56 protein-coding genes and 1 pseudogene (2 of these 57 running past the window's edge) are annotated in these 57,671 nt (G+C 26.5%); 29 read left to right on the top strand and 28 right to left on the bottom strand.

What is annotated here, in order from left to right; translation table 11 throughout:
- The 6 genes from ARA56_RS01095 to ARA56_RS01070 form a co-directional block, all read left to right on the top strand.
- Positions 1-754: the end of a HelD family protein gene (locus ARA56_RS01095; protein ID WP_055263061.1), read on the top strand. It extends 1,418 nt beyond the left edge of the window; the window shows 754 of its 2,172 coding nt (coding positions 1,419-2,172); the start codon falls outside the window, past its left edge; the stop codon is at positions 752-754.
- Between the two features lie 199 nt (positions 755-953).
- The gene (locus tag ARA56_RS01090; protein WP_055263059.1) at positions 954-2,288 is read left to right on the top strand and encodes a uracil-xanthine permease family protein; all 1,335 of its coding nucleotides are present in this window, start codon (positions 954-956) and stop codon (positions 2,286-2,288) included.
- 68 nt (positions 2,289-2,356) lie between these two features.
- The gene (locus ARA56_RS01085; RefSeq protein WP_055263057.1) at positions 2,357-2,551 is read left to right on the top strand and encodes a hypothetical protein; all 195 of its coding nucleotides are present in this window, start codon (positions 2,357-2,359) and stop codon (positions 2,549-2,551) included.
- Positions 2,552-2,722: 171 nt separating this feature from the next.
- Positions 2,723-3,661, top strand: coding sequence for a TRM11 family SAM-dependent methyltransferase (locus tag ARA56_RS01080; protein ID WP_055263055.1), 939 nt, complete (start codon positions 2,723-2,725; stop codon positions 3,659-3,661).
- Positions 3,662-3,715: 54 nt separating this feature from the next.
- The gene (locus ARA56_RS01075; RefSeq protein WP_055263053.1) at positions 3,716-5,707 is read left to right on the top strand and encodes a molybdopterin-dependent oxidoreductase; all 1,992 of its coding nucleotides are present in this window, start codon (positions 3,716-3,718) and stop codon (positions 5,705-5,707) included.
- A gap of 68 nt (positions 5,708-5,775) precedes the next feature.
- A complete protein-coding gene (locus ARA56_RS01070) occupies positions 5,776-6,252 on the top strand; it encodes a hypothetical protein (protein ID WP_055263051.1) in 477 nt (158 codons plus the stop codon).
- A 196-nt stretch (positions 6,253-6,448) separates the two neighbouring features.
- Here ARA56_RS01070 and ARA56_RS01065 read toward each other — a convergent pair whose 3' ends face one another.
- Complete coding sequence (locus ARA56_RS01065) at positions 6,449-6,970, bottom strand: hypothetical protein (protein WP_055263049.1); 522 nt, start codon at positions 6,968-6,970, stop codon at positions 6,449-6,451.
- 361 nt (positions 6,971-7,331) lie between these two features.
- On the opposite strand from ARA56_RS01065, the gene ygfK reads away from it, so the two are divergent.
- Both ygfK and guaD read left to right on the top strand, forming a co-directional pair.
- Positions 7,332-10,349, top strand: coding sequence for a putative selenate reductase subunit YgfK (ygfK, locus tag ARA56_RS01060; protein WP_055263047.1), 3,018 nt, complete (start codon positions 7,332-7,334; stop codon positions 10,347-10,349).
- Positions 10,350-10,447: 98 nt separating this feature from the next.
- Positions 10,448-11,728, top strand: coding sequence for a guanine deaminase (gene guaD / locus ARA56_RS01055; protein ID WP_055263045.1), 1,281 nt, complete (start codon positions 10,448-10,450; stop codon positions 11,726-11,728).
- 207 nt (positions 11,729-11,935) lie between these two features.
- Here guaD and ARA56_RS01050 read toward each other — a convergent pair whose 3' ends face one another.
- Positions 11,936-12,733, bottom strand: coding sequence for a tyrosine-type recombinase/integrase (locus tag ARA56_RS01050; protein ID WP_055263043.1), 798 nt, complete (start codon positions 12,731-12,733; stop codon positions 11,936-11,938).
- A gap of 297 nt (positions 12,734-13,030) precedes the next feature.
- Here ARA56_RS01050 and ARA56_RS01045 point away from each other — a divergent pair, with 297 nt between their 5' ends.
- Positions 13,031-14,041 carry a coiled-coil domain-containing protein gene (locus ARA56_RS01045; RefSeq protein WP_055263041.1) on the top strand — a complete coding sequence of 337 codons (1,011 nt, stop codon included), beginning with the start codon at positions 13,031-13,033 and terminating at the stop codon, positions 14,039-14,041.
- A 36-nt stretch (positions 14,042-14,077) separates the two neighbouring features.
- Here ARA56_RS01045 and ARA56_RS01040 read toward each other — a convergent pair whose 3' ends face one another.
- On the bottom strand, positions 14,078-14,518 hold the full coding sequence (locus ARA56_RS01040; protein ID WP_055263039.1) for a hypothetical protein: 441 nt from the start codon (positions 14,516-14,518) through the stop codon (positions 14,078-14,080).
- A 70-nt stretch (positions 14,519-14,588) separates the two neighbouring features.
- A complete protein-coding gene (locus ARA56_RS01035; protein WP_055263037.1) occupies positions 14,589-14,978 on the bottom strand; it encodes a PadR family transcriptional regulator in 390 nt (129 codons plus the stop codon).
- Between the two features lie 137 nt (positions 14,979-15,115).
- Between ARA56_RS01035 and ARA56_RS16350 the strand changes: the two genes are divergently transcribed.
- The 10 genes from ARA56_RS16350 to ARA56_RS00990 all read left to right on the top strand — a co-directional run bounded on the left by ARA56_RS16350 (position 15,116) and on the right by ARA56_RS00990 (position 25,182).
- Positions 15,116-15,352 (top strand): ground-like protein, encoded by a 237-nt coding sequence (locus ARA56_RS16350; RefSeq protein ID WP_172675725.1) that lies wholly within the window; start codon positions 15,116-15,118, stop codon positions 15,350-15,352.
- A 111-nt stretch (positions 15,353-15,463) separates the two neighbouring features.
- Entirely contained in the window at positions 15,464-16,135 is a 672-nt protein-coding gene (locus tag ARA56_RS01030; RefSeq protein ID WP_055263035.1) for a hypothetical protein, read from the top strand.
- Between the two features lie 26 nt (positions 16,136-16,161).
- Positions 16,162-16,911 (top strand): ClpP family protease, encoded by a 750-nt coding sequence (locus ARA56_RS01025; RefSeq protein ID WP_055263033.1) that lies wholly within the window; start codon positions 16,162-16,164, stop codon positions 16,909-16,911.
- 119 nt (positions 16,912-17,030) lie between these two features.
- A complete protein-coding gene (locus ARA56_RS01020; RefSeq protein ID WP_055263031.1) occupies positions 17,031-19,388 on the top strand; it encodes an FtsK/SpoIIIE family DNA translocase in 2,358 nt (785 codons plus the stop codon).
- Between the two features lie 81 nt (positions 19,389-19,469).
- Positions 19,470-20,807: a 30S ribosomal protein S12 methylthiotransferase RimO gene (rimO, locus tag ARA56_RS01015; RefSeq protein WP_055263030.1), complete on the top strand. Its 1,338-nt coding sequence runs from the start codon at positions 19,470-19,472 to the stop codon at positions 20,805-20,807.
- Complete coding sequence (gene pgsA, locus ARA56_RS01010) at positions 20,791-21,381, top strand: CDP-diacylglycerol--glycerol-3-phosphate 3-phosphatidyltransferase (RefSeq protein WP_055263029.1); 591 nt, start codon at positions 20,791-20,793, stop codon at positions 21,379-21,381. The genes rimO and pgsA overlap by 17 nt, the downstream gene beginning before the upstream one ends.
- A gap of 153 nt (positions 21,382-21,534) precedes the next feature.
- Positions 21,535-22,566, top strand: coding sequence for a recombinase RecA (gene recA, locus ARA56_RS01005; protein WP_055263027.1), 1,032 nt, complete (start codon positions 21,535-21,537; stop codon positions 22,564-22,566).
- Between the two features lie 170 nt (positions 22,567-22,736).
- Entirely contained in the window at positions 22,737-24,338 is a 1,602-nt protein-coding gene (gene rny, locus ARA56_RS01000; RefSeq protein ID WP_084758921.1) for a ribonuclease Y, read from the top strand.
- A gap of 148 nt (positions 24,339-24,486) precedes the next feature.
- Positions 24,487-24,747: a stage V sporulation protein S gene (locus ARA56_RS00995; RefSeq protein WP_032118697.1), complete on the top strand. Its 261-nt coding sequence runs from the start codon at positions 24,487-24,489 to the stop codon at positions 24,745-24,747.
- A gap of 174 nt (positions 24,748-24,921) precedes the next feature.
- On the top strand, positions 24,922-25,182 hold the full coding sequence (locus ARA56_RS00990) for an HPr family phosphocarrier protein (protein WP_032118696.1): 261 nt from the start codon (positions 24,922-24,924) through the stop codon (positions 25,180-25,182).
- Between the two features lie 65 nt (positions 25,183-25,247).
- Here the strand turns inward: ARA56_RS00990 and ARA56_RS00985 are convergent, their stop codons facing one another.
- The gene (locus ARA56_RS00985) at positions 25,248-25,466 is read right to left on the bottom strand and encodes a DUF378 domain-containing protein (protein ID WP_055263023.1); all 219 of its coding nucleotides are present in this window, start codon (positions 25,464-25,466) and stop codon (positions 25,248-25,250) included.
- Positions 25,467-25,647: 181 nt separating this feature from the next.
- Here ARA56_RS00985 and ARA56_RS00980 point away from each other — a divergent pair, with 181 nt between their 5' ends.
- The 3 genes from ARA56_RS00980 to ARA56_RS00970 all read left to right on the top strand — a co-directional run bounded on the left by ARA56_RS00980 (position 25,648) and on the right by ARA56_RS00970 (position 29,243).
- Positions 25,648-27,381, top strand: coding sequence for a hypothetical protein (locus ARA56_RS00980; protein WP_055263021.1), 1,734 nt, complete (start codon positions 25,648-25,650; stop codon positions 27,379-27,381).
- A 195-nt stretch (positions 27,382-27,576) separates the two neighbouring features.
- A complete protein-coding gene (locus tag ARA56_RS00975) occupies positions 27,577-27,765 on the top strand; it encodes a hypothetical protein (RefSeq protein WP_055263019.1) in 189 nt (62 codons plus the stop codon).
- A gap of 482 nt (positions 27,766-28,247) precedes the next feature.
- Entirely contained in the window at positions 28,248-29,243 is a 996-nt protein-coding gene (locus ARA56_RS00970; protein ID WP_055263115.1) for a tyrosine recombinase XerC, read from the top strand.
- A 57-nt stretch (positions 29,244-29,300) separates the two neighbouring features.
- Here the strand turns inward: ARA56_RS00970 and ARA56_RS00965 are convergent, their stop codons facing one another.
- Positions 29,301-29,657, bottom strand: coding sequence for a hypothetical protein (locus ARA56_RS00965; RefSeq protein WP_055263017.1), 357 nt, complete (start codon positions 29,655-29,657; stop codon positions 29,301-29,303).
- A gap of 141 nt (positions 29,658-29,798) precedes the next feature.
- On the opposite strand from ARA56_RS00965, the gene lexA reads away from it, so the two are divergent.
- A complete protein-coding gene (lexA, locus tag ARA56_RS00960) occupies positions 29,799-30,404 on the top strand; it encodes a transcriptional repressor LexA (protein WP_055263015.1) in 606 nt (201 codons plus the stop codon).
- 65 nt (positions 30,405-30,469) lie between these two features.
- Complete coding sequence (locus ARA56_RS00955) at positions 30,470-31,090, top strand: DUF3267 domain-containing protein (RefSeq protein WP_055263013.1); 621 nt, start codon at positions 30,470-30,472, stop codon at positions 31,088-31,090.
- 25 nt (positions 31,091-31,115) lie between these two features.
- On the opposite strand, the gene ARA56_RS00950 is transcribed toward ARA56_RS00955, so the two are convergent.
- The 13 genes and pseudogenes from ARA56_RS00950 to ARA56_RS00885 form a co-directional block, all read right to left on the bottom strand.
- Positions 31,116-32,393: a methionine gamma-lyase family protein gene (locus tag ARA56_RS00950; protein WP_055263010.1), complete on the bottom strand. Its 1,278-nt coding sequence runs from the start codon at positions 32,391-32,393 to the stop codon at positions 31,116-31,118.
- Between the two features lie 109 nt (positions 32,394-32,502).
- Positions 32,503-32,739, bottom strand: coding sequence for an RNA chaperone Hfq (gene hfq / locus ARA56_RS00945; RefSeq protein WP_055263008.1), 237 nt, complete (start codon positions 32,737-32,739; stop codon positions 32,503-32,505).
- A gap of 22 nt (positions 32,740-32,761) precedes the next feature.
- On the bottom strand, positions 32,762-33,691 hold the full coding sequence (gene miaA, locus ARA56_RS00940; protein WP_055263006.1) for a tRNA (adenosine(37)-N6)-dimethylallyltransferase MiaA: 930 nt from the start codon (positions 33,689-33,691) through the stop codon (positions 32,762-32,764).
- A gap of 16 nt (positions 33,692-33,707) precedes the next feature.
- Positions 33,708-35,657 carry a DNA mismatch repair endonuclease MutL gene (gene mutL, locus ARA56_RS00935; protein WP_055263004.1) on the bottom strand — a complete coding sequence of 650 codons (1,950 nt, stop codon included), beginning with the start codon at positions 35,655-35,657 and terminating at the stop codon, positions 33,708-33,710.
- A gap of 11 nt (positions 35,658-35,668) precedes the next feature.
- Positions 35,669-38,347: a DNA mismatch repair protein MutS gene (gene mutS, locus ARA56_RS00930; RefSeq protein ID WP_055263002.1), complete on the bottom strand. Its 2,679-nt coding sequence runs from the start codon at positions 38,345-38,347 to the stop codon at positions 35,669-35,671.
- Between the two features lie 114 nt (positions 38,348-38,461).
- Entirely contained in the window at positions 38,462-39,790 is a 1,329-nt protein-coding gene (miaB, locus tag ARA56_RS00925; RefSeq protein WP_055263000.1) for a tRNA (N6-isopentenyl adenosine(37)-C2)-methylthiotransferase MiaB, read from the bottom strand.
- A gap of 109 nt (positions 39,791-39,899) precedes the next feature.
- Positions 39,900-40,835 carry a GNAT family N-acetyltransferase gene (locus ARA56_RS00920; RefSeq protein ID WP_055262998.1) on the bottom strand — a complete coding sequence of 312 codons (936 nt, stop codon included), beginning with the start codon at positions 40,833-40,835 and terminating at the stop codon, positions 39,900-39,902.
- A gap of 105 nt (positions 40,836-40,940) precedes the next feature.
- Positions 40,941-42,851, bottom strand: a pseudogene (locus tag ARA56_RS16345) (bifunctional 4-hydroxy-3-methylbut-2-enyl diphosphate reductase/30S ribosomal protein S1).
- Between the two features lie 41 nt (positions 42,852-42,892).
- Complete coding sequence (gene cmk, locus ARA56_RS00905) at positions 42,893-43,549, bottom strand: (d)CMP kinase (protein WP_055262992.1); 657 nt, start codon at positions 43,547-43,549, stop codon at positions 42,893-42,895.
- A gap of 78 nt (positions 43,550-43,627) precedes the next feature.
- Positions 43,628-44,842 (bottom strand): BaiN/RdsA family NAD(P)/FAD-dependent oxidoreductase, encoded by a 1,215-nt coding sequence (locus ARA56_RS00900; protein WP_055262990.1) that lies wholly within the window; start codon positions 44,840-44,842, stop codon positions 43,628-43,630.
- A gap of 74 nt (positions 44,843-44,916) precedes the next feature.
- Entirely contained in the window at positions 44,917-45,810 is an 894-nt protein-coding gene (locus tag ARA56_RS00895) for a MurR/RpiR family transcriptional regulator (protein ID WP_055262989.1), read from the bottom strand.
- A gap of 67 nt (positions 45,811-45,877) precedes the next feature.
- A complete protein-coding gene (gene mnmM / locus ARA56_RS00890) occupies positions 45,878-46,420 on the bottom strand; it encodes a tRNA 5-(aminomethyl)-2-thiouridylate-methyltransferase MnmM (protein ID WP_055262987.1) in 543 nt (180 codons plus the stop codon).
- A 10-nt stretch (positions 46,421-46,430) separates the two neighbouring features.
- Positions 46,431-47,171 carry a pseudouridine synthase gene (locus ARA56_RS00885; RefSeq protein WP_055262985.1) on the bottom strand — a complete coding sequence of 247 codons (741 nt, stop codon included), beginning with the start codon at positions 47,169-47,171 and terminating at the stop codon, positions 46,431-46,433.
- Positions 47,172-47,366: 195 nt separating this feature from the next.
- Between ARA56_RS00885 and ilvA the strand changes: the two genes are divergently transcribed.
- Together ilvA and ARA56_RS00875 are read left to right on the top strand one after the other, a co-directional pair.
- Complete coding sequence (gene ilvA / locus ARA56_RS00880) at positions 47,367-48,566, top strand: threonine ammonia-lyase (protein ID WP_055262983.1); 1,200 nt, start codon at positions 47,367-47,369, stop codon at positions 48,564-48,566.
- A 128-nt stretch (positions 48,567-48,694) separates the two neighbouring features.
- Entirely contained in the window at positions 48,695-49,666 is a 972-nt protein-coding gene (locus ARA56_RS00875) for an alpha/beta hydrolase (RefSeq protein WP_055262981.1), read from the top strand.
- Positions 49,667-49,708: 42 nt separating this feature from the next.
- On the opposite strand, the gene ARA56_RS00870 is transcribed toward ARA56_RS00875, so the two are convergent.
- The 8 genes from ARA56_RS00870 to ARA56_RS00835 form a co-directional block, all read right to left on the bottom strand.
- Positions 49,709-50,644: a hypothetical protein gene (locus ARA56_RS00870; protein WP_055262979.1), complete on the bottom strand. Its 936-nt coding sequence runs from the start codon at positions 50,642-50,644 to the stop codon at positions 49,709-49,711.
- A 77-nt stretch (positions 50,645-50,721) separates the two neighbouring features.
- Complete coding sequence (locus ARA56_RS00865; protein ID WP_055262977.1) at positions 50,722-51,450, bottom strand: HAD-IB family hydrolase; 729 nt, start codon at positions 51,448-51,450, stop codon at positions 50,722-50,724.
- 46 nt (positions 51,451-51,496) lie between these two features.
- Positions 51,497-52,309 (bottom strand): TerC/Alx family metal homeostasis membrane protein, encoded by an 813-nt coding sequence (locus tag ARA56_RS00860; protein ID WP_055262974.1) that lies wholly within the window; start codon positions 52,307-52,309, stop codon positions 51,497-51,499.
- A 133-nt stretch (positions 52,310-52,442) separates the two neighbouring features.
- Entirely contained in the window at positions 52,443-52,688 is a 246-nt protein-coding gene (locus tag ARA56_RS00855; RefSeq protein WP_055262972.1) for a DUF3243 domain-containing protein, read from the bottom strand.
- Positions 52,689-52,773: 85 nt separating this feature from the next.
- Complete coding sequence (locus ARA56_RS00850; protein WP_055262970.1) at positions 52,774-53,739, bottom strand: YbgA family protein; 966 nt, start codon at positions 53,737-53,739, stop codon at positions 52,774-52,776.
- An 82-nt stretch (positions 53,740-53,821) separates the two neighbouring features.
- A complete protein-coding gene (locus ARA56_RS00845) occupies positions 53,822-54,235 on the bottom strand; it encodes a hypothetical protein (protein WP_055262968.1) in 414 nt (137 codons plus the stop codon).
- A gap of 21 nt (positions 54,236-54,256) precedes the next feature.
- The gene (locus ARA56_RS00840; RefSeq protein ID WP_055262966.1) at positions 54,257-54,589 is read right to left on the bottom strand and encodes a hypothetical protein; all 333 of its coding nucleotides are present in this window, start codon (positions 54,587-54,589) and stop codon (positions 54,257-54,259) included.
- 27 nt (positions 54,590-54,616) lie between these two features.
- The gene (locus tag ARA56_RS00835) at positions 54,617-54,970 is read right to left on the bottom strand and encodes an arsenate reductase family protein (RefSeq protein WP_148315725.1); all 354 of its coding nucleotides are present in this window, start codon (positions 54,968-54,970) and stop codon (positions 54,617-54,619) included.
- A gap of 145 nt (positions 54,971-55,115) precedes the next feature.
- On the opposite strand from ARA56_RS00835, the gene ARA56_RS00830 reads away from it, so the two are divergent.
- From ARA56_RS00830 to ARA56_RS00820, 3 genes are all read left to right on the top strand, one after another.
- Positions 55,116-55,517 carry a tetratricopeptide repeat protein gene (locus ARA56_RS00830; protein ID WP_055262962.1) on the top strand — a complete coding sequence of 134 codons (402 nt, stop codon included), beginning with the start codon at positions 55,116-55,118 and terminating at the stop codon, positions 55,515-55,517.
- 292 nt (positions 55,518-55,809) lie between these two features.
- Complete coding sequence (locus ARA56_RS00825; protein ID WP_055262960.1) at positions 55,810-56,535, top strand: J domain-containing protein; 726 nt, start codon at positions 55,810-55,812, stop codon at positions 56,533-56,535.
- Between the two features lie 23 nt (positions 56,536-56,558).
- Positions 56,559-57,452, top strand: coding sequence for a DUF5685 family protein (locus ARA56_RS00820; protein WP_055262958.1), 894 nt, complete (start codon positions 56,559-56,561; stop codon positions 57,450-57,452).
- Positions 57,453-57,467: 15 nt separating this feature from the next.
- Here the strand turns inward: ARA56_RS00820 and ARA56_RS00815 are convergent, their stop codons facing one another.
- Positions 57,468-57,671: the end of a hypothetical protein gene (locus ARA56_RS00815; RefSeq protein WP_055262956.1), read on the bottom strand. Its footprint extends 594 nt past the window's final position; the window shows 204 of its 798 coding nt (coding positions 595-798); its start codon lies off the right edge, out of view; it ends in the stop codon at positions 57,468-57,470.

Raw genomic sequence — 57,671 nt, 5'->3', positions numbered from 1 at the left:
TGAAGATCTAACACCAATTATATATATTAGAGCTGCTATGGAAGGCTTTAGAAATTATAGTAATATGAGGCATATACTTATAGATGAAGCTCAAGATTATAGTCCATTATTTTATCAATTAATAAGAAAGTCTTTTAGTAATGCAAAGATAACTATTATGGGAGATTTAAACCAAAGGATAGATAAATATTCAAATGTAAAAAATAAAGATAGCATTTTAGAAGTTTTTGACGATGTAAAAGTTGCTATTCTTTCTAAGAGCTATAGATCAACTGCTAATATAACAAATTTTGCTAAGGAAATTTTAGATACCCATGAACCGATAGAAGCAGTAGAAAGAATAGGTGAAAATCCTAAAATAATTATTAATGATAGTAATTTAATCATATCTATAAAAAATGCAATACTAGATATGAAAGATAAAGAATGTAGTTCTATAGCAGTGATATGCAAAAATAAAGAAACTACTAAAAATATATTTAATAGTTTAAAAAACTTTAATTTAGATATAAACATTATAGATAATGAAAATTCAGAATTGAAAAATGGTATAAATGTAATTTCATCTTATTTAGCAAAAGGTTTAGAATTTGATGGAGTTATAGTTGCAGATGGTGAAAATTACTTAGATAGAGAAGATAGTAATTTGTTCTATACTGTTTGCACTAGAGCATTACACAAATTAGTTATATTTTCATCTAAATCTATAGAAACAATATTGCCAAAAAATAAATCATTATATGATATTAAATAAAATTATTAATAAGTCTTGGAGTTATACCAAGACTTTTTTGTTTAATTTAAGTTAAGTTATTATATAGTAATATTATATTAATTTATAAAACAAATACCATAATTCCTATGTATAAATAGTGGAACATATTAATATTAATTATATTATACATAAATATAAATTAAATTTATTATGTAAAAATATTAAGGGGGAGAGGTAAATGAATTGTAAAAAAGAGAATATGTATCGATTAGAGGGAAGAGTACCTCTGCAGGATGCAATTCCTCTCGGGATGCAGCATGTACTAGCAATGTATGCTGGTAATTTAGCACCTTTACTTGTTGTTACTGGCGTATTAAATATTAACACTAATGTAAAGGTTATCTTATTGCAAAATGCTATGTTTGTAGCTGGACTTATAACATTAATTCAATTATATCCTATATGGAAAATAGGTTCAGGCTTGCCTGTTGTAATGGGAACAAGCTCAGGATTTATACCAGTAAGTATTAGTGTAGGAACACAATTTGGTTATAGCGCAATTATGGGGGCATCATTATTAGGGGCTATAATGGAATTTTTACTTGGATTTATTATAAAACCTCTTAGAAAAATATTACCTCATGTTGTTACAGGAACAGTTGTTTTAATATTAGGCATATCATTAATTCCGGTAGGAATTCAATTTATAGGTGGAGGTGTAGGATTACAGAGTGATCCGAGTTTTGGTAGTATAGCCAATATTGTAATCGGTTTAATTGTATTTTTAGTTATAATTGCTTTAAAACAATTTGCTAAAGGATTTTGGAGTATTTCATCAATATTAATAGGAGTAATAGTAGGATATATAATTGCTGTAGTTTTCGGTATGGTTGATTTCACAGGTGTAGCTGAAGCAGCATGGTTTTCAATACCAAAGCCAATATTTATGATCGAAGGTTTAAGTTATACTTTCAAAATTGAAGCCATAATACCATATTTACTAGTTTATCTAGCAACTACAGTAGAAACTATCGGTGATAATACAGGTATAGCTGTAGGTGGATTAGGAAGAGATATAACTGATAATGAGTTAGAAGGAGCTGTTCATGCTGATGGTTTTGGTTCAGCTGTAGCAACATTATTTGGTATTATGCCAAATACATCATTTAGTCAAAATGTTGGATTAGTAGCTATGACTAAGATAGTTAACAGATTTGTATTAATGACTGGTGCTATATTTCTAATTCTATGTTCATTTATTCCAAAATTAGGGGCTATAGTTGCTTCAATTCCTAATTGTGTTCTAGGAGGAGCAGTATTATTAATGTTTGCTATGATAAGTATAAGTGGTCTTAATTTATTAATAGAAGAAGGAAAGATATCAGAGAGAAGTGGTCTTATTGTAGCTGCATCTTGTGCAGTAGGTTTAGGATTAAGTAACTGTCCAGAAGTTATGCAACATTTACCATCATGGTTCCAAAGCATGTTTGGACAAGCTATTGTTGGAGGATTTGTAACTGCAACAGTATTGAATTTAATTTTACCTAAAGATATTTTAAATATAGAAAAATAAAAAACTATATATTATTTTTTATGGTTTTTATGATATAATCAATAAATATAAAACATAGGAGGAAAAAGATGATTTCTAAAAAAGCGCTTAAAGATGAGATAATAACTTACGACATAATAACATACACAGATGAGAGCGGTGAAGTTGTAAATTATGTTGAAGTAACTTTAGTTGATAGAATTATTGATGTATATATGGATATAAAAGAAGTAAACATAGGATTAATTGCAAATAAGATAATAGAAGATAATTTATATAAATAATAGAAAGCCTTTGAATCAAATTAGATTTAGAGGCTTTTTATTATATTAGTTATTATTTATATTAGTAAATCTATTGTTTTATGGTACAATATACAAATGAAAATACTAAAATGTACTCATTTTACTATAGTAGAAAGAGTTTCATTATTAAATTAAGTGAGGAGAAACTCGATGATAAAAGAGTACTTATATATAATAAATTATCAAGACTATGAGAAAAGCTTATGCGATATGGAAATGAAATATATATTTGGCAATGTACCAAAGGAAAAATATATTTATTCTAAAGTGAATATAAAACCATCAAGGAGTGCTTTTATTAAACATAAAATATCAATTATTTATTCATCAATAGATATAGATAATATAGTAGAGCATATAAGAGATAATAAAATTGCTTATAACGACTTTAAAGTAAATTATATTAAGTCGGATTATGATGATATAGATTATAATCAAAGATTACAAGCAGTAAAAGAGATTGGATTTGTAATAATAGGATTTCCTGACATACATAATCCTAAGGTAAACTTAGCTATTACAAAAATTAATAATAACTATATATTTGGAGAATATGAAAAGAATGATTTATCTTGGCAACGGTTTGATAAAATGCCTCACTCCTATTCTAACGGATTAAGTTTAAAAATGGCTAGAGCAATAATAAACATAGCAGTTCAAAATAATCTAGATAGTAAAGTTATAGATCCATGTTGTGGTATTGGTACAGTTGTTTTAGAGGGACTTGACTTGGGTATAGATATTAAAGGTATTGAAATAAGTAAGCAAATAGCTCATAATGCAAGAAATAATATTGAGTTCTTTGGATATGATAGAGATATTATTATTTGTAATGATATGCATAACTTAAAAGAAAAATACGATATAGCTATAATTGATATACCTTATGGGATATTTTCCCCTATAACTTATGAAGAGCAAGTTAAAATTATTAAGACCAGTAGAAAGATTGCAGAAAAAGTGATTTTAATAAGTTTTGAAGATATGGATAAAGAACTTATGCAAGAAGGTTTTAAAGTTATAGATAAAGGTACAATTGTTAAAAATAGGTTTACAAGGTATATAACAATTGCAGTTAATAGTCAATAATAATACGATAAAATTAGAGTTATAAAAATTTTAAAATAGTAAAGGTGTGTTTAGATGAAGAAATTTAGCCATGGTTGTACTTTAGATTGTGCTGATTGTTGTAAGTTTAATGTTTATAAAGATGGCAATAATATAAAAATTCAAGGTGATAAGGAGCATCCATATACAAAAGGATTCATATGTAAAAAAGGATTAGCTCATTTAGAAAGATTAAATCATCCAAAGAGAATATATAGTCCTTTAATTAAAGTAAATGGTAAATGGAAAGAGATTAATTTTGAAGAAGCATTAGATATTCTATCTGAAAAATTATCTTTTTATAAAGAAAAATATTCTACAAGATCTATTATGTATTATGAACAATATGGCAACGGATCTTTACTAAAAAGTATTGGAGATATATTTTTTAATTTCTATGGAGGAGTATCTAAAAGTAAAGGGGGACCTTGTTGGAGTGCTGGAATTGCAGCACAAAAACTTGATTTTGGAAGTTCTAAAAGTCATTCATTAGAAGATATGATTAACAGTAATAACATATTTATATGGGGTAAAAATCCTGCAAATACTACTATTCACACAATGCAAATGATAAAGAAGGCCAAAGCAAATGGTAGCAAGATAATTGTTATTGATCCAATATATACAGATACGGCTAAAATTTCTGACAAGTATATAAGAGTAAATCCAGGTGGAGATTGTGCACTAGCACTTGCTATAGGAAAATATATAGTTGAAAATAATTTATGTGATTTGAATTATGTAGAGAGTTATGTAAATGGATTTGATAGATATAGATCTTATTTGAAATCACTTAAGTATTTAGATCTTGTTAAAAAATCTGGTGTTTCTTTAGAAGAAATAGAGAAATTAGCTAATATATACACAGATAAATATTCTACTATTTTACTAGGTTATGGGTTACAAAAATATAGTAACGGTGGAAATACAATTAGAGCAATTGATACATTAGGTGCTATTACAGGTCAAATTGGGATATCAGGCGGTGGTGTAAACTATGCAAATAAGACTTTTGCATCTGTTTTAGATACTGATCCGTATAAAAGCTATAATTATGCTAATAATAGATATTTTTATGCAAGTCACTTAGCAGACTTTATAAATGATACTATAAATCATAATGATACTTATAGAGAAAATATTTATTCTAAAAATAGTAATGATTTAAGTGAGGAGTATAGAGAATCATTAAAGATGGCTGTAATTACCAAGAGTAATTTATTAAATCAACTACCTGACTTGAATAATCTAAAAAAAGCATTTTCTAAAATAGAGTTTAAAGTTTGTTTTGATATGTTTATGACGGATACTGCTCAAGTATGTGATTTGTTTATTCCTACTACAAGTAGTTTAGAAAGTGAAGACTTATTATTTAGTTCAATGATGAATCCATATATAATTTATAATGAAAAAATTATTGAACCAAAGAATAAATTTATGGATGAGTATTATTTTTTTAGAGAGTTAGCAAAAAAGCTTAATTTGATAGATTATCCTAATGTATCTAAAAAAGAGTATTTAAATAAGGTTATTGCTCCTCTTAAAGAGCATTATAAAGATATTAGCTTAGATAAAATTAAAAATTCATATATAACCTTACAGGATAGTATACCGTGGAGTGACAATAAATTTTTAACATCTTCAGGAAAGTTCGAAATTGATATAAAACCAGAAGCATTTACAGTTAATAATAAAAATAATTTTAGACTTTTAACAAATCATAGTAAAGAGACGCTTTTTAGCCAGCATATGATGGATAAAAAATCTATTTCTAAAGTATACATAAATAAAAAAATGGCAAATAATATTTTTGTTTATGATAAAGAAGTTGTAAGATTAAAATCTGAAAATGGATCGATAAAAGCAGAAGTAAGTATTGATGAATCTATTGCTGATAACATTGCTATGATGTACGTAGGTTGGTGGGAAAAACATGGTAATCCAAACTTTATAACAGTATCAGAAATCTCTGATATTGGTGGACAAGTTACCTACAATGAAACCTTTATACAAATAGAAAAAATTTAAATTATTTTTATATAATATTACAAACTGTTTATAAATAAATATATATATAGATAGAGAGGTGATATTATATGAAATTTAAAAATTTAGTATGGACATTATCAAAAGATGATATATTAAGCATATGTAAGTTATTAGATAAAGTTACTATAAACAAAGTAGAAATTACTGATAATATAATTATTGGTGGGTCATATAGGGTAGTAGGGCTAAATGTTGATTTTGAAGCTAAGCTAGCACTATTACCAGTTAATAATAATATAGTTTACATTAAAGTAGTAGATTTTAAACTAGCAAAAAAAGATATTACTAATCCTTTAGTAAAAAAATCTATGAATCTTATTATAAATTCAATAACTTCTATTGATGGAATAACATATGACAGTAACACATTTAAAATTGAACTAGAAAAGATATTAAATAGTATTTGTGATGAAAGTCAAAAGGTTCATATAAATGATTTATATATCGAAAGTGTTAAATTAATAAATAAAGAAATTACCTTAAATTTAAATTTAGCAAATATAACAATATCAAATTTAAAATAACTATATAATAGTAAAAATAAATCTTTATTTTAATTGAAAATATGGTATAGTATATATAGTAACTATGTAGGTTGGAACACTATATAGTTAAACTACGTTTCAATGCTATTGATTATTAATTAAAAGTTAATTAAGAAATGTGCTATTCAAATTATTGGATAGCACATTTTCTTTTTTTATACTTTTGTTAAGTAATTTATGATAAATTATTTTTTCTCTTTTTATTACTCTGAATAACACTATATACATAAGTAGTATAATTGCTACATTTTAATGTATAGCCATTATCAGATATAAATTGTTGATGCAATATTGAATCTACTGTTCTCTTTAAATATTGTTCTAATCCATTATCAAAATAACTATCTATATCAGAATATTCAACAGTAAAATGAAGTAAGTTTAAATGTAAATCTAAACTATTCTCTAAAAAGGTATAAGTAAGATTGTGTAAATTAGGAAATGTTATTGTGAATTCAGGTATAATAATTTTTAAAATACAACAATTTTTATTTCTTCTATATATTTTAAATATTGGATTTATATTAGAATAAGTAATTTTAATAGGGTCTACTATATTTTGTTTTATTATCATTCCTTCGGGATCTATATACTTTATTTCATCTTTGAAATCAATCCAAATCTCATAGTTTTTGTTTATGGTTTTAATATAATTTATTACATCCATAGGTGATGATGTATATAACAAGTTCTCCATAAAATCACTCCTTATATTTCACTCTATATAATATTTATTAAGTTAAATAAAATTTATGATATAAATTTATTAATTTAATGAGGGATTTATGGAAAAGTTTTTTAGTTTATTTATTTGTAAATTAATGGTAATATATATGTGTATATATTTGAATTTTATTATCTATATATGCATATAAAACACTATGTAAACGTATCTATTATATTGATGTACATTAAATCTATAGGGAGGATAAAATGAATTTTAATGTTATAGGGGAAATTGTTACTAGGTCAGATGCCATATAAGAAAATAACTAGTAAATCTAAGTACTCTAAAAGTTATTTAGAGTTATTAATATATTTAGGGGGTAAAATTTAAAATGGGAGATAAAATGACACCAATTCCTTTTGAAAAATTATTACATTGGGTTTTGAATGAACATAAATTAAAAGGTACAATATTTGGAATAAATAAAAAGAAGTTTTATAAAAATGTTTCAAAATCATCTATAAATATTTTAGGAGAAAATATTTCAACATGCATAGGCCCAGCTGCAGGACCTCATTCACAATTAACACAAAATATTGTGGCAGCCTACCTAACTGGAAGTAGATTTATAGAGTTAAAAACAGTTCAAATTTTAGATGGTAAAGATTTACCGGTTTCAAAACCTTGCATTTATGCTCAAGATGAATGTTATAATGTAGAATGGTCAACAGAGCTTACTGTTCCTAGTGCTTATGATGAGTATGTAAAAGCTTGGTTCTTACTACATGTATTAATGAAGGAATTAGGTTTAAGCAATACTAGAGATTTTATTTTTAATATGAGCGTAGGATATGACCTAGAGGGAATAAAATCTCCAAAGGTTAATAAATTTATCGATGAAATGATAGATGCCTCTTCAACAGATGTATGGAATGAATGTAAAAATGTCATTATAAATAATTTAGATAAATTTAAAAATTTTAATGTGGACGATTTAGATAATATATCTAGTAGAGTTTGCAGCTCTATTACTTTATCAACATTACATGGATGTCCTCCAGAAGAAATTGAAAGAATAGCTAACTATCTATTAAATGAGAAGAGATTAAATACATTTATTAAGATGAATCCTACTCTTTTAGGAGAAGAGTTTGTTAGAAATACATTTGATACTATGGGTTATAAATATATAACTTTAAACTCTCATCATTTTAAAAACGATTTACAATTTGATGATGCAATTAGTATGCTTAGTAGACTTAAATCAGTAGCAAAAGGATTAAATTTAGAAATTGGAGTAAAGTTAACTAATACGCTGCCTACTAAGATTACCAATAATGAACTACCAGGTGAAGAAATGTACATGTCAGGTAGATCACTATTTGCTCTTTCTATTACGTTAGCTTATAAGCTTGCTAAAGAATTTGATGGAGATTTAAAAATATCGTACTCTGGTGGTGCAGATTTATTTAATATTGCAGAGATATATTCAACAGGAATATTTCCAATAACTTTTGCAACAACTCTGTTAAAACCAGGTGGATATGAAAGAATTCATCAACTTGCAAAAAAGACTGAAGCAATCAACTCGAAAATGAAAGATAAAATTAATTTAGAATTACTAGAAAGACTATCGACTACTGTAATAAATAATAAACACTATAAAAAAGAATGGAGAGAAGTTAATAATAGAAAAATAAAATCGGATTTACCAATATTTGATTGTGCAATAGCTCCATGTAATAAAGGATGCCCAATTAATCAACAAATACCTCAATACGTTTCATTAGTTGGAGAAGAGAAATATGATGAAGCATTTGAAGTTATTGTTAATGATAATATTTCACCCGCTATAACAGCTACTATATGTAATCACAATTGCCAAACTAAATGCACTAGATTAGATTATGATAAATCCGTTTCTATTAGAAATATGAAAAATATTGCTGTAGTTAATGCACAAGATAAATATGTAAGCAAACTAAAAGTATCTTCAATTATTAGTAATAAAAAAGTAGCTGTAATTGGTGCCGGTGTAGCTGGACTTGCTACTGCTGCATATTTAAGAAGAAATGGCGTAGATGTGACCGTATTTGAAAAACGCGAAAAGCCTTATGGAGTTATTCAATATGTAATACCTGAATTTAGAATTGCACAATCTATTATAGAAAAAGATTTTAATTTAATTAAAAATTATGGAGTTAATTTTAAATTTGGTGCAAAAGATAATTTTGTAATAGAAGATTTGAAAAAAGATTATGATTATGTAGTATTAGCTATTGGTACTTGGAAGCCTTTAAATGTATCTCTTATAGATAATGATAATAAATCAATTCATGCTTTAGAATTCTTAGAGAATTTTAAAGAAAATAATGCTTCTATTAACTTAGGTAAAAATATTTGTATCATTGGTGGAGGAGATGTGGCTATGGATGCTGCAAGAGCTGCCAAGAGAGTAAATGGAGTAGATAACGTTTCGGTAATATATAGAAGGACGAAAGATCTTATGCCTGCAAGTAAAGAAGAGATAGAATTATTGATTGAAGAAGGAATAGAAATAAAAGAATTACTTTCTCCTAAGGAAATAAAGAATGGAAAATTAATATGCAGTAAAATAAAGCTAGGAGATAAGGATGATTCTGGAAGAAGAAGACCTATAGAAACTAACAAAAATGTAGAAATAGCTGCAGATACTGTAATTCTTGCAGTAGGAGATACTGTTGATACAACACTTCTTGAAAAGAATAATATAACTTTAAATAGTAAGGGGTATCCTGTTATTAATGAATACTATGAAACTTCAATAAAAAATGTATATGTTGCAGGTGATATGAAATCAGGGCCATCAACAATTGTTCAAGCTATGGCTGATGGAAAACTAGTTGCAAAAAATATATTAAGAGAAGTAGGTATTAAGAATGATTTTAAGAATAAAGTCGTTAAAGTTGATGAAAGTACGTTATATTTAAGAAAAGGTATTATAAGTGAACCAATTTCAAATGAAGCTGAATCTACTAGATGTTTATCTTGTGATAATATTTGTGAGATTTGTGTAGATGTATGTCCAAATAGAGCAAATCTTTCAATTAAGGTTAATAGTAATACTTTGAATTCACATCAAGTTCTTCATATAGATGGAATGTGCAATGAATGTGGAAACTGTGGTGTATTCTGTCCTCACAATGGAAATCCTTATAAAGATAAATTAACGCTTTTCTGGAGTGAAGAGGATTTTAATAATAGTAATAATAAAGGATTCTTATTATTAGACAAAACTTCTAACACATTTAAAGTAAGAAAAGAAGATGGTTTAATAGTAAGGTATAGATTAGGAGAAGATGATAAAATTTCAAAAGAATATGAAGAAATGATAAAAGCATGTATTTACAATTATAATTATATAATTTAATGGATTAAGGTGGGGGAAGGTATATATTATTTATCTCCACCTTTTATATATTGAAATAAGTAGCCTAATACTTAGGTTGAAGAATATAGGTGGTAATAATGTCAAATATTTATTGTGTTAAAGGAGATATTTTATATACAAAAAAATTTGGAACTTTTGAAACTATTTATAATGGATATATATTAATTAAAGAAAATAAAGTAAAGAGAGTTTATGAAGAGCTACCAGACGAGTTTTCAAATATAAAAGTAGTAGATTATAGCAATTTATTAATAATACCTGGATTAGTTGATTTGCACTTACATGCACCTCAATTTCCTAATATAGGTTTAGGGCTAGATAAAGAGCTTATACCTTGGTTGGAGTCATATACTTTTCCAGAAGAAAGCAAATATAATAATTTAGAATATGCAAAAAAAGTATATTCTAAATTAATTAAAGAGATATGGAAACATGGAACTACAAGATGTTGCATTTTTGCTACTATTCATAAAGAAAGTAGTAAATTATTGATGGATTTGTTTAATAAATCCGGATTAGGAGCTTATATAGGAAAAGTGAATATGGATTATAATTCTCCAGATACTTTAATAGAAAATACAAATAAATCTATAAATGATACTGTGGAAATAATTGAAGAGTATAAAGATAAATATGCTCTTGTAAAGCCTATAATTACTCCAAGATTTGTTCCTTCTTGCAGCGATAAGCTATTAAAATCCTTAGGGGAATTAGCTATGAAATATAATATTCCAGTTCAATCTCACCTTTCTGAAAATGTAGGAGAAATTAATATGGTTGCTGATAGATACCCAAGTGAGCCGAATTATGCAAGTGTTTATAATTCATCTAATCTTTTAGGACAAACAAAAACCATTATGGCTCATTGTGTACATTTAACCGAAGAAGAAATATCCTTATTAGCGCAGCAAAATGTTTATGTAGCTCATTGTCCTACTTCTAATGTGAATTTATCGAGTGGTATAGCCCCTATTAGAAAACTTATAGAAAATGGCATTAAAGTTGGATTAGCTACAGATATTTCAGGTGGTCATACTTTATCAATGTTCCAAGTTATGGCTTATGCTATGCAAATATCAAATTTAAAATGGATTGAAAGTAATCATAAAGATTTACCTTTAACGACCGCTGAAATATTTTATTTAGTCACTAAAGGTGGAGGAGAATTTTTTGGAAATGTAGGTAGTTTTGAAGAAGGATATGATTTTGATGCTCTCGTAATTGATGATAGTAATGATGATAATTTTAATTATTTAACATTAGAAGAAAGGTTGCAAAAATTTATATATAATAGTGACTATAGGAATATTAAAGTTAGGTATGTAAACGGAAATATTGTTCATGAGCCAAATTTATAATTTAATAAGTTATTAAATATATCTCCTAATGAAATCTATATTTTATTGATAGATTCAGAGAGGTATATAATGAGTATGACTATATTATATAATAAATAGTGGTATTTACTAGATAGATAAGTTGTTATTATAAAAAAATAGATATGCTATTAATACAAATAAATATCATTGTTTACCAAAATAGCATATCTATTTCACTTTCTAGAGTTATAACATATATGAAAAGTCAATCTTTGTAGTTGCTTCCTTTAATTTTTTCATACTTACCCCTAAATATCTCATCGTTGTCTTTATATCTGAGTGATTTAAGGCGTGTCTAACTAATTCAATATCATGACCTGATTCTTCATATAAAGTATGAGCAAATAACTTTCTAAAAGAGTGCGTTCCAATATTTTTGTAGCCTAGATAGTCAGTTATTATTTTTAATTGTTGCTGCATATTTCTAACCTTATTTGGATAAATATAATCGCCTCCATCTAATTTGTTTTCTACTACGTACTCTAAAAATTTATTATACATATTTTCACCTAACTCTCTATTTTGCCACTTACCTGTTTTAATTTCCTTTATAGAAAATTTACTTCTATTAAAATCTTCTACTTTTAAATTAACTATATCAGAAGCTCTAAATCCTAAAGTTGCTTGAAGAGCTAATGCAAAAGCTAAAGATGGGTTCGCTCTAAATTTTTTTCTTCTACCTGTCTTTTTATCTCCGTAAATAAATCCGCTTTTGCATAACTTAATTATTTCTTCATATTCATCTATTTCTAGTGGGCGAGTAGCTCTATAATTTTTCTTTTTAGTGTTTTTTGTTTCTCCCTCTGTTTTATTATGACTATGTACGTCTTCTAAATTATTGTTTTTAATAGTACTACTATTTGCTCCCTCTGTTTTTAATAAATTTTCTTCTTTATTTGAAGTTAACTCTTCACTTTTTTCTAAGGCTTTCATCTTTTTATAAAATTCATAGAATTTCATCATCTCTATCATTTCATCATTCATTATATTTTAAAAATTCCTTTCTTCTAGAAATCCAAATTTAAACTGCGCCTTTTGCATTTATAAACTGCGCTTTTTATATTTTACTAATTTCATTATAGCTATAAAACCTTGATTTATCAATACTTTAAACAAAAACTGCGCATATTCAGGAATAAGCGCAGTTTTTATTTGGATATAATTATACTATTTTTGCTTATTTTTTCTAGAAATTTAATGGTATTTATGATACAATAAATTAACCAAGGTTAACTAGGTTAACCTTGGTTAACTAAGTTAACTGTATATAGGAGGATAAAAATGGTTGAAAATAACAAAAATGAAGAAAAAACAATTTGCTTGGATGAAAATATTAAGGAATTTGAAGTTGAAGATGAATTTAATCAAAATAAAACAGATGGAGTAATCCAAAATGAAAAACTTGAGACTAAGGGGTTAAAGCTTAAAAAATCTACAAAAGACAGGTTAAATCAATTGCAAAGTAAATTTGGAGATGCTGAAACATTAATTTCTACACTTTTGAATCAATATGAAGCAATTAAAATTGAAAATAATAGTAAATTTGCTGATAGAAAAGCAGAAATTGATAAATTTAATTATTTATTGGATTCCATTAGAAGTAGCTATTTATCATCTCTTGATATGGCGACTTTTATACAAGAAAAATATAACGAAAAATTTCAGAGTGAAATTAAATCAAGAGAAAATATAATTAAATCATTACAAGAAGAAAATATTAAAATCAAGGATGATTTTAGAAATATTGAAGAAGAATTATCTATAAAAAATAATGAATTAAAAGATTCGAAAGATAACTTCACTAAAGTAAATGATTTAATAAACACTTTTGAAAATGACTCTAAGGAAAAATCATTACAAATTCAAAATCTACAAAAGCATATTAATTCATTAACTGATATAGTTGATCAAAGTAAAGAAGTTAGAGAAAAATACGAATCCCTTCAAGAACTTGTAGAAAACTTACAAAGTCAAATAAGTAATTATAAAATTTTAGATAATGAAGTTTTAAAGCTCAACAAAGAATTAGAGGGCGCTAGAAGTGAGATAGATACTCTAAAGGATGATTTAAGAAGAGAAAGAGAGTATTCAAATAGCTTAAATGAAAAAATGCATAACCTAATTTTAATGAATTCTAATGAAAGTTCTCGCTTAAAGGATCAATACTTAGAAGAAAAGAAATCTATAGAAATAGAGAAAAATAATATAATAGAAGATAATTTAAAAGTAATAGCAACATTGAAAGACGAAATTTATAATTTAAAGTTAGAAATTTTAAAAGTTAAAAAGTAAAATAAATAGCCTATTAATGAATAATTCATTAATAGGCTATTTATTTATAATTGATGATAATCTAATTTCTCCATTTTCTAATACTCTTATAAACCACTTATACTGTTTATTGTTAGCTATTTTTTCGTTAATAATATTATTATTTTTCATAATAGGATTATATAAATAATATTTCTCATCACTTTTATTAAGTATTTGTATTGCACCTTCGTAATTACTAAATAAATGAAGCAATGAATCTAAAATAATAACTAAATTATTGGCTTTAATTAAATAATCACATATAAATTCTTCTTTTGTTTTTACATTTCGAATTATTACTAATAATTCTTCTTCACATCTAAATTTTATTGTATTTTGTTCAAAAATAAGAGAATTATCTCTTTGAATTAGTTTGTCTATTCTTAATTTTCTTGTTTCTAAAATATTATTATTAGAATAAAAATCTGTATAGTTATTGATATTTATGATTATCACTCCTATATTTTTAAATTAGTTATTTATATTATATTTATTTATGTATAAATTGTGATAACAAAAAAAGATGCTATTTAAGCATCTTTATAATTAAATCTAACGTAGATTTTGTTTTTTCAATATTATTCACATAATCCGCTATATGTGTTTTGTAATAATTTAATCCCTCATCTGTGATAGAATAAAATTTTTTACTTCTTTTATTTAATACTAAATCACCTGTCCAACTACTTACCACATAACCTTTTTCTTCTAAAGAGTATAGCGTTTCATATATTGTACTAGAAGAAACAGGAAAAGGATGGCTGCAATTTTCAAAAACATCTTTAAAGGTTGATAAAATTTTATTTCCAAAAACAACTTCACCTTTTGATAATTCCTTTAATATATAAAATGTATATAGCATCTTTGTGTTAACAATATTTCTTGGAACAACTAATCTATTTCTTTGATCCTTCATAATCCACCTCTTTTTTAGAATATATTGTAATAATAACAGAGGGATATAAATTTGTCTAACAATCTAAATAATTAAGAACATAAAATCTTTGCTTTGAATAATATATATTAATCAACAAATGATAGGAGATGAGAAACATGTCAAGCAGTTGTTCAAAATGCTGTTGTAAGAAAAAATGCTGCTGTAATAATTGCTCAAGTTGTGGTTGCGGAGGATGTAATTGCGGATGTGGTTATCCGGGTTACGGATGCTGTGGTGGCGGTAACTGCGGATATGGTGGTAACTTTGGATGTGGTGGCGGCTTCGGAGGCTGTGGCTGCGGAGGCGGTTGCTGGTGGTGGCTAATATTAATATTATTATTTGGTTGTTGGTAAAACAATAGTCGAAGTGTGCCAAAAACTTCCAAGATTTTTGGCACACTTTGATATATAAAAATAAATAAATAGGTAAAAATAAATATATATTAATATGGAGGTATAAAATATATGATAAAGCGAAAAATTCTTTTTGTAATTTATATCTTTTCTCTATTAATAAACTATGATTTTTACGTAAATGCTTATTATGAACCTGGTGAAGAAATTATAGAGAATAATAAACCAGAATATAGAAGTATCGATGACTTATTAAAAGAATTAAAAGAAGAGAGAAAATTAATAAATCAACAAAAATTAGATGAGATAAATCAAAAAAAACTTCAAGAACAAAATGAAAATGGAGAAAGTCAAGATGAAATACATACTCAAGAACCAACAAAACCTAAAAAGGATACTGATAATGAAAATATCCCTAAATTAATAGTAAGATTAAGAGGAAAACATTCTCCTAAATATCTATGCTCTTATGATTTTATAATTTCTGATGATAATAAAGAAATTGAACTTACAAAAGAAATAATAAATAATTACAATCTTTTAATAAAAAAACCATCATTAAAAGTTAGACCAGGAGAAATTATTAATTTTGAATTTGTACCTAACTGCAAATCACTAAAAGCTCATATATGGGATGAAGAAAATGAAACTTTAAAGGAAGTCAAAGTGAAAAGGGGGTGTATAGAAGTTCCTGATTTAGACAAAAAGATTGTCATCGTAATTACTGGAAACTTTTCCAATGGATATATTAAATATGGAATAGTGCTTGACATAAGAAAATAAAGGTAATCATGCTAGGAGGGCTTATTATGAACACAAATGAAGATTTTTATCCATTATATAGTAATGATACTACTATAAAAGAAAGCGATAACGATAAAAATAGCAAAGAAGATGATAGAAGACAAGAAATAAAGGAGTTCGGTACAGATAATAAATCAAGTTCTGATCAAAGTATTCAAGTTTTGCCAATAATAGGACAGATAGAAGGGCATATGGTATTACCACCACAAACTAAAGCTACTAAATATGAGCATATAATACCACAATTAATTGCGATGGAAAGAAATAATGAGGTTAAAGGTATTTTAATTGTACTTAATACAGTAGGTGGGGATGTAGAAGCAGGATTAGCTATTGCAGAAATGATTAGATCTTTATCTAAACCTACAGTATCTATAGTTATTGGTGGTGGACACTCTATAGGCGTACCGCTTGCAACATCAGCAGATTATTCGTTTATTACTCCATCTGCCACAATGATTGTACATCCAGTTAGAATGAATGGATTTGTTATTGGTGTAGCTCAAACATTTCATTATTTCCAAAAAATGCAAGAAAGGATAGACAACTTCATAGTTAAAACTTCTAAAATAAGTAAAGATGAATTAAAGAGAATGATGCTTAAATCTGACGAATTATTAAATGATATGGGAACTATATTAATAGGAGAACAAGCAGTTGCTTGTGGATTGATAGATGAGGTAGGCGGAATTAAAGAAGCATTGGATAAACTTAGAGAAGAAATAGCATTATATGAGAAGAATAATTTGAAGTAAACTAAAAAAGGGATTCAAAAGAATTCCTTTTTTAGTTTAAACATATTTTACACTATGTCATCTTAATTATATAATATAGATATATATGAAAATTTTAACTATATTATAGGAGTGATTTTGTGACTACTAAAAGTAAAAAAAATACTAGAAAGCGAACTAAAAAAAAGAGAACATTAGACAGTGATATAAAAAGTATAGTCTATATTGTTGTAGGATTACTTCTTACAATTGCAATTTATACTAATCTTGCAGGGGTTTTATCACATATTTCTAGAAAATATATATATAACTTTATTGGTATAGGTGCATTTATTTTGCCTTTATACTTGATATACTTTGGTATAAATATAATTATATCGGATGGAAAGATAAGTTATTCAAGAAGATTATTTGGAGTAACGTTAGTTTTAACAACCTGCATCCTTCTTTTCGCAACAATAAAGATACAAGCTTTAGATCAAGAATCATTTAAAATTTCTTTGAAATTAATAATGCAAGAAGACACAATGTCGTTGCATGGTGGATTCTTAGGTCATCTTTTAGCTTATCCATTATCTAAACTTATAGGATATATAGGCTCTTATATTCTATTTTTATCACTATTGTTTATTGGGGTAATGCAGATATTTGATATAACAATATCTAATATATTAGAGTGTACAAAATTATTTGCTAATAAAATTATTCAATATATAAACTCTAAGCCACAAAAAAAAGACAAGCACAAAAAAATTAACAATGATTTCGTTGAAATTGAAAGTGATGAAGAAATAATTGACAAAAACATAGTAAAAGGAATAGATAATAAAATTCAAATACTTGATTTTATGAAAAATTCAAATACTAACGATGTTGATATTTTAGATGAAATTTCTCTAGAATCATTCAATGCTAAAGAGGAAAACAGATTTTTAGATTCAAATAGAGCAGTAAACTCCCAAAAATCAACTGATGAAAGATTACAGAATGACAATGGCACTAAAGAGCTAAAAAGTAAGGATATAGATATTAATAATATTATTAGCACTGAGTCAAAAGAAATCCATTATATATATCCAACTATAGACTTGTTGAAAAATAATGGAAAAGCGAGATTGAAAAGCGAAGATAAAAAAGACCTTATTGATGGGGCTAATAAATTAGAATCAATTTTGGAAAGTTTTGGAGTTGAAGCTAAAGTTACTCAAGTAACTAAAGGTCCTTCAGTTACTCGTTTTGAATTACAACCTAGTCCTGGAGTTAAAGTTTCAAAAATTGTTAATTTAACAGATGATATAGCCTTAGGACTTGCTGCTAGTGGTATAAGAATAGAAGCCCCTATTCCAGGGAAATCTGCTATAGGGATTGAGGTTCCGAATAAAAAGCAAATACCAGTATTTCTAAGAGAAGTATTAGACTCAAAAGAATTTACTAACTCAAATAAAAAATTATCATTTGGTCTAGGAAAAGATATTGCTGGTAAATGTGTTGTAGGTGATTTATCTAAAATGCCCCATATGCTTATTGCTGGTGCAACAGGATCTGGTAAATCTGTATGCATAAATGCTTTGATAATTAGTTTGATATATAAATACTCTCCAGCAGATGTAAAATTATTAATGGTAGATCCTAAAGTTGTAGAATTAAGTGTCTATAATGATATTCCTCATTTGTTAATTCCAGTAGTTACAGATCCTAAAAAAGCTGCTGGAGCATTAAATTGGGCTGTAAATGAAATGAATAAGAGATATAATTTGTTCTACAATAATAAAGTTAAAAATATAGAATCATACAACAATTTATATGAAAAAGGAGAAATTGAAGATAAATTACCATATATAGTTATAATTGTTGATGAGCTAGCAGATTTAATGATGGCTTGCCCTCATGATGTTGAAGATTATATTTGTAGACTAGCCCAAATGGCAAGAGCTGCAGGTATGCATTTAATAATTGCGACACAAAGACCGTCTGTTGACGTAATTACAGGAGTTATTAAAGCAAATATTCCTTCAAGAATATCTTTTGCAGTATCTTCAGGTATTGACTCAAGAACTATCTTAGATCAAGTTGGTGCTGAAAAATTATTAGGAAGAGGAGATATGTTATACTATCCTATAGGAGAAAATAAACCTGTTAGAGTTCAAGGTGCATTTATCTCAGAAGAGGAAGTAGAAAACGTGGTTAACTTTGTTAAGAACTCTCAGGATAGTGTCACTTATCAAGAAGATATTATAAATCATATTAATAGTGAAACTCCAGCTGAGTCGCAACAAAGTGAATACGAGGATGAACTTATTGATGAAGCCATAAAACTTGTAATTGAATATCAACAAGCATCAACTTCATTTTTACAAAGAAAATTAAGAATTGGATTCAATAGGGCCTCGCGAATTATGGATATATTAGAAGAACAAAGAATAATATCTCCAAAGGATGGAAGTAGACCTAGACAGGTATTGGTGATGAATACAGAAGAAAACCCAAATTATCAATAACAAAAATACTTGTAAATAGAAGACTATTCAATTACAATAATTTATGAATTATTAGAAACTTAAACAATGGAGGAATTTACTTTGGAAAAATATAAAGTAGGAATGGTCAGTTTAGGATGTGACAAAAATAGAGTTGATTCTGAACTTATATTAGGAACAATTAATAAATATTATGAAATAACTAATAACCCTAAAGAAGCCGATATAATAATAGTTAATACATGTGGATTTATAGAAAGTGCTAAGCAAGAATCAATAGATACAATTTTAGAGATGGCTAGTTATAAGACTAATTATAAGTGTAAAATGCTTATTGCAACAGGTTGTCTAACTCAAAGATACGGAGATGAACTTTTAGAACAAATGCCTGAAATAGATATTCTTATGGGTGTAAATGACTATATGAAGTTGCATAAGCTTATATTAGAATTTATAAAGGAACAAAAGCAAATCTCATCAGCTAGTTACAGTGACCTAAGTATAAATGAAGGCGAAAGAATATTAACAACAAACAGCCATACTGCTTATGTTAGAATTGCAGAAGGTTGTAATAACTTTTGTACTTACTGTATAATTCCAAAGATAAGAGGAAAATTCAGAAGTAGAACAATGGAAAGTGTTATAAAAGAAGTTGAAAGTTTAGCTTCTCAAGGAGTAAAAGAAATTATTCTAATAGCTCAAGATTTAACAAATTATGGTGTTGATATTTATAATGGAAAGATGCTTCATAAATTAGCTAAAAAGGTTTCTGAAGTAGATAATATAGAGTGGGTTAGACTTCTATATTGTTATCCTGAAGAAATATATGATGAACTAATTGAGGAAATTGCAACAAATAATAAGATTGTTAAGTACTTAGATATTCCTATACAACATATTAGTGATAAGATATTAAAATTAATGGGTAGAAAAACTAATAAAAAAGATATTATTAATATAATAGATAAGCTTAGAAAAAGAATACCTAATATTACTTTAAGAACATCTTTAATAGTTGGGTTCCCAAATGAAAATGATGATGATTTCAATGAGTTAAAACAATTTTTATTAGATTATAGATTAGAAAACGTAGGAGTTTTTAGTTACTCACAAGAAGAGGGAACCCCTGCTGCTATTATGAATGGACAAATTGATGAGTCTACTAAAGAGAAGCGTTTAAAAGAATTAATGTTAACTCAAAGAAAAATTATGTTAGATTTAAATAAATTGAAAATTGGTAATATCTATGATACTATAATAGATGGAAGTAATGGAGAATTTTTCATAGGAAGATCTTATATGATGTCACCAGAAATAGATAATATAATTTTAGTTAGAAAAACAAAAAAAGTAAAAATAGGTGATATTATAAAGGTAAAAATTACTGATGTACAGGAGTATGATTTAATAGGAGATGTTATAGATGAATCTAGCAAATAAGTTAACCATGCTAAGAATTTTCTTAGTACCTATTTTTTTGATTTTTATAGCTATGAAAGGAATTCCTTATGGAACTATAATAGCCACTTTAGTATTTATAATTGCTTCATTAACTGACCAATTAGATGGTTATATAGCAAGAAGTAGAAATCAAGTGACTACTTTTGGTAAATTTATGGATCCTTTAGCAGATAAACTTTTAGTTACTTCAGCATTAATATCTTTAGTTGAACTAGGATTAATTCCTAGTTATGCAGCTATAATTATTATAGCTAGAGAATTTGCTGTATCTGGTCTTAGAACAATAGCTGCATCAGAAGGTAAAATAATAGCTGCTAGTTGGTGGGGAAAAATTAAGACTGTTATACAAATAATATCAATATTATTATTACTTATAAAAGTCAATATAGAAACATCTCCATATTTAGCGAATTTAATAAACAATAATTCTGCAATGAATAAATTCTTTGAATTCGCACCTACTATATTCTTATACTTAGCTGTTATAGTAACTATAATCTCTGGAATAGATTATTTTATAAAGAATAAAAAAGTGTTTTCAATGACTAAATAAGTTAATCTTGGTTATAATAATAAAAAGTTCCTCCTAAAATAAGGCGGAACTTTTTATTATATGAATAATTTTTTGAAATTTATGTTGACTTAAAATTCAGCATAAATTATAATTTAATTATAAAACAAATGTTCGATAGAGAGGATGAGCCTTATGGGAAATATTAATGCAGAAAAATTAAAAGCAATTGAAAATGCTATGAGTCAAATTGAGAAACAATATGGTAAGGGTGCCATAATGAAATTAGGAGAACACAATGCTATGAATGTTGATGCTATATCTACGGGGTGTTTAGATTTAGATATCGCTTTAGGTATTGGTGGTGTTCCAAAGGGAAGAATTATAGAAATTTACGGACCAGAAAGTTCAGGTAAAACAACCGTTGCATTACATATAATTGCTGAAGCACAAAAAACTGGAGGAGTAGTTGGATTTATCGATGCAGAACATGCATTAGATCCAAGTTATGCAAAAAACTTAGGTGTTGATACAGAGAACCTTATAGTTTCTCAACCAGACACTGGTGAACAAGGTCTTGAAATAGCTGAAGCTCTAGTACGTTCTGGAGCAATTGATGTACTAGTAGTAGACTCAGTTGCAGCATTAGTTCCAAGAGCTGAAATAGAAGGCGAGATGGGTGATTCTCACGTTGGATTACATGCAAGATTAATGTCTCAAGCTTTAAGAAAATTAGCTGGAACAATTAACAAATCAAAATGTGTAGCAATTTTTATTAACCAATTAAGAGAAAAAGTTGGAGTTATGTTTGGAAATCCTGAAACTACAACTGGAGGAAGAGCACTTAAGTTCTATGCTTCTGTTAGAATGGATGTTAGAAGAATTGATTCAATAAAGCAAGGTGATGAAATAGTTGGTAATAGAACTAGAGTAAAAATAATGAAAAATAAAGTAGCTCCACCATTTAAACAAGCAGAATTTGACATTATGTATAATGAAGGTATTTCTAGAAATGGTAATATAATAGATGTAGGTGTTAAAGAAAATATAGTTCAAAAAAGCGGTGCATGGTTCTCTTATAATGATATAAGGTTAGGTCAAGGAAGAGAAAATGCTAAACAATATTTAAAGGATAATCCGCATATAGCATTAGAAATTGAAAACAAAATTAGATCTAAGTATAATTTACCTTTAATGGAAGAGAAAAAAGAGAAAACTGAAAAATAATAAATTCAAAAATACGCCATATTGTTATTGTAACAAGGCGTATTTTTTTGCTTTATATCTAGATAAATTAATTAATGTATTTAATTAACTAAACTTGACATATTTTTGTTTTTAAGATAAAATAATAACAAATACTGGTTTATCAAATTCAATTTCCAGTACAGAATAATATGACACCTACCTACTTTCTATTAAATAATAAATTGATTAATGTGCAAGGAGGTGTTAATTTGGATAGTACTATAATTATATTACTAGGAATTATAATACTAGCTATATTAGGAATTATCCAATATATAGCTATTAAAACAGCTACAAAGAAAAAGGTTTTAATTTTAGAAGAGGAAGCTCAAAAATTAGTAGAAAATGCTAAGAAAGAGGCTGAATCTACAAAGAAGGAAGCTATTTTAGAAGCTAAAGAAGAAGTTCACAAGCTTAGAAGTGACTTAGACAGAGATTCTCGTGATAGAAGAAATGAAATTCAAAGACTTGAAAGACGAATTCTTCAAAGAGAAGAAGCATTAGACAAAAAGAGCGATCTTCTTGAAAAGAAAGAAGAAAATATCAACAAAAAAATGCAAGAAATAAGTCAATTGGAGCAAGATGCCCAAAAAATCTATAATCACAGAAGAGAGGAACTTGAAAAAGTTTCAAACCTTTCAACTGAAGAAGCTAAAGAAATTTTATTAGATGAAGTTAAAAAGGAAATTACGCATGAAACAGCTTTAATGATTAAAGAAATTGAATCTAAAGCTAAAGAAGAAGCTGATAAGAAATCTAGAGAGATTATTACAACAGCAATTCAAAGATGTGCGGCAGATCATGTATCTGAATCAACTGTGCATGTAGTGGCATTGCCAAATGATGAAATGAAGGGCAGAATTATTGGTAGAGAAGGAAGAAATATTAGAACTCTTGAAACTTTGACTGGTGTAGATTTAATTATTGATGATACACCAGAAGCAGTAATATTATCTAGCTTTGATCCTATTAGAAGAGAAATAGCTAAGATAGCATTAGAAAAGCTAATCATTGATGGCAGAATACATCCTGCAAGAATAGAAGAAATGGTTGAAAGAGCCACTAAGGATGTAGAAAATGACATTAAAGAAGAAGGAGAGCAAGCAACTCTTGAAACAGGTGTACACGGATTACATCCTGAGATAATGAAGTTACTTGGACGACTAAAATATAGAACTAGTTATGGTCAGAATGTATTAAAACATTCTATCGAAGTTTCATATTTAGCAGGATTAATGGCATCTGAATTAGGGTTAGATGTAAATCTTGCTAAAAGAGCAGGTTTATTACACGATATAGGGAAAGCAGTAGACCAAGAACATGAAGGACCACATGCACTTATCGGTGGAGATTTAGCTAAAAAATATCATGAATCACCTTTAGTAGTAAATGCTATAGCAGCACACCATGGTGATGTAGAAATGATGTCTTTAGAAGCTATTTTAGTTCAATCTGCTGATGCCATATCAGCTGCTAGACCAGGTGCAAGAAGAGAAACACTAGAAGCTTATATTAAGAGATTAGAGAAACTTGAAGAAATTGCAAACTCATACGAAGGTGTAGAGAAGTCATATGCAATTCAGGCTGGAAGAGAGATTAGAATTATGGTTAAACCAGAACTATTAGATGATGCTGGTTCTATTGAATTAGCACGTAGTTTAGCTAAGAGTGTCGAAGAGCAATTAGAGTATCCAGGACAAATTAAAATAAATGTTATTAGAGAAACAAGAGCAGTAGACTATGCTAAATAATTTTTAAAAATACATTTTGATATTTCAAAATGTATTTTTTTTATTGATTATAAAAGAAGGAATTATTTAAAAGATATAGAATATATATACTTATAGAAGTATTAATTTATATAATGTAAACGATTTTTATCAGGAGGTCAAATTAGAAATGGAAGTATTAAAAGTTTCAACAAAATCTAATCCAAATTCAGTTGCAGGAGCGTTAGCCGCTATAATAAAAGAAAAAAACATAGTAGAGATCCAAGCAGTAGGTGCAGGTGCAATTAATCAAGCTATTAAAGCTATAGCAATTGCTAGAGGATTTGTAGCACCAAGTGGAAGAGATATAGTATGTGTCCCAGCTTTTACTGATATAGAAATTGATGGTGAAGAAAGAACTGCTATAAAACTGATTGTTCAACCAAGATAAATATTTACAACTAAGAGAGAAGTCTATTTTAATATAGATTTCTCTTTTTTATCCTATAATATATTTACTATAAATATATAAATATATTAAAAATACAGTTAACTCTTGAAATTTAATTGATTAACGTATATAATGGAATCGTTAAGATGATTATTATAAAAAGAGGTGTATTTAATGGTATCTAAAGAAGTAGTAGTAAATAACGGAACTGGTTTACACGCTAGACCAGCAACTTTATTAGTAAAAAAAGCTTCATCTTTTAAATCTGATGTAAGCATTGAATTTAACGGAAAGAAAGCTAATGTTAAAAGCTTAATCGGTGTATTATCTTTAGGTGTAACTAAGGGAGCAACTATAACTGTTTCTGCAAACGGTGATGATGAAACTTTAGCAGCTGAAGAAATAGTAAAATTAATTGAAACTTTAGAAGATTAATTTTATTTATACTTATTAAAACTCCTGTTAATTATAACAGGAGTTTTTTTATTTATGTAGAATATTTATGCTTTTATTTTTATAACATTACCTTTTACTAGAAGATATAACAAATCTAATGCGGCTAAAAAGATAAGTACATAAATTATTCTTAATATTATAGATGAACCACCAGCTAAATAATATATAAAATTCTTATTTATTAATCCTATGCTTCCCCAATTTATAGCACCTATAATCACTAGAAAAAAAGATAACTTATCAAATATATTTAGTTTGAACATAATATTTCCCCCTATCATTAATTTCTTTAATATATATTATGAACACAAATATGGAAATATGCTCATAAAAATTTTTATGGTTATAACATCAAAATTTATAATTATAAAATACTTTAAAAAGTACAGTATTTAAGTATAAAAACATATTATATATAAATACCAAAAAATATTGGAGATATATATGAATAAAGAAATTAATATTAATCTAGATACAATTATTAAATTAATTGATAAATTAATTGATAATAAAACATTATACTTAAATACTAAAGATGTCGATTTTAATTGTTTAGATAATAAATATACATTTATGAATAATTTCATTAAAGAAATTAGCGGTTATAATTATATTAGTATAAGTTATGATAGCGATAAGCCCTCATATAAAAAAGCTCTAGAACAATATGCACTTATATTGAGAGATATACTAATGAAATACAATAAAGTAAAAAATATAATTGAAGTATCAACTTATAGGAAAAATGATAATATTTCATTGGTGGAAATGATTGATATTTTATTAAATTTAAAAATTAACAAGCAATATATGGATATACTTTATGAAAAAATTGAAAACAGTAATTTTACGATAGGAGATTATGGCTGGATAAAGAGTTTTATTGAGAATATAAGAGATACAAATTTAATAAAATCTTATCTAAAATATAAAAAGTTTAATAATAGTTATAAGTTTAATGACTTAAAGAATAATATTTCCTGTGATGATATTACAAATGCTCTATATAAACTAGAGTGTTTATTAAATAATGAATATGCACTAATTCCACCAATATATGAAAATGATTTTACTAAATATTTTATTAATGCTAATTTCTCTTTAAGTATAAGTGAAAACGAATTGATAAATTATATTTCAAATTTAAAAATAGACTATAATTGTGAACCTAAAAAACTTAAATGGTATCATTATTTGAATAGAAAGAAATGTACTGAGGTGAAACTGTATAATAAAGCTATAACAGATGAATATAACAATATAAAAAAAACTATGTGTAATCAATATAAAGAAAATATAGAATCACTAAACTTATACGTAAACTCTTTTGATTTTCTAAAAGATTTTCTTAATGAAAGCTATTTTAATAAAATATATAACTATATATATGATGAAAATGAGATGTATATTTTTTTGAAAAATATATTTAATACTTTATCCCTTTATAAAGAGATAATATCAATACAAAATCAAATATATACTCTTAATGATAAAGAAAGAGAGTTATTAGATCTTTGTTACGATAAAAATGATACTATTAGTAAATATACAGAAAAGCTATTTACTTTGCCAAGCATTCTAATTTTACTAAATTTCAAAATGATTGAAGAAGATAGTGCTGAAATTACAATAAAAAGAGATTTATTAGATACTTTAATTATACAATTAAATAATGATTTAGATATACTATCAAAATTAATAAATAAAAATAATTATATTTCAATTTTAAAAATAAATACTTTTGAATATATTTCTGAAATTGAAGAAAGTAGCTCTATTACAAATTATATATTAAAAACACTTGAATATGATGATTCTATAAGATATATAGATGAATTTTTTACCAACAATTTAACATTTAATAAAAAACACGATACAACTTCTAATATGCTTAAATTTCTGAGAGAGAAAATTGAGGGGCTAGGTTATAGAGTTGTAGAAGATTATACTTTTAATTCAATTAATTTAGAGTTTGTAGTTTTTCATCCTAGTAATCCAAATCGAATTATATATATTTTTATGGATAGTTTAGTAAGTAAAACTTATGATATTATAAAAAAACTAAGTTATATAAAACAATTAAATATACCAATTATATACTGTTGGGCAGATGAATTTTTTATAAATCAAAATATTGAAACAGTAAATCTAAAAGAAAAATTGAAATATTTACTTTAATAAATTAATTGCGATTATGTATTTTTATGAATCTATAGAAGCAGTATTAAATAATCATTTTGGTAAAAATTTTGTATTAATTGGAGAATCTTTTTGAATTTTTATATAATATTAATTAATAACCTATATAAATTTATTGTTTATATAGGTTATTTTGTTTTATAATTAAAATATATCTTAAACTTGGAGGTAAATATGGAAATAGAAATTAAACTAAAAAATTCTAAAACACCTTTAATATATAAAGGTGATAGAATTGATATATTAGATTTTGAAATGAATGGAGTAAAATATAAACAAATAAGATGTTTTAAAAAAGGTTTTTCTAAATCTGAATTAGTATTAAATGAATTAATATTAAATATAAAAGAAATTAGAAAATAAATACAAAAAAACACCCAAAAATTAATTTCGCTAAATATCAATTTATAAAATTTCGTGTTAAAACGAAAAGAAATTATAACAAAATTTAATATTTTATCGAGCTTGGGGGTAATATTTTGAGGGGTCGCACTAAAACATTTAAGTATAAAAATTATCAATACTCAGATGAAGTAAAAAAACTACTTGCAATTTCTCTTTCTGATTATGATAAAAGAAATATAAATGAAATTAGAAATAATTTAAAACTTTCTAATATGAAACGTGGCTATGAGTATATTATTGAAGATTTATATATATTAGTTATTAAACATAATTTTACATCATCTCAATTAGCAAAAATATATTCTCTTAATGTACGTTCTATTCAAATTTGGCTTAAAGAACTAGGATTAAATAGAACTTTAAAAGATGCTAAAAAAGCATCACTTGAAAGTAATATTTTTAGTGATTCTGATTTAATTCATAATGATCAGATTACCCAAATAACTAAATTTAAAAATAAATCTGCTAAGAATACTTCTGATTTGCCACAGTTAGTATTAGATTTTTTAAATTATCTTGAAACTATTAAAGGTAAATCAAAAAATACTATAAATGGGTATAAAATAGATTTGCAGTTATTTTTTAGATTTATGAAGGTTTATAAAGATAATAAAATAGATGATTCACTAGAATTTGAAGAAATTTCTATAAGCGATATTGATGAGAACTTTATTAATACTATAAAATTAACGGATATTTATGCATTTTTATCTTTTGTTGAAAAAGAAAGACAAAATAGTACATACGCTAGAGCTAGAAAAGTTGCAACATTAAAATCTTTTTATAGATTTTTATTTGGAAAAGCTAAAGTGATTAAAGAAAATCCAACAGTAGAACTAGAATCACCGAAAATAAATAAACGTCATCCAGTATATCTTACTTTAGAACAAAGTTTACATCTACTCTCCTCTTTAGATAAAGGTAATATAAACTATTACAGAGATTATTGTATATTAACGCTATTTTTAAATTGTGGATTGAGATTATCTGAGTTATGTTCAATAGAAATTAATAAGATAAAAAATGATACATTAACTATTGTGGGAAAAGGTAATAAAGAACGTACTATTTATTTAAATGATGCATGTATAAAATCCATTAATGATTATTTAACTAAAAGAGATAATTCAAAAATATCTGAAGAAAATAAGAAATACTTATTTCTATCTATTCGTAATAAACCTATTAATAAAAGAACTGTTGAATTATTAGTAAAAAAGCATATAACTAATGCAGAAATATTGGATAATACTTATACACCTCATAAGCTAAGACATACAGCAGCTACTCTAATGTATAAACATGGAAATGTTGATATACGTAGTCTACAAAATATATTAGGTCATGAAAATATATCTACAACTCAAATATATACGCATATAGATGATGATAAACTTAGAGATGCTGTACGTTCAAATCCTTTATCTAGGTTATAGCACAAAAAATTAGCTATCTATTTAAAATAGGTAGCTAATTTTTTATTAAATGTACTATTATTTTCTTTTAAACTTTAGAACTCCTGGATATACTTCCTCGGTTACATCATCTAAAGATAAATCATCATCAAGACCAATTTCATCAAGATATGTAATATTATCAAAAGCATCAATATATTCTTCATCATCTAAATAGTTTAAAGTATCCTGTACCTCAATTGTCTCTTCTTCTTTTAGAGCTTCTAAAGCTAGCTTTAATTCTTCTTCTAAATATTTGTTTTCTTCTACATCTTTTGCTATATCTTCTATATTTATTGCTCTTATATCAATACCATCGATTTCTAAACATTTACCACAATTATCACAAATTTTATTTTCAAAAATATCACATAAATCGTCGTTAGTATATTTCATAAAATCACCTTCCATTTCTGTTAACCTATTTATTTTATCAGAAAGATATAATAAATTCAAATTTTATTATATTACAAGAACATAAGTTTGATATTATTATAATGTTATGTTATAATATCTATAAATAAGTGAGGTGTTATAATGATCGAAAATAGCAACAAGCAAATGGAAATATATGAATTTCTTAAAAACTTTACAGAATTAAAAGGATATCCACCATCTGTACGTGAAATATGCGAGGCAGTTAATTTAAAATCTACTTCATCTGTTCATGGGCATTTAAAAAAATTAGAAACTAAAGGCCTAATAAAACGTGATCCAACTAAGCCTAGAGCATTAGAAATTATGGAAAACTCTTTAAATAAAATTGAAATGGTTAATATTCCAATAATAGGGAAAGTTACAGCGGGTATTCCTATATTGGCTAATGAAAATGTTGAAGGTGTTTTCCCTGTTCCTCTAAGTTATATTAAACATGATAAAGAACTTTTTATGCTTAACGTTTCAGGGGATAGTATGATAAATGCTGGTATACATCACGGAGATTTAGCTATAATTGAAAGAAATCCTACAGCTTGTAACGGTGATATAGTAGTTGCTTTGATTGAAAACGAAGCTACTATTAAGACATTTTATAAAGAGGATGATTATATAAGATTACAACCTGAAAATGATACTATGGATCCTATAATTGTTAAAGATTGCAGTATTCTTGGTAAATTAGTAGGATTATTTAGAGCATATTAAATATAAATGAGTCATACATTTTAGTATGGCTCATTTATATTTAGTATTTAGGAAAGGTGAAAAAAATGACATTAGAAAAGGGGATATTTCTTAGAGCAAAGGATGAATATGATTGTGAATTTATATTATCACCAATATCCAATTTTAATCGGACTACTTATTTAAACTTAAGGTTACTTATTAGAACTATTTTATCACTTCCACTTGCCTTATATTTAGGTTATTCACTATATTACACTTGTAATTCAATTGTAGATATAAAATCTTTTATATTAAGTTTTATAATTACTTATATCCTATCATTTTACTTAATTCAAATTCCACATGAATTAATACATTATATAATTTATTCTAACTTTTTATCAGATCAAAAGGCTAAAATTAAACTATTTAATCGAAAAAGATTGATTACTTCTACTTATAATGGAGAAATAAACTATACAAGGAGTCTTCTTGGTTTAATTGCTCCTGTATTAATAATATCTTCTATACTAAGTGTAATACTTATTTTAAAAGGATTTAACATCGTTATTTATGGTGTTATGTGGGCTAATTTAATTATATCTGCTGAAGATATCTTAAACATATTTATTTATATTAGCTCTAATGATGTAAGTAAAGGTATCTATGAGTTACCAAATGACTATAATTATTTAATTAACGAAATGCAAAAACAGGATGAGTAATTCATCCTGTTTAAGTTTTAATATTTTAAAGTATATTACTTAATGCAAATAACACACCAATTTTAGCATGGTCAAATGTTAATCCACCTTGAAGATAAGCAATATATGGCTCTCTTATTGGAGCATCAGCAGATAATTCAATAGATGAACCTTGTATAAATGCTCCTGCTGCCATTATAACTTGATCGCTATATCCAGGCATATCCCATGGTTCACACTCTACAAAAGAATCTATTGGAGATGCTTTTTGAATTCCCTTACAGAAGTTTATTAGCTTATCTTTATCGTTAAATTTAATAGCTTGAATAATATCACTTCTCTTTTCATTGTATTTCGGTAATACTTCAAAGCCTGCTAATTCCATAATTCTAGCACAGAAAACAGCACCTTTAACTGCCTCCATAGCTATATGTGGGGCTAAAAATAAACCTTGATAGAACTGTCTCATAACTCCAAATGTAGATCCGCACTCTCCTCCTATTCCAGGAGTTGTTAATCTGTAGCTTGCCTGAAGTACATACTCTTCTTTCCCTGCTATATATCCTCCTGTAGGAGCTATTCCTCCCCCTATGTTTTTTATTAATGATCCAGCAATTAAATCTGCACCAACATCAGTAGGTTCTATAGTATCTATAAATTCTCCATAGCAGTTATCAACAAATACTATTACATCATTTCTAATTGATTTAACCTTTGCTATTATATCCCCTAATTCTGATACTAAGAATGAATTTCTCCAACCATATCCAGTACTTCTTTGTATATGTACTAATCTTATGCTTTTATCTTCTTTTAAAAGAGTAATTATCTTATCTTCATCAAATTTACCATCTATTAAGTCTACTTGTTTATAATTTACGCCATACTCTTTTAATGAACCTATATTTTTCTCTTCACCAATTCCTATTATATTATGTAATGTATCATAAGGTTTACCGCTTATACAAACCATTGTATCATTAGGTCTTAAATTACCTATTATGGCACAGGCTATTGCATGAGTACCATTAACGAAATGAGGTCTTACTAAAGCACTCTCTGTATTAAATACCTTAGCATATACTTTATCTAATGAATCTCTTCCAATATCCCCGTATCCATATCCAGAAGAGTTTGTAAAATGTGATTCACTTATTCTTTCCTCCTGAAGAGCATTTAAAACTTTTAATTGATTAAACTCTCTAATTTCATCATATATTTTAAACTCTTCTTCAACATCTCTTAAAGCCTTATTATATAAAGTAAATGTTTCATCATTTATTTTATATTGCTTTTTTAAAAATTCTTCTGTTAAATTTAACATAGCTTTACTCCTTTTTAGTTAACATATAATTACTAAAGTTATTATATATAATTTTTTTAGAAATAGAAAGTATTTTATAAATAATTAAGATGAAGGATAAACCTTCATCTTAATTATTATCAATATTATTAAATAAAATTGGAGTTGCAGGAGTAATAGTTGTTACAGCATGTTTATAAACTAACATTTGTTTACCATCTGAATCTAAAATCACTGTGAAATTATCAAATCCTTTTACATAACCTTTAATTAAAAATCCATTTGTTAAATATATAGAAACTGGAATTCTATTCTTTCTGGCATTATTTAAAAATATGTCTTGTAAGTTATTTGTTTGTTTATTCAAAAAAACATCTCCTTTAATAATACTAATTATTTTTAAGGTCTTTAACTATTAAGTTAATTATATCATCTTCAGAATATATATCTTTATCGATAAACTTTACTCTTGGATCTTTCTTAAACCATGTTAATTGTCTTTTAGCATAATTTCTAGATCCTTGTTTAATCATGTCTATAGCCTCTTCTAAGCTTATTTTTTTATCAAGGTAATAAAATACTTCTTTATAGCCTATACCTTGCATAGACTGCATAGAAGTGTTATATCCTAACTCTTTAAGGTTTATACACTCTTGAAGCAATCCATCATCCATCATCTTATCTACTCTTAGATTAATTCGATTATAAAGTTTATCTCTATTCATAGTAAGAACATAGTAATATATATCATACTTTGATTTATAAAATGTATCTAAATCATTAAATGAACTAAATGGCTTCCCAGAAATTTTATATACCTCTAATGCCCTTATAACCCTTTTTAAATTATTTGCATGAATTTTTTCATAACTTATAGGATCAATTTCTTTTAAAAGATTATGAACATATTCATTTCCTTTTTCTTTAGCCAGATCTTCTAAGTATTTCCTATATTCAATATCACTTTCAGCTTCACTAAAATTCATATTACATGTCAAAGAATTTATGTAAAGCCCCGTTCCACCAACAATTATTGGAAGTTTATTTCTTCTTATTACATCATTAATTTCCTTTTCAGCCATGTTTTTATAATCTACTACAGTAAAGCTTTTATCTGGCATTACAACATCAATCATATGATGTTTAACCCCGTTCATTTCTTCATTTGTTACTTTTGCAGAACCTATATCCATATGTTTATATATTTGCATAGAATCTGCTGATATAACTTCTCCATCTAATAACTTAGCTAGCTTAATAGATAATTCAGTTTTACCGACACCAGTAGGCCCTGCGATTATAAGTAATTTTTGTTTCATCTACTTTATTCCTCTTCTATATTATTCTTCTAAACTTCTTATTTAATTCATATTCAGTAAATTTTATTATAATAGGTCTTCCATGAGGACAGTGAAATGGATCATTTATATATCTTAAATCTTCAATTAATTTATCCATTTCATCATGGTTCAAATAATCATTAGCTTTAACAGCCGATCTGCATGCCATAGATGCTATCTTATTTAACTTAACCTCAGATGTTTTTCCAGATCCTAATGCTTTTAGATTATCTAATATCTCCATAAAAAGCTTTTTAGCATCCAACTTACCTAGAAAATAAGGTACTTCTTTTATTGATATAGTTTCACCACCAAAATGATCTATAACGAATCCAGCTTCACTAAAAACTTTATTATTTTCTTCAAAATAAGCATAATCTTCTAAGGATAAATCTAAAATTATAGGAACTAATAACTGTTGAACTATGATAGTACCTTCTTCAATATCCTTAAAATATTTTTCAAATAGAATTTTTTCATGAGCAGCGTGTTGATCCACTATATATAAATCTGTTCCATATTCTGCTAATATATACATTTTACTAAATTGTCCTATAACTCTTAGTTTTGGAAATTTAGCTTCTTTAGTATATACATCATCTTTTATATTATAAGATTGGCAAATATTATCTTCATTTACAGTAACAACTTCAGTGCTATTCATATTATTATTTATTTCATATGAATCCTCTTCATTTGATTTGTTAAAATTGTTTATATTTATACTCTTTAATTTATTGTATAACTTCTCTTCTCTTTCTATATCTGAAATATCTACTGAGTTATACATATGTTTTATATCAATTTCTTTTTTTACTTCATCTTTAGTTATTTCTGGTTCTATTTTTTTTGTAGGATATTCGTCTTCAGATGAAATATTAAACTCTATTCTTTCTACATTTTCTTCTACAACAAATTTATTATTTTCATTTTTAACTGAATTGAATTTGTTTAATGCATCTTCCCTTAGTACTAAATGTATTGTATCAAAAATAACTTTAAATACAGCTCTTTCATCATTAAATTTGATTTCAGCTTTTGTTGGATGAATATTAACATCTACTAGTTCAGGAGGTAGATCAATAAATATAACTACAAACGGAAACTTATTTATTACTGAGAAAGATTTAAAGGCATTTTCCACCGCTGCAATAATTGTTTTATTTTTTATATATCTATTATTAACAAATATACTTTGATGATTTCTGCTACCTTTTGCAATTTCCTCTTTTCCTATATAACCATGTACTGAAATATCTCCTCTAGATCCTTCAAAATACAATATATTGTCGTATACATTTTTCCCATATATAGTTCTTATTACATCTTTTAAATTACCTGTACCGTAAGTATTAATTACTTTCTTATCATTATTAAATAACTTTATAGATATCTCTGGATTAGAAAGTGCTATTCTTGTTACTATATCATTTATTAAGCTACTCTCCCGTGAAATTGACTTTAAGAACTTTTTTCTTGCAGGAACATTAAAAAATAAGTCTTTTACTTCCATTATTGTACCATTATTCATTCCTACTTCTTGTAAAGATACCTTTTTCCCAGCTTCTAATATAATTTCACTACCATTATCAGCATCGTTTGTTTTGCTTTTTAAAGATATCTTAGAAATTGATGCTATTGAAGCTAATGCTTCACCTCTAAACCCTAAAGTGCTTATATTGTAGATATCTTCTACCTTAGAGATTTTAGAAGTAGCATGAGGTAAAAAAGCTATTTCAATATCATCTCTATTTATTCCAGATCCATCATCTATTATTTTAATTAATGATAATCCGCCTTCATTTATTTCTATAGTGATATTTTTAGAATTCGCATCTATTGAGTTTTCAACTAACTCTTTTACTACTGATGATGGCCTCTCAACAACTTCACCAGCAGCAATTTTATTAGCAGTATGTTGGTCTAATATATTTATTCTTTTCATATACTCTCACCTTACATTATTTTTTTAGCATCCTGAACAATTTTAAATAGAGTATTCATTGCATCAAGTGGAGTCATTACCATAACATCTAAATCCTTTATACTATTTAATAAAGCTTCTTTTTCCAACATCGTGAAATCTATTTGAACATTTTCTATTTTATTTTTTTCTGCTTCTATTTTATATTCTTCTAAATTTTTAGAGTTTTCTTTTATAGTACTATCGTCTACTACAGAGTCTAGGGCAACTTCAGCATTTTTAGAAGAGGTATTGTTAATCTCAAATTTTTCTTTACCTTCTAAAGTATTTAAAATATCTTTTGCTCTATTAATTACCTCTTCAGGTAATCCAGCTATTTTTGCAACCTCTATACCATAAGACTGATCTGCTCCACCTTCAACAATTTTCCTTAAAAATATAACTTCATCATTAATTTCTTTAACTGCAACAGAATAATTTCTTACACCAGGTATTTCCCCTTCTAAATTTGTTAATTCATGATAGTGAGTAGCAAATAAAGTGTTACATTTTAATTTAACTTGATTTGATATATATTCTATTACAGACCAAGCTATACTTAGTCCATCATATGTAGAAGTTCCTCTTCCTACTTCATCAAGAAGAACAAGGCTATTATTTGTAGCATTCTTTAATATATTGGAAACTTCCCACATTTCAACCATAAATGTAGATTTACCTCCAGCTAAATCGTCTGAAGCACCTATTCTTGTAAAGATCTTATCGCACACTGATATATTAGCACTTGAAGCAGGCACAAAAGATCCAATCTGAGCCATTAAAGTTATTAATGCTACCTGTCTCATATATGTAGATTTACCGGCCATATTTGGACCAGTTATAAGCAATAACATATTGTCTTTCTTATTAAGCAAAGTATCATTAGAAACAAATTCACCTTTACCAATTACCTTCTCTACTACAGGATGTCTACCATCTTTAATATCGATAATACCATTTTCATTTATATTTGGCCTAACATAATTATTTTCATAAGCTACTAAGGCTAAAGTTGAAATAACATCAAGTGATCCTATTATTTTTGCTGTATCTTTTAATCTTTGAATTTCTTTTTCAACTCTGTCTCTTATATTTACAAATAACTCATATTCAAGGGCTATTAATTTATCTTCTGCACCTAATATTTTTTCTTCCATAACTTTTAACTCTTCTGTTATGTATCTTTCAGCGTTAGAAAGAGTTTGCTTTCTTATATATCTACCTTCTGGGATAGATGCATAATTTGCCTTTGATATTTCTATATAATATCCAAAAACTTTATTATATCCTACTTTTAATGATTTAATTCCTGTATGTTCTCTTTCTGATTGCTCTAAAGATGCTATCCATTGCTTACCGTTTAACTTAATATCTCTTAATTCATCAACTTCTACTGAATATCCACTTTTAATTATATTTCCTTCTTTTAATCCAATAGAAGGATCTTCTAACAATGATTCAGCAAGTAACTCTCTTATATCATCTAAAGTATCTAAGTTATCATTCCATTTTACTAATAAGTTTGATTTGCAACTATTAAGCTTTTCTTTGATTCCTGGTAATTTATCTAAAGATCTTTTTAGAGAAACTAAATCTTTTGCATTTACATTTTTATTAGAAATTTTACCTGTTATTCTTTCTATATCATATATTTCTTTTAGACTATCTCTTAATTCTTCATTAAAGAACATATTATTATATAATTCTTCTACAGCAGCACTTCTATTTTCAATCTGAGATTTATTTATTAAAGGCTGTTCTATAAAGCTTCTTAATGTTCTTCCACCCATTGAAGTAGAAGTTTTATCTAATACCCAGATAAGACTTCCTTTTTTAGATTTTTCTTTAAGACTTTCTGTTAATTCTAAATTACGTCTAGAATTACTATCAATAGTCATAAAGTCAATTATATTATACTGTTCTAGTATATCTATATTAGATAAACTTATCTTTTGAGTATCAAATATATATTTAAGTAATACAGATACTGCTATTTTACTGTTAATATTAATTGAGTCTACATCTATATTTATAAATTGTTTCTTTAATTCTTCATCGGTACAATAAAATTTAGAGTAATCTTTTTTAGTTATTAACACTGGTAAAGTCTCATGAATTCTAATTATAATATTTTCATTTAAAGTGTTATCTACAATTATTTCTTTAGGTGAGAATCTAGAAATTTCTCCTAATAGATTATCTATTGTATCTGAAAAATACGTTGTTTTGAATTCACCTGTAGAAATATCTGATATTGCTATTCCATACAAACCATTACTTTCATATATAGACATCATATAAAGATTTTTATAATCATTATCACCATTTCCATCTATAAAAGTCCCAGGGGTAACTACCTTAACTACATCTCTTTTAACAATACCTTTTGCTACTGATGGATCTTCTACCTGTTCACATATAGCTACTTTATATCCTTTCGATACTAATCTTGATATATATGCGGCTGATGCATGAAATGGAATTCCACACATAGGTGCTCTCTCTTCTAACCCACAGTCTCTTCCTGTAAGTACTAGTTCGAGTTCTCTTGATGCTGTTTTAGCATCTTCAAAAAACATTTCATAGAAGTCTCCTAATCTAAAAAATAATATACAATCAGTATATCTCTCTTTAACTTCCATATATTGTCTCATCATAGGAGTTAACGCCATTTTCTTATCCTCCGTTATTTTAAATTTTATAGTAATATATTATCATATTTTTATTGCTAGAGTATATAACATAATAAAAAAGGACAGTCTATTGAGCTGCCCTCTTTTAATAGTTTATTTCATTTTACCTAGTAATGAGAATGGTTGGGCTCTAGTAATTTCAACATTAACTAAATCACCTATCTTTACATTTTCTCCTTCAAAGTTAACTAATCTACCATTTCTTGTTCTACCTGAGAACTTTGTTTCATCGTTTTTGCTCATACCTTCAACTAAAACTTCAACAACTTGATTTTCAAATTCTTTGTTTAGCTTTATAACATTATCATTTACAGCTTTAACTAATCTATCAAATCTATGATGTTTATCTGCATCATCTACTTGATTTAACATCATATCAGCTGGAGTATTATTTCTTCTTGAATAAATAAATGTAAATGCTGCAGAATATCCAACCTCTTTAACTAATTCTAATGTTTCAAGGAAATCTTCTTCTGTTTCACCTGGGAAACCAACAATTATATCAGTAGTTAAAGATACACCTGGTATTTCTTTCTTTATCTTATTTACTAGTTCCATATAATACTCTCTAGTATAATGACGATTCATCTTCTTTAAAATATTATTTGAACCACTTTGTACTGGTAAATGTATTTGCTCACATAATTTATCACATTCCTTAATAGCTAAAATAACATCATCAGTTAAATCTTTTGGATGTGATGTCATAAATCTAACTCTTTCTAGTCCTTCAACTTCGTTTATCATTCTTAGAAGTTTAGCAAAGTTAATATCCTCATCTAAGCCTTTACCATATGAGTTAACATTTTGACCTAAAAGTGTTATTTCTTTATATCCAGCTTTAACTAATTCTTTTACCTCATTTAGTATATCTTCAGACTTTCTTGATCTCTCTCTTCCTCTAACATAAGGAACAATGCAATAAGTACAGAAGTTATTACATCCATACATTATAGTTACAAAAGCTTTTACATCACTTTTTCTATCTATAGGTAGTCCTTCAACTATTTCTTCTTCCTTATTAAATATCTCTTTTATTTGCACGCCTTCAGTTTTAACTCTATTTAAGTATTCTGGGAATTTATAAGCATTGTGAGTTCCAAAAACAATATTTACATAAGGGAATGTGCTAAGTATTTTATCTGCCATACCCTCTTGTTGCATCATACAACCACATATTCCTATAATTAAATCTGGATTTTTTTTCTTTAAAGCCTTAAGTTGTCCAAGGTTACCAAATACTTTATTTTCAGCATTTTCTCTAACACAACAAGTATTAAATAAAATTATTCCAGCTTCTTCTTTATTTTCTGTTCTTGAATACCCAATATTTTTTAACATTCCTGAAAGCTTTTCTGAATCTTCTTCATTCATTTGACAGCCCCAAGTTTCTATATAATATTTCAAATTCGTCTCTTGCATCTTTAAATCTCCTTTGTACAAATTTCTTAACCTTTGTATATTATAATAAATTTTTTATTCATTTTAAATAGAATATTATAATTTATTATAAGTAAATTATAGTATTCTATTATCTTTCCCATCTTGCTATATCATATCTATTATTAAACCCAATCCATTTATATAGAGAAATTGCATTAACATTATCTTTATCAACGCCTAAAGCAAGTTCTGATATATTCTTTTCTCTAGCCTTACTAATTAGGTTATCTAAAAGTAATTTACCTAGTCCCTTCCCCCTAAAAATATCGACTACCCCGAAATTAACAACAGTATACATTTTTCTAATATAGATTATTTGACCATACGCAACTACAACATTATTTATTTTCATAAAAATTGCTAAATCTTTAATGTAATAATCTTGCTTAAAATCATTTTCAATATCTTCTACTTCAATAGGTACACGATCAATATTTTTAAAAACATTATTTTGTATTTCACATCTTAATAAAGCATCGTTTTTTATATCTACTTTTTGAAATGAAATGAGAATATCATCATATTTTTCATTGCTATAAATATTAAGTAAATTTAATAATTTCATATCGTACTTTAAAGTAGATTTCAAATTCGTTATTTCATTTGTTTTATTATATTCATTTAATTTTAAATTCATAATAATAGATGGTCTTGCTTTCCTAAAACCTAAATTACTTAACAATTTGTTGTTATTTCTATTTTCAATAGATTCATAAACCAAATATTTCTCGTTAAATCTTTTTAAAATATCATTAGTAATAATATCAATATAGTTGTCTTCTACATACAAAGAAAAAACCTTAATTTGTGAATCAATAGGTATTTCATACCATATATATCCTATAAATTCTCCATTATACATAAAAAGCTTAACAAATTTCTTTAAAAATATCTTTGGAATAAAGGATTGATTATAATAATACTCAAAAAAGTCTTTATCATAGGTCTCTCTTTGAAAATTTTCTTCGTATAGTTTCTTAAATTCATCTAAATTACTAGACGATAATCTAACCAACGAAACCATATAAAACCTCATAAAATAAATTATTATATAATTTTAATATATATTAGAAGAGATTACATCTATACGATGTAATCTCCTTAGTAACTTTAACCTACGTTTTATTAATTATTCTGTATCTCTTATGCTAAGTGCTATTTTTTTAGCATCTTTATTAACTTCTAAGATTATACATTTAACATCTTGACCTACAGTTAATACTTCAGAAGGATGATTAATGTGGTTATGGCTTATTTTAGATATATGCACTAACCCATCTAATCCAGGTTCTAATTCTACAAATGCCCCAAAATCATTTATTCTTACAACTTTACCAAGAACTGCTGATCCAACAGGATATTTTTCTTCCACATTTGTCCATGGTTCTGGTGTTAATTCCTTAATGCTAAGTGATAATTTTTTATTTTCTTTATCTAAACCAATGATTTTAGCATTAACTACTTGACCTATTTTTAAAACTTCATCACAAGATCTTACTAATTTCCATGAAATTTGAGAAATATGAATTAATCCATCAACTCCATCAACTTCAGCAAAAGCTCCAAAGTTTGTAAATCTTTTAATTTCAGCAGATACTACATCACCTAAATTAAATTTCTCCCAAGCTTTTGATTCTTTTTCTTCTATTTGTTCTTCTAGAATTACTCTTCTAGATGCAACAATTTTAGAAGGATTTTTTCTAGAGAAATCAATTAATCTAACTTCCATTTCAGTGTTTACAAATTCACTTGTATCTTTTATAAATCTTACATCAATATGAGAAGCAGGAATAAATATTCTTACTCCGTTAAAGTTTGCAACTAACCCTTTTTCTCTTGCCTCTTTTACAAGTACTTTAAATGTTTCTTTTCTATCAAATAATCCTTCTAATAATTCTAAAGTTTCTTCTTTTTTATACTCTAATCTAGATAAAACAACGTAATTATCTTCATTTCTTAACTTAATTACTTTAGCTTTTATGCTATCGCCTTGTTTTAAATTTCTTAAAGTTTCTTCTAAATCTTCAGCATACGTTAATTCATTAAACGGGATTACTCCATCTGTCTTATACCCTACTAAAGAAACAAATACCTCTGAAGAACCTATCTTAAGGATTTCCCCCTGTACTTCATCTCCTATTCTAAATCTTAAATCCATTTGATCCATCAATTGTAATTGATCTTCCATCTATATATCCCCTTCCATTAATTCAACTACTTCATTTATAATCCAATCTGGAGTTGAAGCTCCAGCTGTAATACCTATTTTATTTATTGTACTATCATTAATTATCTCTGTTGATAATTCAGATGAATTTTCTATATGAATCGCACGTTTGCAATTCATCTTTGCAATTTGATATAATTTTGTTGTATTTGAACTATTCTTTCCTCCTACAACAATCATTAAATCTACTGTTTTTGATAATTCAAAAACACCCTTTTGTCTTATTTCAGTTGCTGCACAGATTGTATTAAATGCTAAAAGTTCCTTAGTTCTAACAGATAAATTTCTTATTGTGTTTACCCAATTTTCTTCTTTTTCAGTAGTTTGAGATACTACACATATCTTATTAGGTATTCTCTCAGGAAGCTCTCCATCTTTAGTTATTATGGCCTTATTATCACACCATCCATTTATACCTATTACTTCTGGATGATCTTTATCTCCTAAAATAACTATTTGATAACCTTCTTTAGAATATTTATTGACTTTCTTTTGGATATTAGTTACAAACGGACAAGTTGCATCTATTGTTATTATTCCTTTAGATTCTAATAAGTCCATTACAGCCTTTGAAACACCATGAGATCGTATTATAACTGCATCCCCTTTTGATAATTCATCTATGTTATCTATTGAAATTGAAAAAACATCATTATTTTCTAGATATTTTACAACATCATTATTATGAATTAGTGGTCCTAATGTATAAATTTTTTTACCGTAGTCTTTCTGAATTTTTACTGTCTGATCTACCGCTCTTTGAACCCCAAAACAAAAACCTGCACTCTCAGCTAAAATTACTTTTCTTTTCATGCTGTTTATCTCCTGTTGTTAAATTTTACTACCCAACAATATTATTGTAATTTATTTTTTATATAATTACAAATAAATTCTGTAACTTCTTCTATAGATAAATTAGAACTATCTATTTCAATTGCGTCATCTGCCATTCTTAATGGATCTACTTCTCTATTACTATCTATATAATCTCTTTTTATAATATCGCTTAATAAAGTATCGTAATTAACTTCTATTCCTCTACTAACTAATTCATTAAATCTTCTTTTTGCCCTCTCTTCTGCTGTTGCAGTTAAGAAAAACTTAAATGGTGCATTTTTTAATACTACTGTACCAATATCTCTACCATCCATTAAAACATTATATTTTTCAGACATATTCCTTTGTAAATTCACAAGCTTTTGTCTTACTTCAGGAATTGAAGCATAATTTGATACTATTGAGCTAATTTCTGGCATTGTAATTTTTTCTTGAACATTTTTTCCGTTTAATATCAAATCATCATTTTCAAAATGCATTTCTAATGTATCTATTAACTCCATTAGCCTTTTTATATCTGATGGCGCTATATTATTTTCCTTTGCCATTAAAGATACAGCTCTATACATTGCACCTGTATTTATATACATTAAATTAAATTCTTTACTTACTAACTTTGCTATAGTACTCTTTCCAGCACCTGCTGGTCCGTCTATCGCTACAGATATTCTCATTTATTTGCCACCTTTCTTGCTGCTAACCATTTATTTATCATTAAGATTATATTATGAATTTGTTAAGTAAACAAGATTTTATATATTTATTCCTGCTATATATCCTGTGGATAAAGCTATTTGAACATTATATCCACCTGTAAATGCATCTACATCAATTACTTCCCCTGCAAATGATAAATTTTCAATTATCTTTGATTTCATTGTAGATGGGTCGATTTCATTTGTAGATACTCCACCTGCTGTAACAATAGCTTCTGATAGAGGTCTTAATCCTTTTACAGTAATCTCAAAACTTTTTAATAAATCTACTAATCTTTTTCTCTCTTCCCTAGTTATTTCATTAACTTTTTTGTTCGGATCTATATTTGATAATTCAATTATTATTGGTATTGTCTTTTGTGGTAATAAATCATTTAATGAGTTTTTAAAATCGTTGTTTATATACTTTTTAAAATCTCTTTGTATTCTTTTGTCCAACTCTTGGTGATCTAAAGCTGGTTTAAAATCTATTAATATCTTAAAATTTTCATTTTCTTTTATATATCTTGAACCACTTAATGTTAAAGGTCCCGAAATACCGTAATATGTAAATTTAATTTCACCTTGCTCTTTATACAATACCTTATTATTAGATTTTATAACCAATCCTATATTTCTTAAAGATAATCCTGCTAATTCTTTTATAAATTCTTCTTTAATTTCTATAGGAACTAAAGAAGGTTTTAATTTTACTATTGTATGCCCTATATTTTCAAGTAGTTTAAAACACTCACCAGTTGATCCTGTCAACGGATATGATGCTCCTCCAGTGGCAAATATAAAGTTATCAGCATATATTTTTTTTGAATTATTAATTTCTACAGCAACAATTTTTGATTTATTCATTAAAATATTAGTTACCTTTGAATTTAATTTCACTTTAACGTTAGCTTCTTCAAGCCCATTATTTAATCCTTTAATAATATCAGATGATTTATCAGAGTATGGAAATATTCTTCCTCCTCTTTCTGTTTTTAATTTTATTCCTTGTGACTCAAAAAAATTTATTGTGTCCTCATTAGTAAATGTATATAAAGAACTATATAAAAAATATGGATTTCCAGGAATATAATCAAAAAATTCACTTATATCCTTTGCATTTGTTACATTACATCTACCTTTTCCAGTTATGAATAATTTTTTACCTATCCTATCATTTCCTTCTAGTAATGTAACATTATTATTTTTTGCAGCACTAATAGCAGCCATAATTCCTGCTGGCCCACCACCTATAACAACAACATCAGCCATATAAATCCTCCTAAAAACTAATTAATAAAAATTAAAGGAATTAACAAATGCTAATCCCCTTAATTGATTCTATTCTAATATCCTGAATTTCTCCCGTTATAAGAATAAACATTAAAATCATGCCAAATCTTTTCTAGATCATTAAAAATATTAGAAATTGTTTCTTTCTCTCTTAATCCAACAGCAACTATTAAAGCATTAATTACTGATAAAGGAGCAACAAGAGAATCAACAAATGATGCCATATTACTTTGAGCAACTAAAGTATAATCTGCTTTTGCATCTAATGGTGATAAATAACTATCTGTTATAGCTACCACTTTTGCTCCTCTATCTTGTGCTATTCCTAATGCATCTATCGTCTTTGAAGAGTATCTAGGGAATCCTATCCCTATAACTAAATCTCCTTCTCTAATACTTACCATTTGTTCAAATATATCTGAAATTCCATTACCTACAGTTTTTACATTCTGTAAAATTAGATTTAGATAAAATTCTAAAAATTCAGCTAATGCCATAGAACTTCTTAATCCTATAATAAATATTCTTTTGGCTTCGAAAATGCTATTAACAACAGCATCGAAAGTTTCGTAATCAATCTTTTCCATAGTTGCTCTTATATTCTCCATGTCAGATTTTAATACACCTTTCAATGTATATCCATTGCTTATATAATCATTTGATAGCTCTAATCTCTGAACAGTAGTCAATTTCGTTTTTATTAATTCATGAAGGGATTTTTGTAATTTTGGATAACCTGAGAAACCTAATTCTATTGCAAATCTAACAACAGTTGATTCAGAAACTCCTACAGCCTCTCCTAGCTTTGAAGCAGTCATAAAGGCAGCTTTATCGTAGTTCTTTAATATATAATCTGCTATTAGTTTTTGTCCCTTACTAAGTCTTGTAAACTTTGTTTGTATTAATCTCATAAGATCATTTGATTCACAATTATTATTTTTCTCCATAACTACCTCTTCTTATAATATATATAGATAAATAATTTTAGCATTATTTATCTTTTTAATCAATTAATTATTTTTTCTCAATTACAAATAAAACTGGTGATTTATTGCTTCTATTTATAATTTCATGTTTCATAACTGCATATCTATTTTTAGGTAAATTATCTAAATACTCTTTTATATAAATATACTCACTCATACCTTCATCATGGCCTCTATACGATGTAATTAACATCATTCCCTCTGATTCTAGAATATCTAATCCTAATTTTATACTTTCTAAAGATGAGTTATAGCAAGTAGTAATAGATTTATCACCACCTGGTAAAAATCCTAGATTGTATACAATGCAATTAACATTTTCTTTTATATATTCTAAAAATTTATGATGAGAATCATTAATTACTAGAACATTTTGCTTTTCCTTCTGTTTGTAAGTCTCACAAGCAATCTTTTGGATATCAAATGCATATACTAATTTAAAGTTATCAGCTAAAAAGTCTGTGTCAAATCCATTTCCTAATGTACCATCAATTGCTACGCTCTTTTCTTTTACAAAATTTTTTATAATATAATGTGTTAATGAACTAAAATCTGCTGTATAAGTAAACATAATCTATACCCTATAATCCTTTTATATAATTAACTTCTTCTTGAGTTAACAATCTCCAACTTCCTTTTTTTAAGTTACCTAATTTTATATTGCCCACAGATACTCTCTTTAATTTTAATACATTATGATTTAAAGAAGAGCACATTCTTCTAATCTGACGATTCTTTCCTTCATGAATAGTTATTTCAACAGTAGATCTTATAATATTTTCACCTGTCTTTTTAAGCGTAACTGTTTCTTCATCTATAATTTCTATATTAGCGCTAGATGTAACATATCCACCTATATCTACACCATTTTTAAATTTTTCTATTTCTTTTTCTGTAAATTTTCCTTCACATACAGCTATATATTTTTTATCAATAGCCACTCTTGGATGTATTATTTTATTGTAAATATCACCATCATTAGTAAGTAGTAAAAGACCTGAACTATCATAATCCAATCTACCAATTGGATAAATTCTTTCATTAACATCTATTAAATCTAATACAGTTTTTCTTCCTTTTTCATCACTTACTGATGTAATATATCCCTCTGGTTTATTTAACATTATATATATCTTTTCTTCTTCAGGTTTTATAACTTTATTACCGTACTCTACTATATCTGTATCTACATTTACTTTAGTACCTAGCTCAGTTATAACATTACCATTAACCTTAATTTGACCTGATAAAATCAGTTCTTCGCTTTTTCTTCTAGAAGCTACTCCACATCTAGCTATGTACTTTTGTAATCTTTCTTCCATTAAGTTCACTCCATTTTTAAATCTATTACTTTGTAATTATATCTTTATATATTTAGATATACAATAAAATTACGAGCAAAAATATAATAATTATACATTTTTCTTTATTAGTTAGATTTTATTTTAAATATATGCTAAAGTATATATTGTATAAATTATACCAAATCTATTTAAAACTACAATGGGGTGAAACTTATGTATATTGAGAATGTAAAAAAAGCAAGAGAAAATATCAAAGATGTAATCGTTAAGACTCCAATTCTTCATAGTAAAATATTTAGCGATTTATGCAATAATATAGTATATATGAAATGTGAAAATCTACAACTTACAGGTGCTTATAAGTTAAGAGGAGCTCTTAATAAAATAAAAGGGTTAACTGATTATGAAAAATCTCAAGGAGTGGTATGCTCCTCTGCTGGTAATCATGCCCAAGGTGTTGCATATGCTTCAAGTTTAATTGGTGTAGATGCAACTATAGTTATGCCCAAAACTACACCTTATCTTAAAGTACAATCAACAAAAAATTATGGTGGTAACGTTGTGTTAGAAGGTACTTGCTATGATGATGCATATAATGAAGCAAAAAGAATTGAAGCAAAAGAAAATAAGGTGTTCATTCATCCATTTAATGATATTGATATAATATATGGTCAAGGAACAATAGCATTAGAAATATTAGAAGATATTCCTAACATAGATTGTATAATTTGTCCAATTGGAGGCGGTGGTCTTATAAGCGGTATTTCATTAGTCGCAAAGGAAATTAATCCTTCTATTAAGATAATAGGAGTTCAATCAGAAGGTGCTGCTGCTATGGCTAATAGTTTTAAAAATAAAAGGTTAACTCCGCTAACTACTGTTAATACAATTGCTGATGGTATAGCTGTAAAAACTCCAGGAGATAAAACATTTGAAATAATAAAAGAACATGTTGATGAAATTATTACTGTTTCTGATGCCGAAATTGTAGATGCATTTTTATTACTTACTGAAAAACACAAGTTAATCGCTGAAGCTTCAGGAGTAGTATCATTAGCAGCATTAAAGAAATTAAATTTTACTGGTAAAAGAGTTTGTTCAGTTATTAGTGGAGGTAATATAGATATGCTAACTATTTCTACTCTAATAAATAATGGATTGGTTTCAGGTGGAAGGTTATTCTGTTTTTCAACTGAAGTTCCAAATACTCCTGGACAACTTCTAAAACTATCACAATTATTAGTTAAAGAAAATGCAAATATAGTCAGCTTAGATCATGATAAGTTTAAAGCAATAAATAGAATAAATAACGTTCTTGTAGAAATTACTGTTGAAACAAATGGAGATTCACATATTGAAAGAATAGTAAATGCTCTTGAAAACGAAGGTTATTCTATTCGAGTTATGTATTAATATTTAGAGGTTAATGTGTTTTTTTACATTAACCTCATTTTTTATTTTAAGAAAACTAACTAATTTTTGTATATTATTTTATATTTTGTGTTAATAATTATAATATTAATTTTTAGTTGGTGATAAATTTGTTTAAATATATGAAAAAAATTATACTTCCTTTATTTTTATTATTAATATTTTTTATTACATTAAGTTATGATTCCATAAGATTTTATTTTAATATAACAAAAGAAATAATCAATCTAAATAGTAACTTAGCTGTAATTGCTAGCAACTTTTATACAGAACCTACATCAGAAGTATCATATAAAGATGTAGTATATAAAAGTAGAGGAAATCTAGATTTAACCTTAGATATTTATAGTCCCAAAAAGACTAATAAGGGCGCATCCCCTGTTATAATATATGTTTTCGGTGATTCCTGGATGTATGGTAATAAAAATCTACCATCTGAATTATCGCCAATAATCGAAATACTAAGAAATGAAGGGTTTACAATAATATCTACTTCTTATGAATTATTAAAAACAGATGCAATTTTTGATAAACAAATATCAGATATTAAGGATACTATAAGATGGATATATAAAAATAAAGATATTTATAACTTTGATACTGATAATATAGGAATAGTATCCCCATCAGCAGGTTCACAACTTTCTATGATTGCCGCTTTTTCTGATAATAATATGTTTATAGATGATTTAAGTTTAGCCTCTTATCCATCTAATATATCTTACGTTGTAGATTTATTTGGCCCTACAGAATTATCAAAAATAAATATCTCTCTAGCTCCAACAGAAGTAGCAGAAAAATTTGACACATATGATATAGAAAATATTTCCGAATTATACAGTCCTATTAATTACGTAAAAGAAGATTTACCTAATACACTTATTATTCATAGTATAGTAGATACCATTGTTCCATATAGTAGTTCTTTAAAACTTTTTAATGAATCTAAAAATAACAATAACAACTTTGAACTTCTATCATTAGAAACTTGTACACACTATTTGGAGAATCTATCTACTAAGGAAGCTATTACACTATATTTTAAAATTCTAAGTTTTATATATAAAAACTCAAAAAATTAGGAGATAAATAAAATCTCCTAATTTTCTTATTATACTATATACTTAAATACTCATACTTATTGGTACTACTAATAGAGTTTTTCCTTCTACTTTAACTCTCGGCTCTGTAGGAATAATTAATCCATTGCTCTTTAGGCTATTATTTAATATACTATGTGAAGCAAGCAATTTTTCGTAAAACTCTGGTTGACCTGTTTTTCTTAACAAATGTATATATTCACCTTCTTCACAAACTCTTATGACCTTTCCTATTATTTTACAAGGACATCCAGCCCTTTCGTAAATATTACCATAATTATTAAATAAATATTGATTATTCATCATTACCACTACATCATTATTATTAGTATTAATAATTACATCTTGAGTATTATTTACATTTAAATAATCTCTAAGAGTTATTAAAGAACTAGATAGAACATTATAATTATATATATTACTAGATGTACTTTTAGCTAAAGAATTTAGAGTATCGCATCCTATACAATTAATTAAATTACAACAAACATCTACATAGGATAATATTGAATCTTCTCCAATAACTCCATTAAGCTGTATATAGTCTCCAACAGATATATCATCACTCATCCATTCATCGGAAACATTTTTTAATATGTTAGAATCATTTAATCCATTTACTAATTGATTATGAAGTTCGAATACAGTATAAATTCTTGTAAGTTCCTCTTCTCTTCTTATAAATCTTCTCCCATCTAATCCTTCAGCTTTTTCTTTAGTATTTGTTAAAGAATCTGCACTATTATAATTTTTACCTTTATATCCATCTCGTTCATCTCTTATACATCTATCCTCTTCAAAATATTGCTCTCTATCTTGAAATCTAATATTTCCTGAAATAGTTCTATCTTCGATCCACCTAGAAGTTCTTTTTTCTATATATCCCTTTATAACTAGGGAGTTTAAATTTTTTGTTAATTCTTCATCAAGATAAATTAATAAATCAGTAAGACCTATCAAGCTTTTCGCCCCTAACATAATCTTTATAGTAGATATCTTATTCCATTACAATAAAAAGTTTCATATTTAAAATTCAATTATAATAGCTCTAAATTATCAGTAGTTAACTTATATGTTACATCTTTTCTCTCAACAATTATGTTAATCTTATCATTTATTTCTTTATCATTGGTTATTTTATGTAATAGTTCCTTTGTAGGATTTATCGCATACGGTGTTCCAACTAACTTAAACATGGTATAATCTCCAGCTGTATCTCCATATGCATAGCTAGCTGATAAATCTATATTATACTTTTCTTTCATTTCCAAGAGAGCCTTTTCCTTACTTTCTGAATCCCACATAGGAATAACATCACCAGTATAGTTATTATTTTTATCACTTATATAAATTGTACCTTTAAAATCATCCATATTATATTTTTGTGACATCTCTTTTACTAATTCATATGGGGATCCGGATATTGCAATAACTATGTGTCCTTGTTCTTGATGCCATTTTATTCTTTCTCTTGAAAAAGTATATACTCTATCACCTTTTTGTTCTATAACTTTTTTAGCTACATGCTCTATTTGCTCTTTGCTAATTCCTTTAATCGCTTCTACATAAATATCCACCATCTTTAAAAGATATGTATCATAATCTCCTTGCCTTTTATCCCATAATAAATATGCTGGACGTACTTCTTTATACCACTTCTCCTCGTCTACTAATTCATATTTAATTATTTTTTTAAATACTTCTGTAATTAAACCTTCTCTATAAATTGTTCCATCAATATCAAAAAAAGCTGCAATTTTTTTCATATTATCCTCCTTTGTTTAAGTTACTTTTATTTATTCTAATATACCCCTAATCAATAATCAACGAAAATAATATACTAAAAAGCAAAATAATAAATATTATCAATAGAGATATAAGCGTTGGTATAACTATATTAAAATATAAAATAATTAACTTAATACCAGTAAACATTAAAATAAATCCTACTCCATATCTCATACATTTAAACATCGAATCAAGTTTTACAAGTAAAAAATATAAACTTCTTAAACCTAAAATCGCTAAAATATTTGAACTATAAACTATTAATGGATTGGTAGTTATAGAAAAAATTGCTGGAATGGAATCTAGAGCAAATATAATGTCAGAACTCTCTATTAAAATCAAAATTAGCATTAATGGTGTTGCCAAAAGATGCCCATTTATTCTTACAAAAAACTTTTGACCGTATATTTTATTAGTTACTGGTATTATTTTTTGAATAAATCTCATAAAAAGATTACTTTTAAATTCTTCTGTTTCATTATGATTGGTAAATAGCTTAATGCTGCTTATTACAAGAATAAATCCAAAAATATATAGTAACCAGTGAAATCTATTTACTACAGCAATTCCTAAAAATATGAATATAAATCTTAATATCATTGCCCCAAATATACCGTAAGCTAAAACTCTATGTTGATAATTAATTGGAATTCCGAAGCTTGAAAATATAACAAGGAATAAAAATAAGTTATCTACACTTAAACTTAATTCGATAACATATCCACCTAAAAATTCTAATGCATCACCTGCTCCATATAGATAATAAATAATAATATTTACTGCTATAGCAAGACTAACCCAAAACAAAAAATTTCTTAAAGCACTTCTAGTATACAACATAACTCTCCTTATAAATTACTACAAGTTATTTATATGTGATTTGAGTTAAATATATATCTACAACATAATATTATTATTTTAAATACATAAACGCCAGAAATACTTTAATTGTATTTCTGGCGTAATATAATTATTTTTGTGTCATTTTAACTACTAGTTTTGCTAACACATGCTTATCATGTTGATTTCCTACATCCCAAAGTTCTTTCAGTAATCTTTCTTCATCATTTGCAGGTTCAACATGATTAGCTAGAAAACCTCCAACTTTTTCAGCTATATTATTTATACTATTATTTGATAGTCCAATATCTTCTCCTAAATCCACAGCTTTCCCTAGAGCTTCCTTCCAGTTATTCCATTCATTTGAATTATTCATGTGTTACCCTCCTAAAACTTTATAAGCTTAGTATTATCCTTATAAAAAATACTATTCAGTTTAGAATTACATTTAATTTAAAATTCTAATGTATAAGTTTTCCTGAATCACTAACATGAATTAACTCTTCTGGATAAGGCATAAAAAAACTTTGGTTTAGTAAATACTCTAAATCAAATCTTACTATGTATCCCTTTACTAAATATAAAGGTACTGAAAAAGGAACTAATCCCTTCTTATATTTATCTATTGTATTCCAAATAAACTGCATTTCGTCCTGCGTAATATTATCTTTAAAACTATCAACAGATTTTAATAATACATTTATATTTGATGTATATCTTGGAGCTCTCTCTAATAGTTTATTAAGATATTTTTCATATTCAATAAATACGGTGTTACTATTAAAAGATTCATCATTATAGATTAACGAATCTAATAATTTTGAGTACTTTTGACTATAAGCTAAAAATAATAGTGTATTTTGTAAATGAAAGTTTCTTAACATATCTTTATCATTACTTTTTTTAGCATTCCTAAAATTAGCTAATACAAATATTCTAGTTAAAAAATGTTCTCTAATTTTAAAATTTGTTAGTCTTCCTTCATCTTCAATTATTATATTAGGATATTTATTACTTACTTTTTTAACAAAAATTCCTTTTCCTCTTCTAATAGCAGCCCCTTTATCTACTGATGTATATATCTTAGCATCTTTTAATCCACATGTTGGAGATTTATTTTTTAAAATAAATCCATCAACATCTCCTAAATCAGTCAAAAACTTTTCTATAAAATCACATAATTTCCCTGTAACGTCTTCTCCTGTTTTTGATACAACTATCTCTAATTTATCATTTTTTTGAACTATTCTTAAAATATCCCTTGGAGTAGATAACCCTGAATCTGACTCTGGGCACACTGTTATAAATTCTACATATTTTTTTAAATTTTCTATAAAACTATTATTTTCAATTCCACCATTATATCTACAAGCATCAAAGCCTAAACATTTACTAATAACTAATATTGGCTTAACATCATAAGTCATAGAAATCTTCCTTCCTACATAGTTCTTATGATATTTTCTGTAGTTTAATGCTTATTTATTCAACATAAGGTTGTTTCTATAATTATTCAACTTGTTTTAATAATCTCTTTATTAGATCCATTGCTTTTCTTTCACCTAATTCTTCATGAACTATAACTATTATAGCTTTCACATCATTATCTGATGGATCCCATTTATAAGCTTGAAATTTTACTATTGCATCTTCAGGTAAATATTCTTCTATTTCATATCCTATTTCTTCAGATATAGTCATATACTCTTCAAATAGTGTATCTTCATCTAGGTCTTCTATTTTATAATTTTCTGATATAACTTCATTTAATTCTGATATATCTATACTTAAATTTAAAGCAACTATATCTTCTCTTTTTGAACCTTTACTCATGTCCTTTATTACTTTAAACTCTGTATTTTCTTCTATCACCTTTATAAAATCTTTACTATCAACAACTCTATTTCCAAATGCAATATACATTTTAATTCCTCCTAAGTATTATTATTTTATTGTTATATTACTACTTTTCGGGAATAGACTATCGTAAAATTTGTCAAACCCATCATCATTAATCATTACTTCTTCACTATCATTCACATAAAACTTACTCATAGTATTTACTATTAAATCAAATTTTTTTAAGTTATTCTCTTCAAGTAAAACTGTATATAAATACGCTAAATGATCATCCATATATTTTTGAATTACTTTTAAATCTTCTTCTGATAATTTATTATCTTTTAACATTTCTTTTATTGGACCATTCTTAAAAGCAAAATATGTTGATGCCTTTGCTATTTTTGAAATATATTCTTTTGGTACTCTATCTGTCATTATATAAAACTCCCTAACTTATCTAATCTATTTTATATTATTATATTCATCTTCTTTAAAACCAACTAGAACCGTATCATCTTTAATTAATATTGGTCTTTTAACAAGCATCCCATTTGTTGCTAGTAATTCTATTTTTTCTTCATCTGTCATAGATTTAAGCTTATCTTTTAATGCCATCTCTTTATATAATTTACCTGATGTATTAAAGAATTTTTTTACTTCTAAATTACTTTGTTTTATCCACTTTGCTAATTCTTCTTTAGTTGGATTCTCTTCAACTATATGTCTCTCGACAAAGTCAATATTATTGTTTTGTAAATTTTTTTTAGCTTTTATACAAGTTGTGCATTTAGGATAAGATATAAATAATGTCATAATTTCAATCTCCATTCTTTAGTTTTTTAATAATTTTATCATACTTGTCTATTTATGATAAGTAAAATTTAATTTATCTTCGTACTTTTTTAATATTTTCATCTAACTTTGTGTATAATTAATACTATAAACTATGTGGAGGGATATTATGAATTATGCTTTAATTCAAAATCTAATAAACATAAATGATTATACTACTGCAGAACTTTTATTAAAAAGTAATCCATGTAACGATTCAATTTGGCATTATTTGTATAGCAAAGTACTGCTTTCAAAACAATGGTTTGATGAAGCGTTAAATCATCTTAAAATTGCTAATGATTTATCTCCAAATAATTCAATATATAAAGATGATTTAGTTAATTTCTTTGGAAGAGGAAAACGTTATAGCGATGATTACAATAGATCCGGATACAGACACCATAATAGAGGCTGTTCTTGCTGTTGTTGTGATGATTGCTGTTGTGATTGTAATTTTAGTTGCTGCGATTTAATTTGTTTAGATACATGTTGTGAATGTATGGGCGGTGATTTAATAGACTGTATTTAAAAATATATATCATAAAAGATACGTAATTTTTTAAAAGTGACAAAAGGCGAAGATTTATTAATCTTTAATCGCTATTTGTCACTTTTAAATTACTATTAACTCTTAATTACCAGTTTAAAAAATTCGCTTATTATATACACTTTTTTAAACTTATATCTTCCTATTTTACACATTTTATTATTTCAAATATTAAATATTTATATAAAAATTTGATTCATTCATTCAATCACTCTTTCTTTAACTTAAGAATATATTATAATAATTCAATAGTTAATAAAGGAGCTATATATATATGAATCCTTATAAGGTTTTAGGTATTAGACCTAATGCATCTAAAGATGAAATTGAAGTTGCTTACAAAAATATAATAGAATCTAATAACCTTAATGCTAATTCAGATAATCCGGTAGAATTTTTAACCGAAGAAAAGCTTTCAAAAGTTAATGAGGCCTTTCATACATTAACAAATGATATAAAATTAAAAGAAATAAGAGATTTAATAGAATCTGAACAATTCCTTGCTGCTGAAACAGAGTTAAATTTAATTACTGATAAAAAAAATGCAGAATGGAATTATTTAAAAGGCTTTGTTTTATTAAAAAAAGGTTGGTTCAGTGCTGGTGTTAATCATTTAAAAACTGCTGTAGAATTAAATCCAGATAATGATGAATATCAAGAAACTATGCGCCTATTAACAAGAAAAATATCTCAAATTAGAGCCAATTACGCTAGAGTAACTGCACAAAATAATTCTCAAAATGATATGGATCTCTGCGGTGGTGGAGCTGGACAAGGAATGGGTAATGGCGGAGACATGTGTGGAGGTAATCAAGCTAATGCAGCCAATATACTAAATAATATGGCAGGTGGCGCAAATCCTCTAGCAGGTGGTGGAAATCCTTTAGCTGGAGGCGGTAATATGCAAAACGGAAATCCACTTCAAAGTATGTTAATGCAAAACTTAATGTCACCAAATAATATGAATATGTGTGGCAATGGCGGTGGCGGTATGTGCTAATTTCTAACTAAAGGAGCATCTTAATGTTTGGATATATTACACCATTAAAAATTGAGCTTAAGGTAAAAGAATTTGAATACTTTCGTAGCTACTACCATGGTTTATGTTATTCAATAAAAAATAACTTTGGGAATATACCAAGATTAACTTTGAACTACGATATGACTTTTATTGGTTTTATATTAGAAGGGTTGAGTAATGAATCCATTATTATTGAGAATAAACGATGTATTAAGCATCCTACTTATGATATTCAAGTAATAAAAGATACAAATGCATTAAAATATGCTGCAAATTTAAGTGTTACTTTTTTTGATTATAAGCTAAAAGATAATATTAATGATGATAATAATAAGAAAAGCAAAGTTTTCAATATCTTTCTATCTCCATATAGTAAAAAGGCAGAGTTAAATTATGCTAATATTAATAAAATTATAAAAACTAATCTAGCTACTTTATCAAGTATGGAAATAAATAAAAATTTTGATACCTTTGACGAAGTTTGTCATCCTTTTAGTGATATAATGGCTTCTATTCTTAAAAATTATCCTCATACCCTTTATAACGATTCTTCTACCTTAAGGGAGATGTTATATAAACTAGGATATTATATCGGTAAATATATTTATCTTATGGATGCTTTTGATGACTTAGAGGACGATATTTTATCTAATCAATTTAATCCACTTATAGTAATTCATAAATTAAATAAAGAAAACTATAAGGATAATCTTGAAAATATAATAGCTGAAATGGATTTTTTGATTTTAAGTTGTATATCATATTGCAAGGATATTCTTGATTCAATTCCTCTTATAAAGCATAAAGAAATATTAGAGAACATTGTTACCTTAGGAATGCCTAATGAGTTTTACAAAATATGCAATGAAATGTACAAAAAAATACCTCCTAAATAATAGGAGGTATTTTTCTTATTTTTGATAGGCAATTATATCTTTTTTACTATCTTCTATGATATTTTCATCTTTATCTAATTCATATATATTAGTAACTGTAACTTTATTTATTTCACCATCTAATTCTGTGATTCTAGCTAAGAAATAACTATTTACTTTTTTATCTAACATTGTTGGTTCATCCATAGTTGTTACATATTTCCCTGTTGATGTTTCAAC

The sequence above is a fragment of the Clostridium disporicum genome (assembly GCF_001405015.1).
Taxonomy (GTDB): domain Bacteria; phylum Bacillota; class Clostridia; order Clostridiales; family Clostridiaceae; genus Clostridium; species Clostridium disporicum_B.
Note: the sequence above shows the minus strand (reverse complement) of the source record. Positions and strands in the feature narration are given on the sequence as shown.

What these genes read in the sequence shown, in the direction of transcription:
- ARA56_RS00920 (WP_055262998.1), bottom strand. Translation starts at nt 40,835, where the DNA reads ATGGTTTCGTTGGTTAGATTATCGTCTAGTAATTTAGATGAATTTAAG.
- ARA56_RS00955 (WP_055263013.1), top strand. Translation starts at nt 30,470, where the DNA reads ATGACATTAGAAAAGGGGATATTTCTTAGAGCAAAGGATGAATATGAT.
- ARA56_RS01035 (WP_055263037.1), bottom strand. Translation starts at nt 14,978, where the DNA reads ATGAAGGATCAAAGAAATAGATTAGTTGTTCCAAGAAATATTGTTAAC.
- ARA56_RS00825 (WP_055262960.1), top strand. Translation starts at nt 55,810, where the DNA reads ATGAATCCTTATAAGGTTTTAGGTATTAGACCTAATGCATCTAAAGAT.
- ARA56_RS00850 (WP_055262970.1), bottom strand. Translation starts at nt 53,739, where the DNA reads ATGACTTATGATGTTAAGCCAATATTAGTTATTAGTAAATGTTTAGGC.
- ARA56_RS00965 (WP_055263017.1), bottom strand. Translation starts at nt 29,657, where the DNA reads ATGAAATATACTAACGACGATTTATGTGATATTTTTGAAAATAAAATT.
- ARA56_RS00865 (WP_055262977.1), bottom strand. Translation starts at nt 51,450, where the DNA reads ATGAAAAAAATTGCAGCTTTTTTTGATATTGATGGAACAATTTATAGA.
- ARA56_RS00975 (WP_055263019.1), top strand. Translation starts at nt 27,577, where the DNA reads ATGGAAATAGAAATTAAACTAAAAAATTCTAAAACACCTTTAATATAT.
- ARA56_RS00980 (WP_055263021.1), top strand. Translation starts at nt 25,648, where the DNA reads ATGAATAAAGAAATTAATATTAATCTAGATACAATTATTAAATTAATT.
- rny (WP_084758921.1), top strand. Translation starts at nt 22,737, where the DNA reads ATGACACCTACCTACTTTCTATTAAATAATAAATTGATTAATGTGCAA.
- ARA56_RS00845 (WP_055262968.1), bottom strand. Translation starts at nt 54,235, where the DNA reads ATGTATATTGCATTTGGAAATAGAGTTGTTGATAGTAAAGATTTTATA.
- ARA56_RS01085 (WP_055263057.1), top strand. Translation starts at nt 2,357, where the DNA reads ATGATTTCTAAAAAAGCGCTTAAAGATGAGATAATAACTTACGACATA.
- miaA (WP_055263006.1), bottom strand. Translation starts at nt 33,691, where the DNA reads ATGAAACAAAAATTACTTATAATCGCAGGGCCTACTGGTGTCGGTAAA.
- ARA56_RS16350 (WP_172675725.1), top strand. Translation starts at nt 15,116, where the DNA reads ATGTCAAGCAGTTGTTCAAAATGCTGTTGTAAGAAAAAATGCTGCTGT.
- ARA56_RS00985 (WP_055263023.1), bottom strand. Translation starts at nt 25,466, where the DNA reads ATGTTCAAACTAAATATATTTGATAAGTTATCTTTTTTTCTAGTGATT.
- ygfK (WP_055263047.1), top strand. Translation starts at nt 7,332, where the DNA reads ATGGGAGATAAAATGACACCAATTCCTTTTGAAAAATTATTACATTGG.
- ilvA (WP_055262983.1), top strand. Translation starts at nt 47,367, where the DNA reads ATGTATATTGAGAATGTAAAAAAAGCAAGAGAAAATATCAAAGATGTA.
- ARA56_RS01070 (WP_055263051.1), top strand. Translation starts at nt 5,776, where the DNA reads ATGAAATTTAAAAATTTAGTATGGACATTATCAAAAGATGATATATTA.
- ARA56_RS00885 (WP_055262985.1), bottom strand. Translation starts at nt 47,171, where the DNA reads ATGGAAGAAAGATTACAAAAGTACATAGCTAGATGTGGAGTAGCTTCT.
- ARA56_RS01025 (WP_055263033.1), top strand. Translation starts at nt 16,162, where the DNA reads ATGAACACAAATGAAGATTTTTATCCATTATATAGTAATGATACTACT.
- cmk (WP_055262992.1), bottom strand. Translation starts at nt 43,549, where the DNA reads ATGAGAATATCTGTAGCGATAGACGGACCAGCAGGTGCTGGAAAGAGT.
- ARA56_RS00995 (WP_032118697.1), top strand. Translation starts at nt 24,487, where the DNA reads ATGGAAGTATTAAAAGTTTCAACAAAATCTAATCCAAATTCAGTTGCA.
- guaD (WP_055263045.1), top strand. Translation starts at nt 10,448, where the DNA reads ATGTCAAATATTTATTGTGTTAAAGGAGATATTTTATATACAAAAAAA.
- lexA (WP_055263015.1), top strand. Translation starts at nt 29,799, where the DNA reads ATGATCGAAAATAGCAACAAGCAAATGGAAATATATGAATTTCTTAAA.
- ARA56_RS00830 (WP_055262962.1), top strand. Translation starts at nt 55,116, where the DNA reads ATGAATTATGCTTTAATTCAAAATCTAATAAACATAAATGATTATACT.
- ARA56_RS00855 (WP_055262972.1), bottom strand. Translation starts at nt 52,688, where the DNA reads ATGAATAATTCAAATGAATGGAATAACTGGAAGGAAGCTCTAGGGAAA.
- ARA56_RS00895 (WP_055262989.1), bottom strand. Translation starts at nt 45,810, where the DNA reads ATGGAGAAAAATAATAATTGTGAATCAAATGATCTTATGAGATTAATA.
- recA (WP_055263027.1), top strand. Translation starts at nt 21,535, where the DNA reads ATGGGAAATATTAATGCAGAAAAATTAAAAGCAATTGAAAATGCTATG.
- ARA56_RS01065 (WP_055263049.1), bottom strand. Translation starts at nt 6,970, where the DNA reads ATGGAGAACTTGTTATATACATCATCACCTATGGATGTAATAAATTAT.
- ARA56_RS01050 (WP_055263043.1), bottom strand. Translation starts at nt 12,733, where the DNA reads ATGAATGATGAAATGATAGAGATGATGAAATTCTATGAATTTTATAAA.
- mutL (WP_055263004.1), bottom strand. Translation starts at nt 35,657, where the DNA reads ATGAAAAGAATAAATATATTAGACCAACATACTGCTAATAAAATTGCT.
- ARA56_RS01075 (WP_055263053.1), top strand. Translation starts at nt 3,716, where the DNA reads ATGAAGAAATTTAGCCATGGTTGTACTTTAGATTGTGCTGATTGTTGT.
- mutS (WP_055263002.1), bottom strand. Translation starts at nt 38,347, where the DNA reads ATGGCGTTAACTCCTATGATGAGACAATATATGGAAGTTAAAGAGAGA.
- ARA56_RS01080 (WP_055263055.1), top strand. Translation starts at nt 2,723, where the DNA reads ATGATAAAAGAGTACTTATATATAATAAATTATCAAGACTATGAGAAA.
- miaB (WP_055263000.1), bottom strand. Translation starts at nt 39,790, where the DNA reads ATGCAAGAGACGAATTTGAAATATTATATAGAAACTTGGGGCTGTCAA.
- ARA56_RS00950 (WP_055263010.1), bottom strand. Translation starts at nt 32,393, where the DNA reads ATGTTAAATTTAACAGAAGAATTTTTAAAAAAGCAATATAAAATAAAT.
- mnmM (WP_055262987.1), bottom strand. Translation starts at nt 46,420, where the DNA reads ATGTTTACTTATACAGCAGATTTTAGTTCATTAACACATTATATTATA.
- ARA56_RS01045 (WP_055263041.1), top strand. Translation starts at nt 13,031, where the DNA reads ATGGTTGAAAATAACAAAAATGAAGAAAAAACAATTTGCTTGGATGAA.
- ARA56_RS00900 (WP_055262990.1), bottom strand. Translation starts at nt 44,842, where the DNA reads ATGGCTGATGTTGTTGTTATAGGTGGTGGGCCAGCAGGAATTATGGCT.
- ARA56_RS01030 (WP_055263035.1), top strand. Translation starts at nt 15,464, where the DNA reads ATGATAAAGCGAAAAATTCTTTTTGTAATTTATATCTTTTCTCTATTA.
- pgsA (WP_055263029.1), top strand. Translation starts at nt 20,791, where the DNA reads ATGAATCTAGCAAATAAGTTAACCATGCTAAGAATTTTCTTAGTACCT.
- ARA56_RS00820 (WP_055262958.1), top strand. Translation starts at nt 56,559, where the DNA reads ATGTTTGGATATATTACACCATTAAAAATTGAGCTTAAGGTAAAAGAA.
- ARA56_RS00990 (WP_032118696.1), top strand. Translation starts at nt 24,922, where the DNA reads ATGGTATCTAAAGAAGTAGTAGTAAATAACGGAACTGGTTTACACGCT.
- ARA56_RS00840 (WP_055262966.1), bottom strand. Translation starts at nt 54,589, where the DNA reads ATGACAGATAGAGTACCAAAAGAATATATTTCAAAAATAGCAAAGGCA.
- ARA56_RS01090 (WP_055263059.1), top strand. Translation starts at nt 954, where the DNA reads ATGAATTGTAAAAAAGAGAATATGTATCGATTAGAGGGAAGAGTACCT.